Source organism: uncultured Methanobrevibacter sp., assembly GCF_902784195.1.
GTDB lineage: Archaea > Methanobacteriota > Methanobacteria > Methanobacteriales > Methanobacteriaceae > Methanobrevibacter.
This window is the reverse complement of record NZ_CACZTX010000001.1, coordinates 230,686-288,356: the sequence shown is the minus strand read 5'-3', so window position 1 is coordinate 288,356 and position 57,671 is coordinate 230,686. Positions and strand designations below refer to the sequence as shown.

At 29.7% G+C, this 57,671-nt stretch carries 49 protein-coding genes (2 of these 49 only partly in view); 11 read left to right on the top strand and 38 right to left on the bottom strand.

What is annotated here, in order from left to right; genetic code table 11:
• From QZU90_RS01340 to QZU90_RS01320, 5 genes are all read right to left on the bottom strand, one after another.
• Positions 1 to 1,097, bottom strand: the 5' portion of a protein-coding gene (locus QZU90_RS01340; RefSeq protein WP_296855073.1) for a cofactor-independent phosphoglycerate mutase. The gene continues 115 nt to the left of window position 1, outside the view; 1,097 of the gene's 1,212 nt are visible here — the first part of the coding sequence; it begins with the start codon at positions 1,095 to 1,097; its stop codon lies beyond the left edge, outside the window.
• A 137-nt stretch (positions 1,098 to 1,234) separates the two neighbouring features.
• Complete coding sequence (locus QZU90_RS01335; RefSeq protein ID WP_296855071.1) at positions 1,235 to 2,251, bottom strand: homoserine dehydrogenase; 1,017 nt, start codon at positions 2,249 to 2,251, stop codon at positions 1,235 to 1,237.
• An 11-nt stretch (positions 2,252 to 2,262) separates the two neighbouring features.
• Entirely contained in the window at positions 2,263 to 2,748 is a 486-nt protein-coding gene (locus tag QZU90_RS01330; RefSeq protein ID WP_296855069.1) for an amino acid-binding protein, read from the bottom strand.
• 45 nt (positions 2,749 to 2,793) lie between these two features.
• On the bottom strand, positions 2,794 to 3,009 hold the full coding sequence (gatC, locus tag QZU90_RS01325; protein ID WP_296855067.1) for an Asp-tRNA(Asn) amidotransferase subunit GatC: 216 nt from the start codon (positions 3,007 to 3,009) through the stop codon (positions 2,794 to 2,796).
• Positions 3,010 to 3,215: 206 nt separating this feature from the next.
• Positions 3,216 to 4,805 (bottom strand): asparagine synthetase B, encoded by a 1,590-nt coding sequence (locus tag QZU90_RS01320; protein ID WP_296855065.1) that lies wholly within the window; start codon positions 4,803 to 4,805, stop codon positions 3,216 to 3,218.
• Between the two features lie 292 nt (positions 4,806 to 5,097).
• Between QZU90_RS01320 and QZU90_RS01315 the strand changes: the two genes are divergently transcribed.
• Positions 5,098 to 5,364: a hypothetical protein gene (locus QZU90_RS01315; protein ID WP_295605191.1), complete on the top strand. Its 267-nt coding sequence runs from the start codon at positions 5,098 to 5,100 to the stop codon at positions 5,362 to 5,364.
• Between the two features lie 379 nt (positions 5,365 to 5,743).
• On the opposite strand, the gene QZU90_RS01310 is transcribed toward QZU90_RS01315, so the two are convergent.
• Together QZU90_RS01310 and QZU90_RS01305 are read right to left on the bottom strand one after the other, a co-directional pair.
• A complete protein-coding gene (locus tag QZU90_RS01310; protein WP_296855063.1) occupies positions 5,744 to 6,880 on the bottom strand; it encodes a toxic anion resistance protein in 1,137 nt (378 codons plus the stop codon).
• Between the two features lie 190 nt (positions 6,881 to 7,070).
• Entirely contained in the window at positions 7,071 to 7,658 is a 588-nt protein-coding gene (locus QZU90_RS01305; protein WP_295605187.1) for a hypothetical protein, read from the bottom strand.
• Between the two features lie 393 nt (positions 7,659 to 8,051).
• On the opposite strand from QZU90_RS01305, the gene QZU90_RS01300 reads away from it, so the two are divergent.
• Positions 8,052 to 9,335 carry an O-acetylhomoserine aminocarboxypropyltransferase/cysteine synthase family protein gene (locus tag QZU90_RS01300; protein WP_296855061.1) on the top strand — a complete coding sequence of 428 codons (1,284 nt, stop codon included), beginning with the start codon at positions 8,052 to 8,054 and terminating at the stop codon, positions 9,333 to 9,335.
• A gap of 1,212 nt (positions 9,336 to 10,547) precedes the next feature.
• Here the strand turns inward: QZU90_RS01300 and QZU90_RS01295 are convergent.
• The 24 genes from QZU90_RS01295 to QZU90_RS01180 all read right to left on the bottom strand — a co-directional run bounded on the left by QZU90_RS01295 (position 10,548) and on the right by QZU90_RS01180 (position 39,337).
• Positions 10,548 to 11,198, bottom strand: a complete 651-nt coding sequence (locus QZU90_RS01295) for a hypothetical protein (protein ID WP_296855059.1) — start codon at positions 11,196 to 11,198, stop codon at positions 10,548 to 10,550.
• 97 nt (positions 11,199 to 11,295) lie between these two features.
• Positions 11,296 to 11,775 carry a hypothetical protein gene (locus QZU90_RS01290; protein WP_296855057.1) on the bottom strand — a complete coding sequence of 160 codons (480 nt, stop codon included), beginning with the start codon at positions 11,773 to 11,775 and terminating at the stop codon, positions 11,296 to 11,298.
• A 10-nt stretch (positions 11,776 to 11,785) separates the two neighbouring features.
• Positions 11,786 to 12,109 carry a helix-turn-helix domain-containing protein gene (locus QZU90_RS01285; RefSeq protein ID WP_295605179.1) on the bottom strand — a complete coding sequence of 108 codons (324 nt, stop codon included), beginning with the start codon at positions 12,107 to 12,109 and terminating at the stop codon, positions 11,786 to 11,788.
• A 122-nt stretch (positions 12,110 to 12,231) separates the two neighbouring features.
• Positions 12,232 to 12,435, bottom strand: a complete 204-nt coding sequence (locus tag QZU90_RS01280) for a hypothetical protein (RefSeq protein WP_295605178.1) — start codon at positions 12,433 to 12,435, stop codon at positions 12,232 to 12,234.
• Between the two features lie 280 nt (positions 12,436 to 12,715).
• On the bottom strand, positions 12,716 to 14,422 hold the full coding sequence (locus QZU90_RS01275; RefSeq protein ID WP_296855054.1) for an ATP-dependent endonuclease: 1,707 nt from the start codon (positions 14,420 to 14,422) through the stop codon (positions 12,716 to 12,718).
• 66 nt (positions 14,423 to 14,488) lie between these two features.
• Positions 14,489 to 14,863, bottom strand: a complete 375-nt coding sequence (locus QZU90_RS01270; protein WP_296855052.1) for a hypothetical protein — start codon at positions 14,861 to 14,863, stop codon at positions 14,489 to 14,491.
• Positions 14,864 to 14,880: 17 nt separating this feature from the next.
• A complete protein-coding gene (locus QZU90_RS01265) occupies positions 14,881 to 15,288 on the bottom strand; it encodes a hypothetical protein (protein WP_296855050.1) in 408 nt (135 codons plus the stop codon).
• Positions 15,289 to 15,300: 12 nt separating this feature from the next.
• The gene (locus QZU90_RS01260; RefSeq protein ID WP_296855048.1) at positions 15,301 to 15,660 is read right to left on the bottom strand and encodes a hypothetical protein; all 360 of its coding nucleotides are present in this window, start codon (positions 15,658 to 15,660) and stop codon (positions 15,301 to 15,303) included.
• 529 nt (positions 15,661 to 16,189) lie between these two features.
• Positions 16,190 to 16,579 carry a hypothetical protein gene (locus tag QZU90_RS01255; RefSeq protein ID WP_296855046.1) on the bottom strand — a complete coding sequence of 130 codons (390 nt, stop codon included), beginning with the start codon at positions 16,577 to 16,579 and terminating at the stop codon, positions 16,190 to 16,192.
• Positions 16,580 to 16,597: 18 nt separating this feature from the next.
• The gene (locus QZU90_RS01250; RefSeq protein ID WP_296855321.1) at positions 16,598 to 19,657 is read right to left on the bottom strand and encodes a UvrD-helicase domain-containing protein; all 3,060 of its coding nucleotides are present in this window, start codon (positions 19,655 to 19,657) and stop codon (positions 16,598 to 16,600) included.
• An 87-nt stretch (positions 19,658 to 19,744) separates the two neighbouring features.
• Positions 19,745 to 20,317, bottom strand: coding sequence for a hypothetical protein (locus QZU90_RS01245; protein WP_296855045.1), 573 nt, complete (start codon positions 20,315 to 20,317; stop codon positions 19,745 to 19,747).
• A gap of 50 nt (positions 20,318 to 20,367) precedes the next feature.
• Positions 20,368 to 21,237 carry a hypothetical protein gene (locus QZU90_RS01240; protein WP_296855044.1) on the bottom strand — a complete coding sequence of 290 codons (870 nt, stop codon included), beginning with the start codon at positions 21,235 to 21,237 and terminating at the stop codon, positions 20,368 to 20,370.
• A gap of 34 nt (positions 21,238 to 21,271) precedes the next feature.
• Positions 21,272 to 24,304: a type III restriction-modification system endonuclease gene (locus QZU90_RS01235; protein WP_296855042.1), complete on the bottom strand. Its 3,033-nt coding sequence runs from the start codon at positions 24,302 to 24,304 to the stop codon at positions 21,272 to 21,274.
• A 13-nt stretch (positions 24,305 to 24,317) separates the two neighbouring features.
• On the bottom strand, positions 24,318 to 26,312 hold the full coding sequence (locus tag QZU90_RS01230; RefSeq protein ID WP_296855040.1) for a site-specific DNA-methyltransferase: 1,995 nt from the start codon (positions 26,310 to 26,312) through the stop codon (positions 24,318 to 24,320).
• A 10-nt stretch (positions 26,313 to 26,322) separates the two neighbouring features.
• Positions 26,323 to 27,780 carry a site-specific DNA-methyltransferase gene (locus tag QZU90_RS01225; protein ID WP_296855038.1) on the bottom strand — a complete coding sequence of 486 codons (1,458 nt, stop codon included), beginning with the start codon at positions 27,778 to 27,780 and terminating at the stop codon, positions 26,323 to 26,325.
• Complete coding sequence (locus tag QZU90_RS01220) at positions 27,737 to 28,228, bottom strand: DNA methyltransferase (RefSeq protein WP_296855037.1); 492 nt, start codon at positions 28,226 to 28,228, stop codon at positions 27,737 to 27,739. The genes QZU90_RS01225 and QZU90_RS01220 overlap by 44 nt, the downstream gene beginning before the upstream one ends.
• Positions 28,229 to 28,238: 10 nt before the next feature.
• Entirely contained in the window at positions 28,239 to 30,101 is a 1,863-nt protein-coding gene (locus QZU90_RS01215; RefSeq protein ID WP_296855035.1) for a site-specific DNA-methyltransferase, read from the bottom strand.
• A 4-nt stretch (positions 30,102 to 30,105) separates the two neighbouring features.
• On the bottom strand, positions 30,106 to 31,914 hold the full coding sequence (locus QZU90_RS01210) for a TOPRIM nucleotidyl transferase/hydrolase domain-containing protein (protein WP_296855033.1): 1,809 nt from the start codon (positions 31,912 to 31,914) through the stop codon (positions 30,106 to 30,108).
• 8 nt (positions 31,915 to 31,922) lie between these two features.
• A complete protein-coding gene (locus QZU90_RS01205; RefSeq protein WP_296855031.1) occupies positions 31,923 to 32,708 on the bottom strand; it encodes a DUF4391 domain-containing protein in 786 nt (261 codons plus the stop codon).
• A 10-nt stretch (positions 32,709 to 32,718) separates the two neighbouring features.
• Positions 32,719 to 35,958 (bottom strand): helicase-related protein, encoded by a 3,240-nt coding sequence (locus QZU90_RS01200; RefSeq protein ID WP_296855030.1) that lies wholly within the window; start codon positions 35,956 to 35,958, stop codon positions 32,719 to 32,721.
• A 418-nt stretch (positions 35,959 to 36,376) separates the two neighbouring features.
• The gene (locus QZU90_RS01195) at positions 36,377 to 36,544 is read right to left on the bottom strand and encodes a hypothetical protein (RefSeq protein WP_296855028.1); all 168 of its coding nucleotides are present in this window, start codon (positions 36,542 to 36,544) and stop codon (positions 36,377 to 36,379) included.
• Positions 36,501 to 38,714: a BspA family leucine-rich repeat surface protein gene (locus QZU90_RS01190; RefSeq protein WP_296855026.1), complete on the bottom strand. Its 2,214-nt coding sequence runs from the start codon at positions 38,712 to 38,714 to the stop codon at positions 36,501 to 36,503. The genes QZU90_RS01195 and QZU90_RS01190 overlap by 44 nt, the downstream gene beginning before the upstream one ends.
• Before the next feature lie 261 nt (positions 38,715 to 38,975).
• Positions 38,976 to 39,173: a hypothetical protein gene (locus QZU90_RS01185; protein ID WP_296855024.1), complete on the bottom strand. Its 198-nt coding sequence runs from the start codon at positions 39,171 to 39,173 to the stop codon at positions 38,976 to 38,978.
• An 8-nt stretch (positions 39,174 to 39,181) separates the two neighbouring features.
• Complete coding sequence (locus QZU90_RS01180; protein WP_296855022.1) at positions 39,182 to 39,337, bottom strand: hypothetical protein; 156 nt, start codon at positions 39,335 to 39,337, stop codon at positions 39,182 to 39,184.
• Between the two features lie 552 nt (positions 39,338 to 39,889).
• On the opposite strand from QZU90_RS01180, the gene QZU90_RS01175 reads away from it, so the two are divergent.
• From QZU90_RS01175 to QZU90_RS01155, 5 genes are all read left to right on the top strand, one after another.
• Positions 39,890 to 41,647, top strand: a complete 1,758-nt coding sequence (locus tag QZU90_RS01175) for a DUF262 domain-containing protein (protein WP_296855019.1) — start codon at positions 39,890 to 39,892, stop codon at positions 41,645 to 41,647.
• 21 nt (positions 41,648 to 41,668) lie between these two features.
• Positions 41,669 to 41,809 carry a hypothetical protein gene (locus QZU90_RS01170; RefSeq protein WP_296855017.1) on the top strand — a complete coding sequence of 47 codons (141 nt, stop codon included), beginning with the start codon at positions 41,669 to 41,671 and terminating at the stop codon, positions 41,807 to 41,809.
• Between the two features lie 9 nt (positions 41,810 to 41,818).
• Positions 41,819 to 44,038, top strand: coding sequence for an AAA family ATPase (locus QZU90_RS01165; RefSeq protein ID WP_296855015.1), 2,220 nt, complete (start codon positions 41,819 to 41,821; stop codon positions 44,036 to 44,038).
• A gap of 73 nt (positions 44,039 to 44,111) precedes the next feature.
• Entirely contained in the window at positions 44,112 to 45,563 is a 1,452-nt protein-coding gene (locus QZU90_RS01160; RefSeq protein WP_296855013.1) for a hypothetical protein, read from the top strand.
• Positions 45,556 to 46,551: a DNA-processing protein DprA gene (locus tag QZU90_RS01155; RefSeq protein WP_296855011.1), complete on the top strand. Its 996-nt coding sequence runs from the start codon at positions 45,556 to 45,558 to the stop codon at positions 46,549 to 46,551. Before QZU90_RS01160 ends, QZU90_RS01155 begins: the two co-directional genes overlap by 8 nt.
• A gap of 35 nt (positions 46,552 to 46,586) precedes the next feature.
• Here QZU90_RS01155 and QZU90_RS01150 read toward each other — a convergent pair whose 3' ends face one another.
• Both QZU90_RS01150 and QZU90_RS01145 read right to left on the bottom strand, forming a co-directional pair.
• Positions 46,587 to 47,324, bottom strand: coding sequence for a hypothetical protein (locus tag QZU90_RS01150; protein ID WP_296855010.1), 738 nt, complete (start codon positions 47,322 to 47,324; stop codon positions 46,587 to 46,589).
• A gap of 1 nt (position 47,325) precedes the next feature.
• A complete protein-coding gene (locus QZU90_RS01145; protein WP_296855008.1) occupies positions 47,326 to 48,282 on the bottom strand; it encodes an AAA family ATPase in 957 nt (318 codons plus the stop codon).
• 615 nt (positions 48,283 to 48,897) lie between these two features.
• Between QZU90_RS01145 and QZU90_RS01140 the strand changes: the two genes are divergently transcribed.
• Together QZU90_RS01140 and QZU90_RS01135 are read left to right on the top strand one after the other, a co-directional pair.
• Positions 48,898 to 49,542, top strand: coding sequence for a lipopolysaccharide assembly protein LapB (locus QZU90_RS01140; RefSeq protein WP_296855006.1), 645 nt, complete (start codon positions 48,898 to 48,900; stop codon positions 49,540 to 49,542).
• Positions 49,496 to 50,191, top strand: coding sequence for a lipopolysaccharide assembly protein LapB (locus QZU90_RS01135; RefSeq protein ID WP_296855004.1), 696 nt, complete (start codon positions 49,496 to 49,498; stop codon positions 50,189 to 50,191). Before QZU90_RS01140 ends, QZU90_RS01135 begins: the two co-directional genes overlap by 47 nt.
• 5 nt (positions 50,192 to 50,196) lie before the next feature.
• Here the strand turns inward: QZU90_RS01135 and QZU90_RS01130 are convergent, their stop codons facing one another.
• The gene (locus QZU90_RS01130) at positions 50,197 to 51,486 is read right to left on the bottom strand and encodes a TIGR02710 family CRISPR-associated CARF protein (RefSeq protein ID WP_296855002.1); all 1,290 of its coding nucleotides are present in this window, start codon (positions 51,484 to 51,486) and stop codon (positions 50,197 to 50,199) included.
• A 370-nt stretch (positions 51,487 to 51,856) separates the two neighbouring features.
• On the opposite strand from QZU90_RS01130, the gene QZU90_RS01125 reads away from it, so the two are divergent.
• Positions 51,857 to 52,282 (top strand): hypothetical protein, encoded by a 426-nt coding sequence (locus QZU90_RS01125; protein WP_296855000.1) that lies wholly within the window; start codon positions 51,857 to 51,859, stop codon positions 52,280 to 52,282.
• Between the two features lie 10 nt (positions 52,283 to 52,292).
• Positions 52,293 to 52,634 (top strand): hypothetical protein, encoded by a 342-nt coding sequence (locus tag QZU90_RS01120; protein WP_295605102.1) that lies wholly within the window; start codon positions 52,293 to 52,295, stop codon positions 52,632 to 52,634.
• Between the two features lie 46 nt (positions 52,635 to 52,680).
• On the opposite strand, the gene QZU90_RS01115 is transcribed toward QZU90_RS01120, so the two are convergent.
• The 4 genes from QZU90_RS01115 to QZU90_RS01100 all read right to left on the bottom strand — a co-directional run.
• Positions 52,681 to 52,953 (bottom strand): hypothetical protein, encoded by a 273-nt coding sequence (locus QZU90_RS01115; protein WP_296854997.1) that lies wholly within the window; start codon positions 52,951 to 52,953, stop codon positions 52,681 to 52,683.
• Between the two features lie 175 nt (positions 52,954 to 53,128).
• Complete coding sequence (locus tag QZU90_RS01110) at positions 53,129 to 54,511, bottom strand: MFS transporter (protein ID WP_295605098.1); 1,383 nt, start codon at positions 54,509 to 54,511, stop codon at positions 53,129 to 53,131.
• Positions 54,512 to 55,285: 774 nt separating this feature from the next.
• Entirely contained in the window at positions 55,286 to 57,073 is a 1,788-nt protein-coding gene (locus QZU90_RS01105; RefSeq protein ID WP_296854995.1) for a DUF2207 domain-containing protein, read from the bottom strand.
• Between the two features lie 60 nt (positions 57,074 to 57,133).
• Positions 57,134 to 57,671, bottom strand: partial view of a LemA family protein gene (locus tag QZU90_RS01100; RefSeq protein ID WP_296854993.1) — the 3' portion only. Its footprint extends 17 nt past the window's final position; 538 of the gene's 555 nt are visible here — the last part of the coding sequence; its start codon lies beyond the right edge, outside the window — the gene reads right to left on this strand; its stop codon occupies positions 57,134 to 57,136.

Sequence of the window (57,671 nt, the reverse complement as noted above, 5' to 3'; positions counted from 1 at the left end):
ATAGCAATAGGGACTGGATCTCTTGTATGTGTACCAACATCAATTGGAGTTGGATGATCAGGCAATACTGCAATTTTAAAGTCCTTGTATTCGTTTTCTAAAACTTCAACTAATGGAGCAAGGATATACTTGTCAATGCTTTCAATGCCTTTAACCTTTTCTTCAAGGTTTTTAGCATGTCCTGCTTCATCAGGAGCTTCTATGTGAACAAATACAATATCATTGTCCTTAAGTGCATTTACAGCATATTCTCCTTTTGCATTGTAATCAGTATCAAAGAATGCAGTTGCTCCTGGAACATCTAAATTAGTGCAGCCGGAACATACACCTAAACCTTTAATCAAGTCTACACCAGTGATTACAGCTCCTTTAAGGCCATAGACATCTTCCATTTTAGGCATATCCGGCATAGTTCCTTGACCCCAGAACCAAACCATATTGCAAGGTTCCTTGCCTTCTTCAATTCTTTTTTGGTTTACTGGATGATTTTCCAATGCTTCTTGTGATTCAAGCATGATTGCTTTTACTTCATCTGCAAAGGAATCAAATTGAATCTTGTCTTCAATAGTTTCTCCAACAAAGTCATGTGGAGGAACCATATCCAATTTTGCTAACTTTTCAGCATTTTCCTTATCATTATATACAAATAAATGTCTGTAGCTTACTCCAGGATAGAATTTCCCCTTAAAATCAGGGTATTTATCATTAAAGTATTCATTTAAAGCTTCCATAAGCTCTGCAGCTTCCTCTGAGGAAATGTGTCCTGCATTTGAGCTTGCCATCAATCCATCCCTTTCGGTAATGGTATTGCAACGGAATACAACATCTCCTTCTTTTGTATCTACACCCATGCTTGCAGCTTCGAGAGGTCCACGACCAGTATAGTATTCCAATGGATCGTAACCGAAAATGCTCATATTAGCCACATCTGAGCCTGGAGGCAATGTTTCTGGCACATTTTGAATTAATCCTGTTTTTCCTTCTCTTGCTATTTTATCCAAAACGGGCTTATCAGCTATTTTAAGAGGAGTTTTTCCATCTATTTCCTCTATTGGATAATCACTTGCGCCATCTTCTATAACAATAACATATTTCATTATAAAACTCCTTTTCTTTTAACAATGTTATTAAATAAGTATAATCTGTAATCTAACTATCTAAATAAAATCTATAATAATCTAAAATCCAAATACTTTAAAGATTGAATTTAAAAAAAGTAAAATAGAACAAATAATTATTTGTTCTTAATAATATTGATTAAATCTGTAAGCATTGCAGAAGCGGTTTCTAAAGATCCTGCTCCTTTACCCATTACAGTAATGTCATCTGCCAAATCAGTGGTTACATTTGCCAAGTTCAAAGTTCCATCGATTGCAAATGGACTGTTTTTCTTAACAAGTCTTGGAGATACTTTCAATTGCTTTTCAGATACTTCTCCAATCAATTTGACATAGTAACCTTCTTCTTTTGCAAGTTCAATTGCATCTAAAGATACATCTGATATGCCTCTAACATCAACATCAGCATAAGTTGCATCGATTCCTAATACAGAATTAGCTAAAATAACCACTTTACATGCTGCATCAATACCTTCCACATCCTGTGTAGGGTCAGTTTCAGCAATACCTAATTGCTGTGCTTCTGCCAAGGTATTCTCATAGCTCATTCCTTCAGTGGTCATTCTTGATAAAATATAGTTGGTAGTACCGTTTAAGATACCTTTGATTGAGCTGATTCCACAGCTTGCAAGGGTTTCCTGACATAAGTTGATGATAGGCATAGCTCCACCAACAGATGCTTCAAACTTGAAGTCAACGCCTGCAGCTTCCTTAGCTTCAATCAATTTCTTATAGAACAATGCCAAATGTCCTTTGTTTGAGGTTACAACATCCTTTCCATCAGCAAATGCCTTTAAGGTCAATGATTTTGCAGGTTCTGCATCCTTGATGTTTGTTGGAGTTGCTTCAATCAAGACATCATAGTCAACTGCATCCAACACTTCAATTCCAGATTTGTCACTGCCGTATTCGGGATAGTTTGCTAATTTACCGGATTCTTCTTTGGTTTTAAGGAGTAATTCTTCATCCAATCCATCTTGGCAAATTGCAGATGTGGATGAGTCAGCAGCTGCGACAACTTTTAAAGTGATTCCATATTTTTCATTGATCATTTCTTTCTTTAAGGAGATAGCCTTAGCTACACCTTTTCCTACAGCTCCAAAACCCATTAATATAAGCTTACATTCATCCATTAAAATTCCTCCTATACCTCATCAATAACCAAGAAGTCCTTCTCCTCAGCTATTTCCATAATCTTATTGTATGCTATATCTCTTTTACCTAAATCAAGTTCAACAGTGATTAAAGCAGTTGATTTAAGTTCACCATCTAATTTCAATTGTAAATCACTAACGACAAGGCCATCAACAGCATTAATCTTATCTACAGTGTCCCTTAAGTCCCTGTCGATAATGTGGCCATAGAGAATTGCACTTAACTTTTCCTTTCTGACAGTGTCATCCACTTCAATGAGAGCAATGTTCATTTCCTTGAATCTGTCGATAACAGCTTGCAAGTTCTCTCTTTCACCTTCGATAGCTATTTGAATAGCAGCTTTACCTTCTTCTGCCTTGATTTCCCTTTTGTGAACAATTGTAACTACATTAGCTCCAAGCTCTCCTATTGGATTTAAGATAGAAACCAATTGTCCAGGAACATCCAATATTTCAAGAATTAAATTCATTCTCATAATATATTCCCCTTTTTAGTCATTTACAATAATAATTATAAGTGTTTAACCAGTCCATTCTGCCTTTTTCACAACTATATTGCCGTCTTTGTCAGTTCTTGCGTTTCTGACTATTTTTTCTGAATCGTTTTGTTCGGATTCATCTTCACGGTTTAAGTTAAGGTTATCAGTAATGTAATATGTTCCTTCCAATTCAGGAACTTTATCTAAGGTTTTTGAAAATTCCTCTAAGATCTTTTCTGCATCTTTTTCAATTGCCATTTAAATTCTCCTTGAAATTTTATTTAAAATTGATTATTTTAATTATAAAGGCCTGATTTGCCTATTTTATAATTTTAGAATATAAGTTAAATTTATATTAATTTAATATATGTTTATTAATATTAATATACTTTTATAAATTAGAAATTTTTTAAAAGATTGATTAAACTGTTTTTAGTAAAAAAAGAAAAATAAATAGAATTATTCTACTTATTCTTTAATGATTCAATGAATTCTTCCATATCAAATGACTTTAAAACTCTCTTTTTAAGAATCTTATTGATTCCAGACCCGTATTGAGCCGCCTTTTTAGGCCTATCTGCTATATAATCAGGAACTCCAATGGATTTAGCCACATCTCTCAATATATGTTTTCTTAAAATGTCCTCGTTATCCTTTATCTTATATTTTCCAGGAATATCTATAGCTAAATTGACAATATCATTATCCAAGAATGGAACTCTTAATTCAACCCCATTAGCCATTGATACTGCATCATCACGTTCAAGATTTACATGATACATATTTGCAATATCATGATATATCTCTTCATCAAGAGCAAAATAAGCATCGAATAGACTGTTTTCTTCAAAATGCTTTAAATAGCGATTATATCCTCCAAAGAGTTCATCTGCTCCTTGACCTGATAGAGCTACCTTTATATTATCTTCCTTCATTGCTTTTGCAGCAAGATAAATGGTCATTCCAACTCCCAATTTCATTACATTGTCATCTTCTATTGCAGTTAGAACAGGTTTAATAGATTCCTTTACAGTACTTTCATCAATTATGATTGTTTTTATAGGAAGATCTAACTCCTTAGCTATTTCCTTGCTGAACTTAATGTCCTGTGAGTTTTCAACACCAACAGAATATAACTTAATATTAAGTGGAATGGAATTATCTTCATTATTCCTCTTTTCAGCTATTTGCTTTAGTAAAACAGCTAAAATGCTACTATCTACACCACCTGAAAATATCAATCCGATATTAGAAATATTATTCACTCTCTTTTCCACTGCAGAGTACAAATCATCTCCCAATAGTTCCTTGTAGACTTCATAGGAATCCTTTGTTTCAAGATAATCCTTATATTCATCATAATTGCTTTTTATTTGCTTGAAATCGGTATTTATCAGTTTATTAATTAAATTATCTTCCAAATCAACTGTTCTCCAGTTGTACAATATACATCCCGGTGTCAAATCATGGATATTTTCATCAGCTATTCCAGCTTTCCAAAGAGCTTTTTTCTCTGATGCAAAGACTTTTAAGTCTTTTTCTTCATCCATTCCATAGAATAATGGCTTCACTCCAATAGGATCTCTGGAAATTGCTAAATTATTATGTTTCTTATCATAAACTGCAAATGAATAGTCAGCGTCCAATTCATTAATCACTGATTTAACTGATTCCAACAGATTTTCATCATTTGAATTGTAATAATAATTGATCAGATTAGCCAATAATTGGCTATCGCTTTTTGATTTGGAGTAATTTTCATTATTTTCTTTTAGGAATTCTTCAAGCTTATTAAAATTATATATCTCTCCATTGAAGACCAAAACAAGATTATTCAGTATAATTGGCTGTTTATTGTATTCCAAATTATCACATATCTCATTGTTTTCATCAATAAGATTAAAAATAGATAGCAGATTATGGCCTAAAGCTACTTTATTTTCCGCATCAATAAAAATATTGGAGTAATCTTCTCCCCTATGATTTATTGATTTTAGGGCTTCTTCAAGCATTTCCTTATTGAAACTGTCTGCCATACCTACTATTCCACACATAATTTCACCAATTGCTTTAAATTTAAAAATTATCTAATAACACTTATAATTATTGATTTAATTGTTTTTATAATTAATTATTCAGCAAAATAATTATAGTTTTTTGATTATTTTTAAAATTTATAATCGGATTGTAATTTTTTTGAAAAAAGAAAAGGTATATAAATAAAAAAGTTCAAATATTTAGGTATACATAAATATTTTTTAGGTTTACTAAAATATTTTTGTAAATATAAAAAATAATTTCTAAATTAGTATCAATGAATTATTTTAAATTTTATAGGTGTAAAATATGGCAAAGAAAAATACATACTTGGCAATGATTCTTTCAGCAATCTTTCCAGGTTTAGGTTTAGCATACGATGGTGAAATGAAAAGATTCATATGTTATCTTGTTTTAGGATTAATATTCTTAGGATTCTGGATACACTTCGGAATGCCTTTGGATGCAGAAGTTGACAATACCGGTTTCTGCTGCTACTTAGCATACATTATAACTTGGATCTTTGGTCTTTATGACACTTTAAGAACTACTATCGATATAAATAGAGGAAACTAATAATAAAACATTATTTTAACCTCTTTTTTTAATTTAAACTCTTTTCCTCTTTTTATTAAATCATATATTTTAACTATTTTTTTATTTTTTTATTATTTTTACTTACTCTCAAATATTTATAACTTATTTTTAAGCTATTTTAACTATTTTTTAAAAAAAAGAATTACAAATATCAAAAAATAGCATTATTAAAAAATGATTATAATAAAAAAAGAATTACAAATATCAAAAAATAGCATTATTAAAAAATGATTATAATAAAAAAAGAATTATAAATATCAAAAATAGCATTATTAAATGATTATAATTAAAAAAAAGATTATAAATTAAATTTAAAAATTATTAAAAAAAGAAAAAAAGGAAAGTAATAGGAAAATACTTAGAAAGTATTGTTTCCTACTTCAATTTTATCAATGACCTTTTGTCCGTCTTCTGCCATTTGAGAGAATGTAGCAATGGTTTCTTGCATTTGTGGAAGTGCTTGGTTCTTGTAATTGCTTACATCTTCAATTGCAGCTAAAGCATCTGCAAATGATGCCTTAAGGACTTCAGGGGAAATCATTGTTTCCATGCTTTGCTTTTGAATCTCGTTTCCTTGCTCTCTAAGCATTCTGGAAGTTGATTCAATTACCTGTTCAGTGGTTTCATTCAATGTTTTGATCTTATCGATAACGATTTTCTGGTTGTATAATGCACTTGCAACCATTACTCCGTTTCTAAGTGCAGTTACAGTTACATTTTTAGCACGGGTTACCCCTCTGATCAATTCCTTGTTGTTTCTTCTTACAACATTCAAGGAGATGATTCCTTGTTCGTTAACAACAATCATTTGTTGCATATCCATGATTCTTTGTCTAAGTGGGAATAATACCTCTTCACGTACAAAGTCAATTTTATATTGGTCTACACCTTCAATTTCAGCTTGACGGATTTGCTGTTCAATGGAAGCATCCATCTGTTTACCTAACTCAATGTCAGTCATGAGCTTTTTGGTCAATTCTCTTAAATATGATTCTTCAGCAAGAAGAGTGGTGTTGTCATTTTGCAATACTCTACTGCTTTCATCAAGGGATTTGAGAATGTTAGAGATAGCTTCATCAGCCTTTTCATATTTAGCAAAATAATTTCTTACAGGTCTTAAGAGTTTTCCTAAGATACCTGATTGTCCAAATTCGATTGCACTAGGGTCCAAGTTTCTGATTTCTCTGTCTAATTCCTCTAGTTTTTCACCAACATTTGCTGCTTCATCCCCACCTTTTGCAATATCTACAAAACGAGTGGTCAATAGATTGTTCTTGTTTGCAGATCTGTTGATTGCATTGAGACCAAAGTCATCCAATGGTTTCAAGATGTTTTCTCTTGCAGCAACATCATCAAAATTTGCTTCAAAGATAGCAGAAGCATTTTCATCTGCTTGCTTTTTGATTGCTGGATTTGCAATTTTTTCTTCTTCTTCCTTGAGACTCTTGTCTACTTCTTCTTTAATTTCATTAACATTAAGTGAAAATTCAGACATTATATCACCCATAATCTTATACACAAAATTAAATTCAATGTGTCATATAATTTTATGACATATCTTACTTATAAAGCTTTGCATTTTTACTATGAAAAATTATGAAAAATATGCAAAAAATAGTTTAAAAATTTAGTTTAAAAGAGTTAAAAATATTATGAAGCAAAATTTAAAGATGTTTTAAATGAATTTAATCATAATCCTTTACAGAATCAATCAAATCATTCATTTCCTTAATCAAATTGTCTATTTCCTCATCAGAGCCATCGTCACCATTGCTTATGCTGATAATGAGTTCACTTTGAAGATCATTCATTTTAGCTACAATGGACTGTAATGTGCTTATCTTTTCCTTAAGGGCATCAGCTATTTTTTCTGAATATCCGTCAGATAGGTTAATCATGTTTTCTGCTGCTTCCGCTTCCTTAAAGAAGTTCACCCTGCAAACATCAACTTCTCCCCTAAATCTGCCATAAGTCATTTGACCATTAGGGAATTTCTTTTCAAGCAATTCCAAAACCTTTTCTTCCTTGGTTTCATAAGTTTTCTTAAGGTCTTCAACTTGCTTTTTATAATAAGAATAATTCTGAGATGATGCACTTGTTGCAGTGGTAGCTGCAGTACTTGAGGTAGTGCTAGTTGTATTGCTTGTTGCAGTACTGAAATTATTATTTGGCTTTTCATCAAATTCATCCAATTTCTTACCGCAATTTGGACAGAAATGATCCTCTGGGAATAACTTGAATCCGCAATAAATACAAAAATTGTCTTTTGCCATGATATCACTTTTTTACTTTTTAGGCAAATATATTCTAAAACTTTTATGTCTTATTATAATAATTTTACAAGTTGAATTTACTACTCATTTAATTAAAGTAATGATTGATTAAATCAATTGTTTATAAATTACTATTAATAATTTCATTGGTATCTTTATTTTAAATGAATGTTAATTCTTACTAATACTTTGTTAATTTTTAAATATATATCTATGTGTTAAATTACACAATTTTATCCTATTTTTAATAATTTTAATTTACAGCACATAGTTATTAATCAAAGGCAATAAAATAATTTCTTTCTAATGATTATAGTTATTAATCAAAAGCAATATAATAGAATATATAAATTATATTAACATAGTTATATTTAAAAATATGGAGAAAATATCATGACAAGAAAATATGGAGACAGAACTTTAGAAGTGCATGCAGGCCAGGAAGAGGCAGATCCATTCACTGGCGCAAGAGCAGTTCCTATTTATCAAACCAGTTCATACGTATTCAAGGATGCTGAATATGCAGCAAATATCTTTGCTCTTACAGAGCCAGGAAACATTTACACTAGATTAAACAACCCAACCAATGAAGTGTTTGAAAAAAGGGTTGCAGCTATTGAAGGTGGTGTAGGTGCATTATCCACTTCAAGTGGAATGGCAGCAATCACCCTTGCCATATTGAACATTGCGCAATGCGGTGATGAAATTGTTTCTGGAGACAATCTCTACGGAGGAACCTACAGCTTATTCAAGACCACATTGAAGAAATTCGGAATTCAAGTGAATTTTGTGGATTCACAGGATACAGATGCATTTGAAGCAGCCATTACAGATAAGACAAAAGCAATCTACTGTGAATCAATCGGTAACCCTAAATTGGATGTTCCTGACTTTGAAGTCCTTGCTGACATTGCTCATAGGCATGGAATTCCTTTAATAGTTGATAATACATCTGCTATCGGCATGGTAAAGCCTATTGAACATGGAGCAGACATTGTTGTTCACTCAGCAACCAAAATCATTGGAGGACACGGTACTTCATTAGGTGGTACAATTGTCGATTCAGGTAACTTTGACTGGACAAACGGCAAGTTCCCAGAGTTTACAGAACCTGATGAAAGCTATCATGGACTTGTTTATGTTGATGCATTTGGTGATGCAGCATACATTACCAAGGCACGTGTACAGGTCATGAGAGATTTAGGAAGCTGCATCAGCCCATTCAATGCTTTCATGTTGCTTCAAGGACTTGAAACAATGTCCCTTAGAGTAAAACAGCACACTGAAAACGCTCTTGAAGTCGCTAAGTTCCTACAAAACCATGAGCTTGTATCATGGGTGAACTATCCTGGACTTGAAGACAATCCTAACCATGAGATCGCTAAGAAATATCTCAATGGAAAATACGGTTGTGTTCTTGGTTTCGGTATCAAAGGTGGAATAGAAGAAGGTAAGAAGTTCATTGAAAACGTTGAGCTATTATCACACCTTGCTAATATCTGTGATGCTAAGACTTTAGTGGTGCATCCTGCTTCAACTACCCATTCAACATTATCTCCAGAAGAGCAAATTTCAACTGGAGTTACTCCAGACTTCATTAGAATGTCTGTAGGAATTGAAAACGTTGAAGACATCATTGCAGATATCGATCAAGCTTTAAGAAAAGCTGTTGAATAAATAAAAATAGTAAATAGAGGATAAAACCTCTTTAAAAAATAATTCTTTTTTTTCTTTTTTTAAATAATTTACATCAACTTTTTTTAAAAAAAAAATAATTCTTAAAAATACGAACAAACCAAAATAAGATAAAAAAAGTGGGGAAACCCCACTAGCAGGATATTTTAAGAAAAAATCTTAAAATATTTGTAATCGTTATTTAATGATTAGATTTAATTATATATAAATTTTATTGATTTAAATAGGGCAAATCTAAAATAAAATATTTTAAATAACTATAAAAAAACTATTCATTAAAAATCATATTAATGTATAGATTACTACATGAATAAATCCAACTAAAATAAATAGTATGGATAATTTTAAAAGTAATTCGACCATAGATATCACCTACTGATATTAGTCAGGAAAAAACGATTACAATCCTGCTAGAAGTTCAGATATCTAGATAAAATATTTTATAAAAAATTTGCCCAAATAATAATTATGATTTGTTATTTTATAAATTTAACGATTAATATTAATTATTTTTACAATTTAAAGTAAATTTGATAGTTTCATTAAAAATAACAGCTTAATTATAATTTTTCAATATGATTATAATATTAAAAGATCTGAAAAAGGACTGTCCTAAAATTGTATTTTTTTAAAAATTATTTCTATTCGTAATCGAACTAATTAAATAAAAATAGATAAAAAAAGTGGGGAAATCCCCACTAGCAGGTAGTTTTAAGAAAAATCTCAAAACAATACGAACTTTAATTAATAATTGTTTTTTGTAATATATAATCTTTTCTTAAATGAAACTTTTTTAAAGGACAAAACAAAATAAAATACCTTAAATTACTTATTTTAAATTTATAAGATAATTAAATTAAAATATAAATTACTACTTGAATAAATCCAAGTAGAATAAATAATATAGATAGCTTCAATAATACATCCATCAAGATATCACCTCCTGATATTAGTCAGGAAAAAGTTCGTATCCCTGCTAGAAGTTCCGATATCGAGATAAGGCATTTAATATTTAGAATTACCCAAATAATAATTATGATTTGTTATTTTATAAATTTAACGATTAAAATTAATTATTTTTACAATTTAAAGTAAATTTGATAGTTTGATTAAAAATAGCAACTTAATTATAATTTTTCAATATGGTTATAATATTAAAAAATCTAAAAAATAAAAAAAGTTAAAAAATAATTTTTAGTATAACTCTGGACCTGTATACTCATTTTCTTCAGTATATACTCTAATCAATGTATCAACTGTATCCTCATACATCAATCTGTAGCCTATGGCGCCACCAAACTTGCTTTCAAGATTATTTAGTGCCTTGTTTGCTCCTGGACTGCAGTTATTGATAATGTACCACATTCCATGAGGAGTGTAAATGAAGAGTTCACCATATCCGTCTTCAGCACCATTCTTGAATCCATCTGCAGGATCATAGATTTTGGTGGAATGGATAGCAAGTCTTGACAAGTCCTGCTTTGGCTGTGTACCGCTTTTAAAGAGCATGGTCAACCAATTATAGCATTGGTCCTTGAACTGCACCTTTTTGATGGGATCAGCCATCTTCTCTTCAATATTTGCTTTTCTTTTAGCTAATGTATTTGTTATTCCAAGTATTTCCTCTACCTTGGCAACATCCTCTTCCAAGCATCTGTATCCTTCAGGACGGCCTGTAACCTTGATGTTTCCCTCTACAAAGTCCATCCTTTTCCATTTCCTCATGTATGGCTTCACTTTCTCCCATTCCTCATCAGGTATTTTCTTGTTCAATCCATATAGGTAGCCATATTCACAAGCATCATAACATTTGGTTTCCAGTTTTAAGTCATTATCTGCTGCCATGATATCACTTTTTTCTTTGTTTATATTATATTAAACAAATATGATTATATAAATCTATGGATTAAAAAAATATTTAAATAAAGAAATTTAAAAGTGTTTAATCAGGATATTTCCTTTTGATTTCTAATCTAGCTTTGGATCGTATATCTGGGTAATAACAACGATATTTATCAAATGGATTATCAGAACTCTTATAACAGCAATTGTATCTGAAATGAGGAACTTTTGAGTAATCAATTGCCATTTCAAGTTTTCTTGTATCTTCTGATGGAGTAGTGCAAGTCCCTATATACATTGATGCGTTTGGGTTGTTAATAATTTTTAAATCCGTGTTCTTTTCAATCCAATCTATAAAATCATTATCTCCAAATTCAGATTCCCAACAAATAGACTCTACTTCAAAATTACGAAAACATCTATAAAAATTAGGTTTTTTAGCTTTAACTTCCTCACAGACATATTTATATGCATTTATGACAATATCTTCAAATTCTTTTTGAGAATAATATGTTTCTGAGCAATAAACATCTTTATCATAAGAATCATGGGTTCCGCCTTCAATTATATAAAAATACATTTTTATCCCCCTATTTATTTGTTATCCTTGATAAAAACTCTAAATTACTAATAATTCTATTCAAATCAGCGATATCATTTAAAGATAATTTAGATTTATTTGAATGAAATTTTAGATTATTATAATATTTGTCAATGCCAAGTGCAATGTATTCCATTGGACATCCATATAAATTAGATAGTTTAAGCATATGGTTGCCTTTTAATTTCTTCATATTATGCTCTAGTTTAGAAATATCATTTTGTTTCAATTCTAAATATTCTGCAATTTGATTTTGTGTATACCCATTTTCTATCCTAAGTTTTTTTAGTCTTTTTCCTATTGATTCAACCATTAATGCTCCTTACTTATTCAGTTCATTTATTCTCCTTATCCAAATAACCATCGAAATTCTTGAAGAATATGAAAAAGTTTAATAATGCATTATATTCAAGTTTTTCCAAAAACTTTTTAAATTCAATATTCTTCCAAATCCTCTTTGACAAGTACGTCACAACATTTCTCGTCAATAGTCTTGACTACATTGTAGAACTTTTCAATGGAGTCATCTCCTGTGAAGTATTTTTTCTGGTTCTGTGTTGCCAACACTACATAGATATTGCATAGCAGCATGTTTTGGATTTTCATTTGTTCATATATCTTCTCTCTCCAGTCATCCATATTTGTACGCTCCTTTTCATTTTTTTTAATAATCCAAAAAATAGAAAACCATATTTTTAAAATACTCTTAATATGATGTTTATTTTAATTATATATAAATTTTTTCCAATATTTTATCAAAAAAATAAATATTTAGTCTTCATATTTAAAATAAAGCATTTTTATTTACTATTTATTATAAATAGTAAACTTAAAAGGAGAAAAATTTTAAAAAAAGTATGAGAATTAGAAAAAAATAAAAAAAAGTTAAAGGCATCTCCAAAGAGATAGAATTAAGAAACTAATCTGAAATCAGTTTAAACAATCTGATGAACTTATCATCAATGTCCTTCTCTTCAGCATATAAAGCCAAATACTGTGCAAATGTCGGTTTGCTGAATCCCTTATAGGTCATATTATAGAATATGTCCCCTAAGGACTTTGAAAACTTCTTGGATTTTCTTATCTTCTGTATTTCCTTAACGTCGATATTCACTTCATAGCCGCTTATATCGCTTACGTATTTGGACAATGCCAATCGAAGAACCTCATCAGGGAAGGTGTCTTCAAACTCCTTCTGGCCGATTACGAAGATGTTTGAGTTTTCAATCATTCCGTTTTCAATCCATTTGTTCAGCCTTTCCTTTGTCTCCTCATCAGCGTCATTGTCCATCAGGGCAAAGATATTCGTTTTGGAGAATGAGTTCTTTATGATTCTGATGAAATTAGGTATGTCCTTTATGCCGTCTGCCTTTACGATCTTTATGAAGTTCTGTGTGATTGGATAGCCATAGAGCTTCTCATACATGATTGGAATGAACTTAAGCTCTGATTCCCCTTCAACAATGAGTAGTTTGCTTGTGAAGAAGAGGTCTATGTTCATTATTCCAAGGTTTGCAAGCGTAATCTGTGTTTGGGTTGTGCTGTCCAATTCAAATATCTGGGAGCCCCTTTCTGCATCAAGGCTGATCAATTTGATTTCATCCAAGTTAACCTGATTGATCAGGAATGGAGAGTGGGTGGTTATGATAATCTGCTTTCCTTCCTTGGAAAGGTCTTTCAATAATCTTAAAACGTCCAATTGGGCCTTGATATGCAAGTGGGTTTCAACCTCATCGAATACATATACAAGGTCATTCTTGTCCTTTTTATGCTTGAAAATGGCAAGTGTGGTACGTCTGTTGGTGCCGTCTCCCATCTTTTCAAGTAGCATCTGTTGGTTATTTGTATTCAATAGTTCAACATTGATTTTAAGATTAAGTTTAGGTTCGCTAGTTACAATAGGATTTATTTCCTTGAAGTCTGGGAGGAATTCCTTTAATTGTGCATTTAGTTCCTGTGCATTTTCATTAGTCAATTGGTCTTTCTTGAAGTTTTCTATGTATTCATCAATGTATTGGTTGATGGTTTTTCCTTCAATTTTATAGTCCCAGATATCTTCTTTTAGCTCTTTAAAGAATGTGTTTTCAAAGAATGAATCTATGTTTTCGAATTCCCTGCTTCCCAAGAAGTTGATTGGATAATTTAATGATTTGACTTCTGTAAAGTCTTCCTTTTCAATCTCTTTTAGTATATTTTCCTTTAATGTTTCCACTTTAGAGTTAGACCTGTAAGTGATGTTGAAGGTAAAAGAGCATCTCTTTAGAATCTGCTTTTGGTCGTTTTCATCCAAACTATTGAATTCATCGCTCTCTAGCTCTTCTTTTATTTCCTTGCTCTTTTCTAGAGATGGTTTGATCTTATATGTGTTATTGAGTGTATCTTCGTTAATTTTTGATTCCATGAAATATGTATAGTCATTGTCTTCAAGCTCTATAGTTACAGGATTTTCCATTTCATTGAAATCGTTCATGTCTATTTTCTTTTTGCCAAATAGAATCTTAAGTGAATCTATGAGTGATGTCTTTCCTGCATCGTTTTCCCCTATTATTACATTCAAGCCTTGATTGAATTCCATATTGAAGTTCTTTAGGGATCTGAAGTTTTTGATTTTAATTGATTTAAGCATGATATCACTCTACCTAATAGAATATATTTATCCTTTTTATATAAATTTTTAATGAAAAGAATTTTATCACTTTAATGAATATAAATATGTCTTTTTTGGAGAATTTAGATAATTAACTGCCATTTTATTCAAATCATATTTAACCAACTTATTTCCCATTAATAAATATATTTTTAAATCTAAAGAAATGCAACAATTAATTTTTATTTTCATTTCTATATTTTCAATTTTATTAAAAAAATTCCTATCACTATCAAATAATTGACTTATATCCAACATTTCCAATGCCACAGGTATTCCCTCTGTATCAAAATCCAATATTAATCCGAATTCAAATTCTATGGATTTATCATAAACATAATCATTGACAACATTTATAAACATTGCATCTACATCGATATCATATGAATAATCAAGTTTCAATTCTTTATTTTGATTCATAAAAAAAAACTCCAAATTCATAGTTCATTCAATTTTCTTTTAAAATATTCCTCATTGGAATTAATGTCAATATTAAAGAACTCAAACGCCTTTGGATATGAAGAATGAAGCTTAATGAATTCTTTAAACAAAAGATTAAACTTTTCACGATTGCTCTCTTTAAAATCATTATTATCAATTATATAGGCATATACCAAATCCAATTCTTCATCTTCACAATCTTCCACATATTCCAGATACAATTTAGAGTCAGGAAAAAAATCTTTTATCAAATCCTTTGTTTTATTTATCAAATCAACGAATCCTTTTTTATTATCTATAAATCCATAAAGATCAATTGGGTTTATTATTTTAAACTCATTATCAATTTCCATAATATTTAACCTTTTAACAACTGGATCTTGCTCTAATTTTGATTCATTCATTTTTTTAACTCCTCATAATTTTTCTATTGAATCAATTATTTCCTCAGATGTAGTCCTGCTTTTCTCTACGTCTTCCATATTAATGTACCTATTAATATAGTCAGCATCATTTCTTGAAGTTCTCAATATTTCCAATTTTTTACCTATTATAATTTTCTCTTCTCTTTTTGATTTCTTAAAATGTTTTATCAGCTTTTTATGACTTTCATGTCTAGGCAATTTTCTATTTAAATTCTTTTCATAAAAATCCCTTGCCATTAAAAAGGCAGCATAATAATACCGTCCAATAGCAGATCTTTGATATTCCTCTTCTTTTGAGAAATTTTCCAAATGATATCCCACTTCTAAAAATTTTTTTCCATTGAATTTCATCATATCATCCCCTAATTTTTAATATGCATTATTCAATTAAAAACCCAATAAACCTTTAATTTAGTATTAAATTTAATCATATATAAATCTTATAGTTTTATTTGACTATAAAATTGATGTCAACTTGTAAAATTAAAATTAGAGTGCAAAAATCCTTTAAATTTTTATAAATAGTTTACTATATATGAAAAAATAGATTGTTTTTTAGGTAGAAAATTTGCATTAATTTAATTAAAAATAGAGTTGATAATATTTATGGTTGGTTGAATTGATTTGATTTAGTTAATCGAATATGTTATTTTATTGAGTTTATTGAAAAAAAGTAAAAATAGTAATTTGATAATCTACCATCAAGTGAATAAAAAAGTAAAAAACTATTCATTATCCTGTTCGCAGTCTATGTCACCATAGTCACAGTTGTCATTGAATGAATGGCATCCACCTCTTTAAAGCTTTTTTCTGGTAACACATGCCTTTTTGGAATTCATGATCCCTCTCACATAATGCAGCTCATATTTAATTTCATATGTCACTCTTCAAATGAGTTCAGGAATGGAATCAGGTATGTAAGTTCAATTGGATTGTATGATTCATTATGTGTCTTGCTGTCATAGACCACTTCACATATCTCAAAGCTTAAGTTCACTTCATCATCCTCTTCCTTTCCAAAGCAGACCCAAGTGTTCAGCTCTACAAAGTAGTTGATTTGAGGAACCAGCATTTCATCCTCTCCCTGAAATGTCATTTGATTGTTCAGTTCGTTGAACTGCTTTACAGTTGTCTTTAGAGTGGATTTAGCGTATATGCTATCCAGTTGGGTGTAATTGTTTTCATTCAGCCATAGGACGAATTGGAATGTCAAGTCGTCCAGTTCCAGTATTTCTTTAGTTTCTAAGTTTTTAGCTATTGCTACTTGCATTTAAACACCTTTACAAATTTATTTCTTATTATCTAAAGCACCTAATTGTTTATTTCTAGTTCTGAGTTTTGCAATATACTTATCTTTATCTATTTTTTTATTTTTATCTTTTATTTTACTTTCCTTTTTAATGGTTTTATTATTGATTAAACGAGTTTGTTCTTTCCTCTCACGTTTTAATCTATCAAATTTCACTTTTTTATTACTTATTTTTCTTCTTTTGGAATAAGCAGCATTTAATTTATTTTTTTCATTTAAATACAAATCTTCCTGTTTATTTCCTTCTTTTTTAGAATTTTTTTGAAGCTTTTCCTTTTCTAACTGCAATAAACGCTCTTTTTCCTTAAATTCTTCTTCAAGCCTTTCTTTTTCTAACTGCAATAAACGCTCTTTTTCCTTAAATTCTTCTTCAAGCCTTTCTTTTTCTAACTGTAATAAACGTTCCTTTTCCAATCTTTCATTTTCAATTTTTGCTTTTTCTGACTCGTAAATCTTTTGATGTTGTAAAAATTCTTTTTTTCTTTCATCAGAAACTGATTTTGATTTATTGTCTAATTTAGAATCTTTATTAATTTCATTTTCTTCTGTGGTGATGATTTTACCATTATCGTTTCTTTTTTTAGATGAATCATCACTATCTAAATCTAAATCAAATTCATCATCAAACAAACCAGATTTAATTTTAACTTTTTTCTTCTTAGGCTTATTTTTATTAGATTTGCATCTCTTATATGAGCATACTCTATTTCCTTCATGATTAGTGAAAATAATTCCATTTTTACAATTTTGGCATTTTTCAATAGTATCAATTACACTATCTGAGACTATTTTTTCATCAATGAATAATTTACATTCTTCAAATCTTGAACATGCCACATATTTTAAACCATTAATAGAATATAAATTAAGATGGCCTGTTTTACATTTAGGACATTTTAATCCGCTTTCTCCAATAAGTTCACGATTTTCCCAATTTTCTGCAAGAATCTTTCTATTTGTATAAAATGGATTAAAACCTAGTGAAGGTTCAAATGTCTTAACAGTTACAGCATTTCCATCAAGTTCATCAATGAAAGGAGATTCTTTCCCCTCTTCAGCACATAAGAATACTTTATTTTTTGTTCTAGTTAAAGCTACATAAAATAATCTTCTTTCCTCTTCATATTGCTTTTCTTCATCATTATTAAAACTAACAAAACGCATAAAACCGTTAGTAGTGACTTTACTTGGAATCCCTTTCCCACCATTTATGAGATTAACATCTAATATAATTACATTTTCCGCTTCTAAACCTTTTGCTGTGTGGAAAGTGTTATATTTAACATCAATATCAAATCTAAGATCGATATATAAATCATCTAATTTTTCTTTTAAAGATTCCAAATGGTCATTATAACGAGATAAAATCATTACCTCTGCATAATTCTCTTTTGATAGTTCTTCAATAATTTCATAGACTAATAAATCTTCATTTAACTCTTTTTCTCGCTTATCTTTACCCGAATATAATCTTAACTCAATAGGTTTCTTTAAACTTTTTTCAGACTGCAAATTCTTTGAAATTAAATAATCATCATCAATAAAATTCCCTGCAGCAGTTATTAATTGATTTGAAGCTCTGTAAGTATCATCTAAATATATTTCTGTAAAATCCTCGAAATAATCTTCAAAATTAGAAAAATATTTTACTTCACAACCTGTAAATCCATAAATTGACTGCCAATCATCGCCAACAACAACAAGTTTAGCTCCGGTTTCTTCCAATATTTTTTCTAATAACTCAAAACGAGCCCCAGAAATGTCTTGATACTCATCTACAAGAACATAGTCATAATCTATATTTTTAATTAATGGGGTGGCTTTAATAACCATATCTGCAAAATCCATAAGATTATTCTCTTCAAGATAATCTACATAAAAATCAAAATAATCACATACAATTGGTAAAAATAAGTTCTCAGACTTATTTTTTCCTTCAAATGACCTTAAATCTTCAGAAGTTAACTTTTTCTCTTTGGCAGATTCAACAAAATTATTAAAGAAAAAAGTTACTTTCCATAAATCTTCGAAAAATTGAATATGATATAAATAATCAATTAATTCTTCATCGGACATTTTATTTAATTGTACACCACAATTAATTAATTTATCTTTTAAATCATCTAAATAGTCCCTATCATCCATTAAATAAGAGTTAACTAGAATCAATTTTGAGCCATAGTTATCCTTAAGAATAGGTATTTTATCATCAACGACATCATCTAACTCATAATTAAATAATGATAATTTAAAATTTATTTGATCAATATAAAGTGCTCTCTTTTCTTGACTTTTAAGCCAATCCGGATTATTTTTCTCATTATATCTTATATCTTCTATATAAATATCGTATTCAGGCAAATAAAAGTCGAATTTGAGGTTTTTCTCATTTTTATACAATGAGTAATACTCTTTCATATAAACATATTCAATATTATGAAGAGCTAAAAAATTAGCTATTTCAAAGTCCTCAACACTATTTACAATAGAACCCTTTAAAAATGCTCCAATTCTCCCATCATGATTATCGCTGAATTTACGTTTTTCTCCAATATCTGATGGATCATAAGGTGGTAAACTTGGCTTATGATTAAAAGCTATGTAAAAAATGCGTCTAAAATCTTCATAAGTATGAAAATCATCTAAAATTCTATTTCTAATAAAGTTTTGGAAAGTATAATTTAGTTTTCCCCAATTAAAATCTTCTTTAAGGAAACTTTTTCCAAAACTGTGAAAGGTGGAAACCCTTACTTTATCTGTTTCTTCATATGCAGATATAGGAATCCCTTGAAGTTTTAATCTACGACTAAGGTCTTTTACAGACTTGTTAGAAAAAGATAAGCATAATATTTTAGAAGGATCCACTCCTTTAACTTCTATTAAATATTTAACTTTTGCAATGAGAGTTCTTGTTTTACCTGTACCTGCTCCAGCAATAATTTGGAGACAGTTTTCATCTGTTACTACAGCTTCTCTTTGCTTTTTATTTAGATTTAATGAATCAAAAAAGGATTTATATAATTTTAGTTCATCTTGGATATAATCATGAGAAATTGTATCACCTTTAAATATGATATAATATTATTTGTTTTTTAAATATTAAATATTTCTTAGGCTTAAAATAATTTAGAATCGAGCAAAGAATTCTTTCCCTAATTGCCATAGGTACATATCCAACTCCTTTCTTGTAAATTCTTCTAAATTATAGAATTTAGCAAACTCATCTAAAACTTCATTAAATCTAATATAATCTCTTAAATCATCCATTTTAAATTTAGCAAACTTATCATTCTTTTTAAAATGCATTAATACTCTTGAAACATAATTATCAAATATTGGATAATCATTTGGTTTATGATGAGAACAATACTTGCTTGCAAAAGAATAAAATCTCTTGTCTAGTTCTTCAACATATGCAATATCTTCTACTAAACTTAAGTCTCCACTTTCTAGTCTTTCATCAATATTCAGTTCATGTATGTGTTTTGCTACTGGAAATATGGAAAAGATGTTTGTACTGTAAAAATCATTTAAGGTGCTACATTTAATTAGAATATCATCTATTTCTTTATTTTCCGGAAGTAAATCTAAAAATAACTTATTTAAACTATTTTCTTGATTTACATAGTTTTCTAATGTTTTCCATTTTTCTATGTATTTATCCACTTCTTCTTTTGAAGGTTTTGGAATTTCTGTCATAATTTACACCAAATTTCTTATAATTAAGGAAGTATAATTTTGACTATTTTTTAATCGGATACCATCTTTTCATTAATTAATTGTTTAATATTTTTATCATATTTTGTATCATAAAAAATTGTAGGCCTATTCTGAACAACAGATTTTGACTGTAAATTTTTATCTTGAGTAAATAATATTGAATTAGTACGATGGGCTAATTTTAAAATAATGTTATCTTCTTTATGCTCTAATACTGCCTCCTCTTCAATATCATTCTCAAAAGGGCATGAATAAATTCTTATAAAACCATCATTAACATATCTTTTCAAAAGATTTATTTCCGTTTGTATACCTTTTTTTGCTTCTTTTTTTGTTAATCTGTCAGAAACATCTAAAATAAATGTAGGTATTACAATTTCAAAACCCCTAAAGAATCCTAAATAAATAAGTTTAGATAAAATCCTAGAATGTAAAACACTTAAATCTGGTAAAATTCTATTATTTATCATATAAAATGGAGTGTTAACATCAGCTATATGATTACAATCATTAAATTTGAAATTAATTTCATTGTTTTGAATATCAAGATTTATTAAAAAATTAGATATCCCATCACATTTATCACAAATTAAAGAATTATGATCTGCAAATGTTTCAAATTGTTTTTTCAATTCAATAAATTTTTTATTATTCTTATCATCTAAATATAAGTAATCTAAATTATTTATATTATCCAATATATTAAAAGAGAATTTACTTGAATCAGACTGGAAAACTAACTTTTTTTCATAAACCGTTAAAGTAATACTCTCTAATTTCAAGAAATGTCTAACATACTCATTTTCATTAGAATATTCCATAAACCCCATATTAGATAAATGACCCAATATTTTCTCATCATAATATAAATGTTCCATTATTCTAAAACTTATATCCAAAATAACCACCAATTGAATAGATTATGTGAAAAACCTACTTTGCACTTGTCTTAAATTTATCATAACTATCAGCTGCAGTAAACTCTACACCACTATCAAGCGCTTTAAAATGCTTTTTACCACATCTGATTTTAGCCAATTCACTTGGTCTTAAAGAATCAGAGTCAATGTTTCCTTTGGTTTCTAAGACAAAGTACATTTTCTTTCTACCATCTTCATTATCTCTAAGAAGAATAGCCCAGTCAGGATTATATCCTCCAAGTGGAGTATTAATCTTAAACCAACCAGGAAGTTTAGCATATAAAATAACTTCAGGATCTTTCTCTAAACTTTCTGCAAAGTTTTTCTCTACTTCACTGTCATAAACTATATGATCATAGACAGAATGTTTAGATTCAATTAGATTTCTCTCCAAGTATCCATAAAGTTCCTCTTCCTCAAATAGTTCCTGAGCATAATAATCCTCTAATTGGGTGTATTTAATACCATCAAGCAACATATGATTCATTTCTCTTTTAATGATCTTAAGAGTCTCTTCCATATATTCTTGAGGATTTTTCTTGAATTGCTCAATGGTTCCACTTTCAATTAAAACTTTTACAATAGTTTTTCTAGTTAAATAAGTCTCATTCTGTAAGAAAGTGATTATGTCAGGAAGTGCAACTTCTTCTTCATGAGTATAAACTACAGATGGAGGAATTTTACCATTTTCATCAACACTTACTCCTGCTGCATCTATCACAAGACCAGATTTAGTGTAGATGAGCTTAGGAGAATGAACATTCAATTCCTCACTTAAAGCTTCACTGCATTTTTCAATAAGTTCATCAGTATCAAAGTCAACTGAATAGGTTGTCTTATGCTTGATCTTATCCCAAAATTCCTTAAAGTCTTCTGATAAGAGAACTTGTTTATTGACTTTGACCTTTCGTTTTTTGTTTGCATTCTTAATAGGTAGACTTTTTGTATGTTTTGTTGTGACTTGAACTATATGTTCTTTAATGGATTCGAATCTTTCAGGCACTGAAACATTTTCCTTCAATACAGCTACCTTTAAAGCATCTTGAACCTTACCTTTTCCATTTATATAGTTCATCTTTTTAAAATGGTTGAAGATTTCAAGTGAACCTTGTTGGCCTATAGGTTTTACTTCACCTTTTTTGTTCTCCATAGTGATAAATGCAAATGTGTATTTTTCAATAACACCAAACTTGATTCCAGTTTCCTCTTCCATTTCAGACTGCAAGGACTTTGCAAATGAATCATAGCTTTCATTGGCCATGACAGTTAAAATGTTAGTGGATTTGTCATGGATACGTTCTCCATCTTGATTAACACATAATCTTAATCCTCTTCCGATTTCCTGACGTTTTTTCATATTTGAAGTTGTTTCATTAAGTGTACAGATTTGGAAAACATTAGGATTGTCCCATCCTTCCCTTAAAGCAGAATGAGAGAATATGAATCTGAGTTTGGAATCAAAGCTTAATAATTTTTCCTTATCTTTCATGATTAAGTTGAATGTGTCATCATCCGCTTTGGTTAATGTGAATTCTCCACTTTTCTTTTGCTTATATTCTCTTGCTCCTTTCTTATCCATAGAGAAATAACCGTTATGGACTTCAGAAGCAGAGTTTTTCAATTCTTCATAATTGTATAAAGTAGAATATTTTGGCTTTTGAATAATCTTTTTATATTCCTCTTCAAAGATATCTGCATAGATTCCATTATGATAATTGCCCTCTTCATCATATAATCTGTAATTAGATACCTTATCAATGAAGAAAAGACTTAATACTTTTATTCCTTTACGGTTCAATTCAATTTCTTTGTCCAAATGCTCTTCTATAGTTTTTCTTATTTGAGCACGCTTGATTGCCAAATCATCCAATTCACCTACAGGAACTCCTATTCTTAAAATTTCTGGTTTCTGAGTGAATGAAACATATTCATTTCCTTCACCACAAAATATTTCATCAACTGTGTATCCTGTATAAATATCCCTGTCAGTTACCTTTTTTTCAGATAAGTCTGTTCCTTGCTTTACGGTGATGACTTTCCTTTTAATTGTACCATTTACCTTAGCATCCACTTCTATTTTTGCTCTTATTCCATTTTTATCAGAAGTTGTGGAAATAAGTTTCAAATAAGCCTTATTGTGATAATCAACGGATTCAAAGCTTGCCACTTCTATTCCTTTAACTAAATCCATTTCATATGCATCCACTGCATCAAGCTTGTATATAAGATTTTGTATTTCCTTATGTGTAGCAGAGTATCTGAGAGTGCATAGAGGATTTAAGTGTTCTACAGCCTCTTCACCTTTTCCACCCATAACTGATTGTGGTTCATCAATGATTACAATAGGATTGGTTTCTGCAATTAAATCTATTGGCTTATAACCACTGAGTTTGTCTTGAGCTCTGTGAATGATGTTGCTGTTATTTGTTTTCTTAGTGCTGTCTAAGCTACCTTTGGTAAAGCTCTTATTGAATGCATCAATGTTTATGATCATTATTTCAATATTGGAGCTTACAGCAAAGTTTCTGACCTGTTCAAGCTTGCTGCTGTCATATACAAAATAATCATAGATTACATTATCATAAAGTCCTTTAAAGTGATCTTGAGTGATTTGGATTGTTTTGTATACTCCCTCTTTGATAGCAATGCTTGGAACCACTATAATGAATTTAGTGAATCCATATTTCTTATTTAGTTCAAAGATGGTTTTTAGGTAAACATAGGTCTTTCCTGTACCTGTTTCCATTTCTATATTGAAATCTAGATTGTTCAATGATTCACTCGGAGCTAATTTATGAAAAGTTTGCACATCCCTAAGATTATCTAATATATCATGTTTACTTATTGTTAGTCTATTTCCTACACCTTGACCAAACTGTTGAGACTCCTGTTTATATTCACCATCTTGAAATTGGAGATAGTCAAATCCGGTTTGTCCATTTATGCTGAAATAGGACATCATGGATGATTGACCATCAAACAAGTCTGTAACTGCTTTTACAGCTTCAGTTTGGTAGTTAAGGTTAGAATCAAATTTAAGCTTCATTTCCACACCCTATTTATATTGTTATAAATTCATCAATATTATTACTTCTTAAAGTTTCTTTTATGTTTGTTTTATCTGCATCTGATGCAAAGCCGTTATCCTTGAAGACAACTCTGCTTACATCTTCTGATGCTAATTCAATTATAGATTGGCTAATTTCTTTGGTTATTTTATTGTCTAAACAGATTAATAAAGAACCAAATCCTATTGAATATATCTTATTTTCACCTACATCGTATTCTTCTATTGGTAAAGTCAAATCAATACCATATTTGAGCATGATTTCATATATTAAGTCTTCTTGAGTTCTATCTGGTTTAATATTGTCTTGAGAGACTAATAATGTTTGTTCTAAATTGTCATAGTCGGGGTCCCATTTTTCTAAATTGGAAGAGTCTAATTTGAATACTTTAAATCCTATGTCAAGGTTTTTATTTCCAGATTCTTGAACTATTTTGTCTCCAGCTCTTCTTATACGTTCTTTTCCTATTTCACATATAGTTAAATCCTTATTTTCTTTTTCTAAAAAATCCATCACAGCTTTAGATATTTTTTTCTCTTTTGCAGATTGGGAAGATTCCACTGAAATTTCTTCAGGAATTTGTACTAAAATGAAATTCCTATTTCCACCATCTTCACTATTTAATTCAATTACAGCTTCTGCCGTTGTGGCAGAACCTGAAAAGAAATCTAAAACTTTACAATCCGTATCATTACAATTTTCAATAAACTTCTTAATCAAAGCTTTGGGTTTAGGATTTGAAAATGGAGTAATATTCATCCCAAATAATTTTTTTAATGCATCAGTATCTTTACGAGTTTGCATCTTAACGTAAGCTTTCATAACATCAAGCCTGTCATCAGCAATATATGTCTTTTTTGCAGGAATCTTGGAATTATCTTTAGGGAATAAAATTAAATCTTCTTCAATCCATTTATTCCATGTTTCTAAACTACAACTCCATCCTCTTCTAGGAGTAATACAAGGAGTATTAGTAAATGGGTTTATCCTATCATCTTGAGGCCCACTATTTTGAGGATCATCAATAGGCCCAGTCCTAAAAACCCCATTTTTATCTGCAAATTTATAGTTAGAAATATTATCTCCAATTAAATCATTTTTCCTATAGAATTCTTTTAATTCAGATTCAATTTTATCAAAATCATTTCTATTTGACCGAAAAATATTATTAATTTGTGCATATAACGGATTTTTAATACCATAATTTGCTAATTTAGCATTATTTAAATTTTTTACATACACTAAACAATATTCATGAGCAGTAGACACAATATAAGGATCATTTTTTGGAGTGCCTTCTACAACAATTTGTGCCATAAAATTTTCTTCACCAAAGATTTCATCACAAATTTTCCTTAAGTTATCAACCTCGTTATCATCGATACTTATAAAAATTATTCCGTCTTCAGTTAATAAGTTTCTAGCTAATTTAATACGAGACCATATCATATTTAGCCAATTACTATGAAAACGACCATTAGTTTCTGTATTAGTTGTTAATTTAATGCCATTGCTCTCTCTCTCTCTCTCTCCTAAATTGATTAATTGACCTGTGCTTTCTAAATAATTATGTAAATTATCTTTAAAATTATCTGAATAAACAAAATCTTTTCCAGTATTATAAGGAGGATCTATATAAATAGCTTTAATTTTATTATAGTGACCTTTTTGAAGTAATTTAAGAACTTCTAAATTATCACCTTCAATATATAAATTTCTTGTAGTGTCCCAATTTTTAGACTCTTCTTTATATGGTCTTAAAGTTCCTGTGGATTGTTTTTGAGATTCTTTAATAGCTTGAGTCTTACCCGGCCAATTGAAGGAATATCTTTCACTTGAATCATCTACTTCTCCACCAAAAATTGTTTTAAACTTAACAAAATCAATTTTATACTCAGAAACTATTTCAGGAAATAATTCTTTTAAAGTTTCAATATTTGCATTTAAGATATCTTTACTTCTACCATCTAACTTTGTTTCTAACATATGTTTTCACCTATATAGTTATAAATTCATCAATATTATGAGTTCGTAATGTTTCTTTTATATTGGTTTTATCTGCATCAGAAGCAAATCCATTATCCTTAAAGACAACACGACTTACATCCTCTGAAGCCAATTCTATAATGGAATCAGTTATGTCTTTGGTTATTTTATTATCTAGACAGATTAATAAAGCACCAAATCCTATTGAATATATTTTATTTTCACCTGTATCGTATTCTTCTATTGGTAATGTTAAATCAATACCATATTTGAGCATGATTTCATATATTAAGTCTTCTTGAGTCCTATCTGGTTTAATATTGTCTTGTGAAACCAATAATGATTGTTCTAAGTTGTCATAATCAGGATCCCATTTTTCTAGATTAGATGAGTCTAATTTGAATACCTTGAATCCGATATCAAGGTTCTTGTTTCCTGATTCTTGGATTATTTTGTCTCCTGCTCTTCTTATACGTTCTTTGCCTATTTCACAAATATTCTTATAACCTTCTTTATATGCATTTGAATTTTCTTTAATAAATTCTGGCAATTGAACCATTATAAAATTATTTTTAGTAGAATTTTCATTATTAAATCCCAATAATGATTCTGCTGTAGTTGAAGAACCAGAAAAGAAATCTAAAATTATAGAATTTTCTGTAATAGAGAGTTCCATCAAATATTTTATTAATTCATATGGCTTTGAATAATCAAATATCTTATTACCAAATAATTGCTGTAAATATTTTGATGATTTTGTACTAGAATATTGATCAATTATACCTACAGGCCTATTCGTTCTAGAAATAATATTTCCCTCATTATCTGCATTCAAATACTGTTTTGTGTAAACATTCCAAATATTATTCTTCTTTTTAAATTCAACATATCCATTTTCTATACCCCATTTAACTTTCTTAGGGCTCCATCTCCAAATACTCTTTGTTTCCTTACTATTGCTAGGATAAACAAAAGTTCCATCAGGACATTCTAAAGGATAATTTAGTGAATCAGAATATGTTAAACTAGCACTATCTAATTTAATAAGTTGAAATGGACCTCTTGTCTCAAAATATTCATCTTTCCCAGAATATCTTTCAACATCATGTACAGGAATTCCCTTAATTTCTATTAAACTAATGTTTTTTGAGTAAACTAAAATATATTCATGTTTTATCTTAAATAATTTAGAATCTGAACTGCCTCCTCCTTCTTTATTAGTCCAAACTAATTTTGCAACAAAATTTTCTTCTCCAAAAATTTCATCACAAATTTTATTTAGATTTTCAACTTCATTATCATCAATATTAATAAAAATAATTCCATCATCCCTTAATAAATTCCTAGCTAATTTAAGTCTAGGATACATCATACATAACCAAGAACTATGGTAACGGCCACTAGTTTCAGTATTTGAACTTAATTTAACGGTGTGTGTGTGTGTGTGTGTGTGTAGGATTACCCTCATCACCCACTTGTCCGGAAATTTTTAAGTAATTTTCTAAATTATCTTTATAATTATCTGTATAAATAAAATCTTTACCTGTATTATAAGGAGGATCTATATAAATAGCTTTAACCTTATTATAGTAACCTTTTTGAAGTAATTTAAGAACTTCTAAATTGTCTCCTTCAATATAAAGATTATTAGTTGTGTCCCAATTTTTAGATTCTTCTTTACAAGGTCTTAAAGTTCCATTAGATTGTTTTTGAGACTCTTTAATAGCTTGAGTCTTACCTGGCCAAGTAAAAGAATATCTTTCACTTGAATCATCAATTTCTCCACCAAAAATTGTTTTGAATTTATCAAAATCAATTTTATCCTCAGAAACTATCTCAGGAAACAATTCTTTTAAAGTTTCAATATTTTCATTAAGAATATCCTTACTTTCTCCAGTTAATGTGGTTTCTTTCATATAATCCAACCTAAATAGTTATAAATTCATCTATATCATGTGTTCTTAAAGTTTCTTTAATATTAGTTTTATCAGCATCAGAAGCAAATCCATTATCCTTAAAGACAACTCTACTTACATCTTCTGAAGCTAACTCTATAATTGAATCAGTTATGTCTTTGGTTATTTTATTATCTAGACAGATTAATAAAGCACCAAATCCAATTGAATATATCTTATTTTCACCTGCATCGTATTCTTCTATTGGTAAAGTCAAATCAATACCATATTTAAGCATGATTTCATAAATTAAGTCTTCTGAAGTTCTATCTACTTCATTAATATTATCTGCGAAATCATCTAAAGTTTTTTCAAGATTTTCATAGTCAGGAGCCCATTTTTTAAAATTACTTGAATCTAATTTAAATACTTTAAATCCAGTATCTACTCTTTCTTCATCACAGTTCTCGTCCACAATTCTTTTACCAGCCAATCTAATTCTCTCTTTACCAACATCACAAATGGTATTAAAACCCATTTTTCTAGCATCAGAATTATCTGATGTGTTTTGAGGTAATTGAATCATAATAAAATTACGATTACCATTATCTTCTAAGTTTAGTCTAAAAACAGCATCAGCTGTAGTCGCAGATCCTGAAAAGAAATCTAAAACAGTGAAAGAATTACCACTAAATGCAGAAATCACTGTTTTAATTAAATCAACATTTTTTGGATTTTCAAAAGGTAAATCATAATCTTTAGCAATTTGAGAAACTTCTATATCTGTCCAATTACTTGTCCTTAAAGAAGTATCAGAAGGACCCACCCAATATTGAACACCTCCATTTTTACCGTGTTTATTAGGTAAACGTCGGATGAATTTAAGTTTTCTACCAGTGCTTATCCAATATTCTTCCAAACTCATTTTATTAGAAAATTCGTTTTCAAATTTTTTATAATTTTCAACAGCTTCATAAGCTAATTCTTTAGACCATCTCCATTGTCCTGTTGATGGAGTGAATCCAAGAAGTTCATACCTCATAGTCGGTCTATCTGCATTACTCCAAAATACATTCCATTTCCCTTTATTTGAAGCATTTTTCTTTTTCATCCTTAAAGGGTTGAATAGAAACTCTGGTGTTTTTGAATAAACAAAAATATATTCAGTCCCTACATTAAATGAATTTAATCCTTTATCTGAAAATTGAAGATTTAAACTTTTTACTCTTCTTCTTACAAGAATCTGATTCCTAAAATTTTCCTCACCAAAAATTTCATCACAAATTTTTTTTAGTTTATCAGATTCCTTTTCATCAATACTTATAAAAATAGCCCCATCATCAGTTAAGAGATTTCTAGCTAATTTTAAACGAGGATACATCATATTTAACCAATTACTATGAAAACGACCATCTGAATCAGTATTTGTTGAAATTCTTTTTTCCCCTATTTTTTGACCAGTAATCTGTAAATAATTTTCTATATTATCCGAATAATCGTCAGAATAAATAAAATCATTACCGGTATTATAAGGAGGATCAATATAAATAGCCTTAATCTTATTATAATAACCCTTTTGAAGTAATTTAAGAACCTCTAGATTATCCCCTTCTATATATAAATTTTTAGTTGTATCCCAATTTTTGGATTCTTCCTTACAAGGCCTTAAAGTACCAGTAGACTGTTTCTGAGACTCCTTAATAGCTTGAGTCTTTCCTGGCCAAGTAAAACTATACCTCTCACTATCTGTATCAATATCACTACCTAAAATCAATTTAAGCTTATCAAAATCTATTTTATCCTCTGTAATCACTTCTGGAAAAATCTCTTTAAGTTTAGACACATTATCAGATACAATATCTAAACTTTCTCCATTCAATTTAATTTCATCCATAATTTCACCCATTACCTTCTAATATATCTTTTAATGTTTTATCAAATAATTCTTTATGTTGTTTATCAAGAGGATTATTCTTAAAATAATTTAAATCATCGATTTGATCCAATAAACCAAAAATTGGTCTTTGAAATAATGTACTATCTCCTGTTTTTTCATATTTTTTAATTAAATTATCAGCTAAAGTCATTAAAATTTCAACTTTTTTTTGTTTAATATCTTTTTTAAATCTTGAATTTTGAATTTGGTTTATACCATTCTCACTATTTCTTATTGCTGTAATATCTGATACGGAAATATTATCATCAATTAATTCTTTTAAAACATTTGAAATTTCTAAATCTGAAAAATTTGCCAATTCAATGTCTTTTCCTTTAAATGGAAGATAATGGTTACTTTTTCCCCAAATATAATACCATTTTTCAGGAACATCATATTTTTTATCTTTAAAGTGTATAATCTTTTTAGAATTTAAGAAATTCCATACGTCTCCTTCATCATCAGAAACAAAAAATGGAACAATATACCATTTTGAAAGGTTATAACTAATAAATGATGACCAATTAGAAACTAAAATATCCAAATCCTCTAAATTATCAATTATTTGAGATAAATCATCATACTCATCATCATTTAACCCTGAATTTTTACCATGAGTATTTTTTCTAATTTTAATAATTAATTCTTTTAATTTATTTGCATCTTCATAAGTAGAAATTAGTTTAGTCACACCATCAAAACTAATTATATCAATTCCTTTTTCTTCAGGGAAATAACCAAAATACCATTTAAATAATTTATTTAATAATTTTACTTCACTGTTTCCTTCAACAAAGATTATTAAACTTGGCTGATAATTCATTTTAAATTTATTAGATAAATAAAAAAGAAGATCATATTTATTTTCCTTGTTAAATAAAGCATATCTATTATAATCAATCTCTTGAGAAGTTTCTATGAAATAATCTTCTAAGAAAAATTTTAACATTAATGCCAATGAAAAGAAATAATAGGCTAACCCAGTTGTTTTTTCTAATTTTAACTTATAATCCCTATTCAAATATTCATAAAAAAGAAACCATTCTTCATCATAAATTTTTATACCCATTAAATCTCTAAATTTATCAAGATATAAATTCATTCTATGTCTAATATGCTCATAATTATAAGAATATTTTCTTAAAAAATCAACTGTACTAAATTTATTTCTATCATGATACCAAGATTCATCTTCGCTATTTAATTTAAATATTTTAAAATCATGATGGGAACGAGGATAATATAAACGAGAAATACTTAACAAAAAGGTTAACCATTTAGTATCTCCCAAATAAGTATCTCTTAATAATTTAATAGAATGATTTTTATAGTTCTCTATAGCTTCCGTATCTTCTTTTAATAAAATATTTCGAGGATATTTGAAACGAATATGGATATCATAAATAAGTTCTATTTGAAAGTTAGAATAATAATTAATATATTCCTCCTCATTAGTTTCAAATTTACCAGATTCAATGAATTTATTGTCATTTGGAACAAATATTCGATTTTCATTTAATGCTCTTAATAATTCCTCCTTTTCTTTTTTACTGAAATTATAATAATTAAAATCATTTAAAAATTCATGTTTAACATATTTTATTGTGAAAATAGGTTCAAATATCCCTATTTTCTCATATAATTCTAATTCTTTACGAGATAAATTAATATCATACTTATAACAAAGTTTTAGGAAATTATCCTTTTTTAATGGAGGATTCTGAAGATACATCTCTTTTTCAATATATTCTCTAAGAAATTCTTCTTCCATATTAATCACTATTTCAATTCATCTTGTAATAATTTTATTTCCATTTGTAATTCTTTAATCTGAATATTATAATCCATTTTTTTATTAAAATTAGCCTCTCGTCTAATTGCAACTCTTAAATCAGCTATTTTTCTCTCAAGCACTTTAATATCATCCATTATCTTTTGAATCTCATCTGAACTTAAAGTTACCTCTTGACCTACTTCCTTAGATCCATTATACTGAATAATGGCTGTAACCATATCATCATAAAATGTAAATACATTGGTTTTATCCAAATTATCTATCTGCAATTTATCAATCAATTCTTCATCAAAACCATCTAAATTATTTACATCAATCCAATCTGTATAAATAAGCTCATCTAAAGTGATTTTATCATAATCCGACTTGCTTTCACTTATATGACTTACATAAAACTTAATCTCATCATTGAATTCTGCACATAGGAGTATAGGATAAGGGATAAATCTAAGAAGAATATCTACAATCCTATCAAGTCTTGCATCAAATCTATGATAATTACCAGTATTATGATTATACTCCTGAAATTCCTTTTTTAGATTAATACCAATTAATTCAGCTTCCAAATATGATTTCTCATCATTGACAAAAGGTTTTATTCTAACAGAAGCATCATCAAACTTATACAGCCATCTAATCTGTTTGACATACCTTACAAAATAATCTTTATCTGCTTTAGTCATTCCAGTAGCTTCAAAGATATCCTGCTTTGGAAGGATACTGTTGACAATAGCTGCATTAGGAACCTTGATTAAATCCTCAATTAACATTCAAACCCCTTTACTTAATAATTAAAAATGTAACTAATTCAAACTCTTCCAATCCATTAATATCCTGTTTTATAACAGCTGTTCCTCCTTTACTAAACAAACTTTTTACACCTGCTTCTTGCTTTTTACCTAATATATTCTCAATTGTTTCAACTAATAAAGAAGAGTATTTTTCCATATCTTTTCCATCATTTGTTTCCATATTAAAGTCTTTAACAAGCTCATGAAGCACTTCTTTTTTACCTACACAAAGTTTCTGATAATAATCCAATACCTTTTTGGAATTAATGTAATTGTATTTAACTTGATTGTCTTCACCAATATAAACTAAGTAATAAGGACTTAATGGATTTCTCTCCATTGATTCAGTTGTTCCAGTGACTTGTCTAAGGAGGAATATAACCCCAGGTTCTACATCTTCCCTTAATTCATTAGGAATATCAATTATTGAATAAATACCTTTAGGAGCTCTTTCCAATTCATCCTTATTTTCTTTCATATAATCCATTAATTCAATCTTAAAGTCATTGAAAGTAAGATCTGTAATGGAAATGGAATTTCCAATATCCTCCAAATCAAGAACTCTGTCTTTTAATTCCTGCAATTGTGCTTTTCTATAATCCAAATCCTTCATGGTTTGGTCTTTTTCAATAATGTTCTCTTCACCAGTAGCGGAAATATCAACCATAACCATCCTATCTTTTACTCTGGCTTCAAGGTTAATATACTCATTTAACTCCATATTTGGCCAGAAATTAACTAATTGAATATCTGTATTTTCTGAACCTATCCTATCTATTCTTCCAAATCTTTGAATGATTCTGACAGGGTTCCAATGAATATCATAGTTAATTAAATAATCACAATCCTGAAGGTTTTGACCTTCTGAAATACAGTCTGTGCAGATAAGGATATCAATTTCATCTTTAGCTTTAGGTTCCAAATGAGCTCTTTCCTTAGATTTAGGAGAAAAGTTCATTAAAATATCATTCAAATCTGTATTTAAAACTGAATCTAAGTTAGTCTTATTATCTCCACCACCGGTTACAAGGGCAGAATAAATTCCAAATTCATCAAAAGCCCATTTGTTAATGTTTTTATAAAGATATTTTGCGGTGTCAGCAAATGCTGTAAAAATGATAATTTTTTTATTTCCTTCATTAATAGGATTATTTTGTTTATCTTTTATTTTTTCCTTTAAATCCTGTAATTTACTGTCTCTATCAGGTTCTATAAGTTTAGCTTCACTTAATAAAAACTCCAATTTTTCCTTATCCAATTCCAAATCCTGCTTCCATTTAATCAAATCCATATCTTGGTAAAGAACTTTTCTCTTTTTACCAAACATCTGGTTGTCATATTCCTCTCCTTCAGGATCAATTAGATTAATATCTAAATCAGGATCATAATCTACGCCTTCATCAATTTTAGAAATAGTGCTATCAATATGACGTAATAATCTTTTAATTGTTAGTCTAAATGCTTCAATGGAACTCTCCATACGTTTTAATAGGTTCACTCTCACTAATTGAACAATATTTGTATCCCTATCAATTTGTCGGAGTACACTGGCACCGCCCACATGCCTATCATATTTTGCTTCATATCCTGCCATTTTATTAGGATAAACATACTTTAAAGGAGAATAAATTGCTAAATTCAATAATGAAATCTCATTATTTATAGTGCTTAATGGAGGAAAATATCCTTCATTATCTATTTCAGAATAGATATTGATAGGAGTTAATCTATTTGGGAACTGACCTATTTCGTCCAAATCATAATATTTTTCAATATGGCGTCTTGAACGTGCAATTGTTAATGTATCCAATAGCTGGAAATAATCCAAATCTAAATTGTTAATGAACTCTTCTTCAGATTTTTCCTCTACAGTGAGCCTAGACCATCTATTGAATTCCATTTGAGCCTTTCTAAGAGTATTTGCAATACTTGGAATTCCAAAATTCTCTAAAGCGTTATCATCATCTTCGGTGATGAAAGCAATTTGATTTTTGATATCAGTTAATTTATTGTTTACCGGAGTTGCAGAAAGCATTAAAAGACGTGTTTTATGCCCTCCTTTAATGATATCATTCATTAATTTTTGATATCTAGTGGTTCTACCTTCAAATGAAGGATTATTACGGAAGTTATGAGACTCATCAATTACAACAAGGTCATAATTACCCCAATTGATTGTTTTCAAATCCAAATCCCCGGATTTTCCTCTCTCACGGCTTAAATCAGTGTGATTTAAAACATCATAGTTAAACCTATCTTCATCAAAGATATTTCGTTTATCATTAAGTGTATAAATAGTCCAATTGTCCCTTAATTTTTTAGGCACTAAGACCAAAACTCTATCGTTTCGTGACTCGTAGTATTTAATTACTGCAAGGGCTGTAAAAGTTTTACCTAAACCAACACTGTCAGCAAGGATGCATCCGTTATAATTTTCAATTTTGTCAATTACGCCCATAACAGCATCTTTCTGGAACTTATATAATTTGTTCCAAATTTGTGATTCCTTAAGTGTATTTCCTTTTCTAATAATCTTGTCTTCATCTAGTGCATCAAGGTTACCACTGAATATGTTGTAAAGAGATAAGAAATAGATGAATTCAGCCGGATTTTCCTTATGCATTGTTTTCATTTGCTCTAAAACTTCTTCCTTAACATCTTCCAAAAGGTCTTCATTATCCCATAGTGCTTCAAACATCATTAAGGAAGGTTGTGTAAACATATTTCCATAAACACACTGGTTCATATCTTGTCTGTCTGATTTGTTTAGTCCTAAACCTGTTGTTGTAAAGTCCACACTTCCATTGATAGCTATGCTAGAATCATCACCATTGTCAACACAAACCATACGTGATTGTGCTTCATTAGGTGTTTTGAATGATTTGATTTCCAGTTTATCATTTATCCATTTTGAAAAATCTCTTGAAATGGATCCTTGAGTCATTTCATTCCTAAGCTTAATCTCATAATCATTACCGAAAATACTATTATTATCAATGTAATATTCCCTTGATTCTTTTTTATCATCACGAATAAAGCTTGGTTTAGTATAAATAAACCTCATATTGTCTATTTTATCTAAATCCTTCTTTAATGCATCATATGCATACATTGAAAAAAGAGCTGAAATTACAGAAAGCTTAGAACCTTTTTTTATGCTTTCCTCAAGTTCTGTGTATACAAAATTAGTTTTATTATCCAATACTTTTGGAGCCTTTACCTCAGACAAGATACCCACCTTTATATAAGATTATAATTATTAATAAATATATTAAAAGTGATTATTAAATTTTTATATAAATTTAAAAAATTAAAAACTTTAATCAAAGTTAAACATCGTAATTTCCATTATTTCAATAATCAATTAAATTAGTTGAAAAGTTAATCTTGCTGAGATAAATATTTAAAAAAAATTGCCCATAAAATTCTTCAAATAACGATTAAAATATTAAAAGTTTATAAGTGAAACTATCAGATTCTTCAATAGCAATCCCAAAATAATCATCGTTTATTCCATTAACAAAAATATCTATAAGTTAATGTAGATATCAGGACTATAATTTTAATAAATTAGGCATTAATAGGTTTCATGATTAATTTTTGAACATGTTTTGAAGAAAGGAACTACTTATTTCCACCAAACCTTTTTACTCTTTTAGATATTTCAAAAACTGTTCTAAACATTCTATTCTTCTATCCTGTTCATCTACTTTCTTTGCTAAATCTTCATTCCTTTTTCTTAGTTTCTCATTATCCTTTTCTTGAACAATATCATCTGCTTTTATTGTTTTCATACCAATTTGGATATACTTCAATATTAGGACAATCATCAAAAATTCCGGAATTTTCCAAAAATTTAGAAACATCCCAAGAGGATAACGGGGATAAATCAGATAAAGAAGAACCTCCTTTAAACATATTTTTCATTGTAAAAACACCGGAAACATCCCAAGAAGATAATGGCGACAGATCAGATAAAGAAGAACAGAACTTAAACATTCCACTTAAATCCTGATTAAAAGGTGATAGATTCCAAGATTTTAATGAAGACAAATCAGTTAAAGAAGAGCAGCACTTAAACATAGCTATCATATCACTAACTCTATGAATATCCCAATTTTCCAAACCAGACAAACTAATCAAAGAAGAACAGCCTTCAAAAATATATCTCATTGCAGTTACATGGGAAACATTCCAACCAGATAAAGGAGACAAATCAACCAAAGAGGAACAGCCTTCAAACACGCTCCACATGTTATTAACCTTAGAAGTATCCCAATTCTCCAACGAAGACAAATCTATTAAAGAAGAACAATCCCTAAAGATACCTTGCATATTTTCTAATTTAGAAGTATTCCAATATTCTAAACCTGACAAGCCAGTCAAAGAAGAGCATCCTCCAAACATATGTACCATTGACTTTATTTGTGATGTGTCCCAATCTTTTAAAGGAGACAAATCAACCAAAGAAGAACAACCTCCAAAGATGCTATCGATTTTTCGTACTGATGAGATATTCCATTTTTCCAATGGAGACAAATCAGCTAAAGAAGAGCATCCAGAAAATAATCTGGACATATTCCTTACATTTGAGGTGTCCCAATCTTTTAAAGGAGACAAATTAACCAAAGAGGAACAGCCACTAAACATATCTGCCATAGAACTCACATCCGAAATATCCCAATTGGCTAAAGGAGACAAATCAGTCAAAGAAGAACAGCCATCAAAGAGATTCCATAATCTATAAGCATTGGAAATATCCCAATTTTCCAAACCAGATATATCTTCCAAAGAAGAGCAGCCCCTAAACATACCCTCCATTTTTTCTATTTTAGAGGTATCCCAAGTTTCTAGGCCATACAAATCAACCAATGAAGAACAGCCCTGAAACATTTCTTCCATGTCTTTTATTTTCTTTGTTATGCCCACTACAACTGTTGCTTTGAGTGAAGTGAGATAGCGATACTTTCTTGTTATAACCTTACGATTTGAGAAATCCTCACTAATATATAAAATATCATGCTGATTAGAAACATTATCCCAACTGGTTAAATTAGTCCCATCTTTTAAAATTATAAGAACTTCATTATCACCTAAATCATAAATGCTGTCAGTTGCACTATTCAATTTTTCAAAATGCTCCAAATAATTACTTATTTTACCAGCCTTTAATAATTCTTCAGCTTCTTTCTCAAATTCGTTACCACTAGCTCCAAATTTAACATCAAGATCTTTAGTGACAGTATCTTCATGAATTCTCTCTAATAAATTTTCAAGACTCCATTCATTATATGCTCCCTCTTCTTCTCCATCATAACTAAGATTGCTGTCTAAAACCACAGCAAATAACTGTTCAATAGGGTCATCTTCAATACTTTCTTTAGTGATAGGCCAATCTTCATAAGTCATGCGAGGGTCAAGTGCTCCGACCTCAGGCAGATAAGCATATCCTGGAGTGACATGATATTCATCCCCTTCCTTGCATAGGTTTATTCCAACATGGCAAATAAAATCAGTGTTTGGAGGGAAATAATCCACCGAACATGCAGCAGAGACACCATGTTCTGCATCTATATAAAATGAAACCGCTTCAGGTTCATCCTCAAAATCATAGTCTTCTTCATCGATTGGCTCATCATACATGTCCTCATCATCAAAGCCATAATATTCCCTGTAAAGACTATCTAAATAACCTTCTTCGTAATATCTATCATCAAAGACAAAATCAGTATCAGTTATATCTTCAAATGAACCGCAATAATCAATAACAAACTGACCCATTACGATAAATATTCCATTGCCTTCCTCAATACTATTCAAAACCCATGTTTCATAATCTTTATCTTTTGAAAGATCTCTCTCAACAAATCTGTTATTTTCATCAAGTGATTCAACATATCCGTTTCCAAAAATACTTATTTTTTTAGATTCGAATCTTCCCATAGCTTTTAAAGCATATTGATATAAGAGTTCTTTTTCTAACATAAAATATCACCACTAATATAGCATATGTTTAAAAATAGTTAATTTATAAAGAATAGGATTTTTAATATTATTTATTGGAATAGCATTATTTAAAATTACTCAAAAATAGAAAAATAGTAGAAGTGGAACTACAATAGTTTCAAAAAAACATATATAAAGTGGGTGATATGTAATTGGGTCAGGTTTAGTAAAAGATTAGTTACTGTAATTATATATTTAGTTTCTAATTATAAAAACTTTTTTAAAATTCACTGAAAATTATTATTCTCTATTTATTAATATTTTGACTATTATGATTGTCAATATCACTAAAATAAAGAATATGATTAACCCTGTTGGAGATTTCCCATTGAATAATATATAACCTATATCAAAAATAACATATAACAATACAAGTCCTAAAACTGGTGATAAAATTAATCCTAAAATACACGCTGCATCGCTATCAAAACCACTCATAATATCCCTCACATATGCCCAATACCTAAAACAGATAAAACAAAAAGAACAATAGCCCACAATAAAACAGCAATTGCTAATCCTAAACCCGTATGTAAAGCTTTCTTAATTTTTTCAAAAACAAAATACCCTACTAACAAATTTTTTAAATCTTTCATATCCATATATAAACCCCTACATATTTTAAAAAAAATAGATATTGTTAATATATAATCTGTAATATTTAAATATTTTGTAAATCGTAAAGGTAGAGATTATCCTTGCTATTCCATAAAATTTAAGAGTTCTTCAAAACCAACTTCCTAAGGATAATCACATATGAGACATAAAAGGAAAAATAGCAAACATACGAGTGAGTAAAAAAAGAGTACTTGAAAAAACTTTCAAGTTGCATAATAACACATTGAACCCAAGCACATAAAGAGGATGAATGAAAGATTTTAAAAACTAATCATACAGACAGACTTGGATTGTTTATTCTTCATTAATCTATATATAATGGAAAAAAGAGCAAAATTATAATTTAGAACCATTTTTATGATTACATCAAGTTCTAATATAAAATAGTTTTAATATCAATACTTTGGATAATTTAATAGATAAAATACTTGCTTATAAAGAAATACAATATAAAATTAATATTTTTAAAATTAAAAAAATTTTTTATATCTTAAAATTATAATTAATAATATAATCAATTCAATAAAGGGGAAATTATGAATAATGGAGTAGTTTTTAACAATACAACTTATGAACTCGGTAATTTAGTAGCAGACGTGGATTCTGGAATTATCGCACTTCCAGACTTACAAAGACCATTTGTATGGAAAGATACACAAATAAGAGACTTAATTGATTCATTATACAAAGGCATGCCAACAGGTTTAATCATCCTTTGGAAAATTGGAGATGGTGATGGTTATAAACCTAAGCCAATAGGTAAAGATAAGGTTACAACCCCAAATAGACTTGTAATCGATGGCCAACAAAGATTAACTTCTCTTTTTGCTGTTTTTACAGGAAAATCAGTGTTAAACAAAAATTACCAATGGAGAAATCCACACATAGCCTTCAATCCTATCACTGAAGAAATTCAAGTATTAAACTCAAGTATTCAAAAAGATCCAGAATGGATTGATGATATAACTGAAATATTCAATACTGGTTTATTTACACTTGTCAGTGCCTACCGCAATAAAATTAATGAAAAGAAACCAGATATGGAATTCAATGAAGAAAAAATTGGTGGAAGACTCGAAAGAATGAAAAATATACAGAAATATTCCATTTCTGTACTCGAATTATCATCTGATTTGGATCCTGAAGAAGTTTCTGAAATATTTGTAAGAATAAACAGTAAAGGAAAAATATTAAACCAATCCGATTTTATTTTAACTTTAATGTCTGTATACTGGGATAAAGGAAGAGAAGCAATTGAGGAATTTGTAAAAGGGTGTAAAACACCTAGTGAAGGTGATGCTTCTCCATATAATACAATTAAAGCTCAACCAGAATCTGAACATCTATTAAGGCCAACTGTTGCTTTATCATTTTTAAGAGGACGTTTAAGATATGCTTATTTAATCTTAAAAGGTAGAAACTTAGAAAATAAGACAACCAGTAAGGAAGAACGTGACAAAAACTTTGAAATATTTAAAAAAGCCCAAGAGCAAACATTAAACATTAAAAATTGGCATGATTTTGTAAATATAATTGAATCAATCGGATTTATTAACTATGATTTGCTAATCAGTTCTAAATTTGCATTTTATGCATGCTATGGATTATATTTAATTGGTAAAGAAAAATTCAAAGTGCCCTATAATGAATTAAATAGAATTATTCAAAAATGGTTTATATTCTCTCAATTAACTCAAAGATACACTTCTTCACCTGAATCCATTTATGAACAAGATTTATCTAATTTCAGAAGTGAAGATGCTGATTTTATTGGAATATTAAATAGGATAATGAATAGCGAATTAACTGAAGACTATTGGAATATCACTTTGCCTGAAAGATTAATTTCATCAATAAACAACTATGCAGGAAAAGTATATACAGTTTCTAAAATATATTCTGGAGAGAATATGCTTTTTTCAAAAGCAATTCTAAGAGATCATTTAAATCCATTAACTAAAGCACCTAAGAAATCTGTAGATGTTCATCATATCTTCCCTAAAAATTATTTAATTAAGAATGGAATTAAAGATAAAAGAGATTATAATCAACAAGCGAATATGATTTATATTGAATATAAAGACAATATTAAAATCAGCGATAAATCTCCAGAAGAATATTGGACACTGATGGTTGATTCTTTAGGTGATGCAGATAAAGAGGATTTATTAAATAATTACACTGAAAAATACGATTTACCTCATGATTTCTGGAATATGGATTATTTTGACTTTTTAGAAGCTCGTAGGAAATTGATGGCAAAAAGTATCAGAGAATATTTTGAAAAAATATAAATTCCTTAAAGAGTTGATTCTATGCAAGATGAATTTTTAGACAATTACTTTAATGAACTTAGTAAAGAAATAGACAATCAAGACTTTATAAATGAACTGAAAAAAGAAATTAGGCGCTCTAAAAAAGAGAATATTGAAGGAATTATCAAAAAATACTATTAAGGTGCTGATATGACTAAACTGCAATTTGATGATATAGAAATACGCTCCTTTAGAGGCATCAAACAATATACTTTGAACTTTGACAAAAAGTCTTTAGTGTTCTGTGGGGCTAACGGTACTGGGAAAAGTTCATTTGTAAATGCTATCGAATACCTATTTACAGGAAAGGTCGGAAGCCTTAGTGGGATGGGTGATGTGGATCACGACAAATCCCTTATTCATATGGGGGATAAGGCAAGTGATGTGCTTGTCAGAGCACATATTGGAGATTATACAATCGAAAGATCTTTCAAAAATGGTTTAAAATATGATAAGGAACTTAAGGACTTGAAGGATGATTTCAAAAACGGTTCATTCATCTTAAATAGAAAAAAACTATTGAAATTCATTGAATCAACTCCTAGAAAACGTTACGATACAATTACAAATCTCATATCATATGAAAAATATGATAAAATTGAAGAGAAACTCAGATGGGTAAATAACAGCCTAATCAAGCAAGTGAAAAATAAAAAGGCGGAACTAGAAAATAACACAAATGAAATCAGAAGCATCTACAACTGTGACATAGATGACATTTATGATGAAATTAATTTTGTTTTGGAAAAGAATAATCTTGATACCATCACAAAAGACACTTTTCTAAAGGATTTTGTAAAGAAATTCTCAGAAAACAATAAACTTATTGAGGGGATAGATGAAGACATCTCTAATATAAACGATAAATACATGAAATTATTGGATGACTATGAAAACATCTCATTGAATGAATTCAAATCTGCAAATTCATTATTGTCCTTATTGAAAAAATCCGGAGAATACATTCAAAGCGAGAAAGTGGATGAATGTCCAATTTGCCATGGCAAAATAGAAAATGAAAAGTTAATGGCAGATATAAAAAATAGGATAATGGATATAGAAGCAAGGAATAATGAATTAAACAACTGGAAATACGAAGTTAAATCATTAATCAATGAATTGAAAGATCTTGATTACAACTTGAAAGAATTCGATTTAAGAGATTTCATTAAGGATTTGGAGGATTTTTCAAACTTCAATAAAAAGATTAGTGAAATGGATAAGAACATGCTTCCAAACATTAAAGTGAAAATTGAATTGATTAAAGAAAAGCAAAGCACTAGCAATGAGGAATTAGATGATGCATTGGAAGTTATCTTTAAGCTAATTGATAGAGAAAAGATTGAAGGAGAACTTGAAAAGATAAAAAAAGAAGCTAAAATTGCAGAAATAAGCTATAAGACTTTCACTGATATGAAAAAGGAATCCATAAAACACATTTTAGAGGAAATCAGTGAATACTTTGATACATTCTATAGGTTCATACATGGCAATGATGACATAAAAAATCCTGGAATAAATGTAAAAAGTTCCAATAGTCTAAAATTGGGAGTTCAATTTGACAAAGATTATTCTGACCCTAGAACATTCTCTAGTGAAGGGCATATTGACACTATGGGATTATGTATATTCCTGGCTTTTGTTAAAAGATTCAATAAATATCAATTCATGATGTTAGATGATATTATCTCAACAGTTGATTTGGAACATAAGGAACAAGTCATTAGATTATTATTTGAAGAGTTTGGAGATTACACATTTGTTATAACAACCCATAATAAATTATGGTTTGAACAGTTAGCCAGAATTACAAGTGCACATAAGAAAGGAAATGATTTCAAATTCGTGGAAATCAAGAAATGGGATAAGAAAGAAGGGCCAAAACTTTCAGAAAGCATGACCACAAAGCAAATCATTGCCAACTATATTGATAATGGTGACAGCTTTGCTGCAGGAAATTCAATAAGACGCTATTTAGAAGATGTATTATATGATATATGCTTAACAAATGCAATTAGATTACCTCTGAAAAAGCATTATACTGTAGATGATTATTACAAACAACTTAAATTATTTAAAAATGAGTTGTTCAAAGGCAATGCTAATTTTAAAGATTATTATGATAATGTCTTTGAGGAATTGGACAGCACTGCTTATATGGGTAATCTATTATCCCATAAGAACGAAGCGAATTACGATTTAAGCATAGGGGAAATCGAAAAGTTCAAAGATGCAGTCTATAATTTTGAAAACGCATTCAAATGTTATGATCATCCTACTAAATGCATCAAATTCAATAAGGATAAGAAAATGGGAATGTGCATACAAAATAAATGCAATTATATAATGTATATTAAAAAACAAGCGTGAAATTGAACTTTAATTTTGAAAAGATTTATAAATTACTAATGTTTATTATTAGTATAATATAAGGGGGCATAAAATGGAAGATAAGAATCTTAAATTAAAATTAAAGAGTGAATTGAAAAATAAAATGCCTAAGCGTATTTTTATTGAGCTTCTAGATGATATGGGCATTGACCAAGAATTAGGGAAAAATGAAGCGGTAGATTTTATTTTTGAAAAATATTCCAATGAACAAGTTAAAGATCTAATTTTAAAGGAATATGATAAAAATAACCTTTCCAGAAATAAGGAAAAATTCTTAAATACCATTAATAGAATAAGCATTGATGAAAGGCCTAAATTAAATAAGAAAGATGAAAGAGAAAATAAAAGAAAACAGCGCCAAAAAAGAATTCAAAGAAATAAAGAAAAACAAAAGAAAAGAGAAGAAGAAAGAAAAAGACAAATAGAGGAAGAAAATAAAAGAAAAGAAGAAGAAAGAAAAAGAAACATTGAAAGGTTAGAAAGAGAAAATAAAAGAAAAGAAGAAGAAAGAAAAAGACAAATAGAGGAAGAAAATAAAAGAAAAGAAGAAGAAAGAAAGAAACAATCTACTACTGAAGACAAAATTGAAAAAACAAAAACAGCACCAAAACAAGCAGAAGAAAAACCAAAATTAATCAAAAATGATGATAATCCCATTGACAAAGAGGAATATATTGAAAATATTATTAAAAAATATAAATTAAAAAATCCGACAAATTATCATAAGAGAAACTTATATGAGACTTCAGAAGAGGATATAGAAAAAGCATTTCAAAGAAAATTCGATTATCCTGCTGTACCTGAATTGAACATTAACCATGCACTTTACTCAAATATTTACTTCCTATATGATTACATTAAAAATGATGATCGTGAATATTACAAAAACAGAAATGTTGAATTAAGTGAATATGTGAAAGAATGTTTTAAAATAGATGAAAAATTAATCAAATACAAATATCACAATAAATATATCCCTAGTTTCACAAAAGCCCTTTTTAAAGGTGTGAAAAACATTTATAAAACATATTTTATGGATAAAGAGGGCGTAGCACTTATTTCAGTGCCTTCTTCAACAAAAGATGAAGATCCACAAACAAAGAAATCCATAGTTGCCATTAAAAAAGGAAAGGAAGATGGAGAATATGAATATGATTTTGAAATCCTTGATTATAGTGACCTATTAATCAGATGCAAAAGTGTCAAGTCCTCATCTAAAGGTGGAGGCAGGTCATTGGATAAGCATTTTAAGTCTATAATATTCAATGAAGATAAAGAATTATCCGATTTGAAATTGGGTTATATACTTTTAGATGACATCACAACATCAGGAAACATTATGTATGCATGTAGAAGCATTTTAATTGACAATGGATTTAAAAATGAGGACATTATTTCTCTAACAATTGGTAGAACTGTTGACAATGATGAATTGATTTACACTAAAGATGGACTCATAATTGAAGTTGAACCATATAAAGTGGAAAGGTGGAATGATGAATAAATTTAAGGAATTGCTTTTTTTAAGCAATATTAAACGTGTAGGAAAAGGCACAATCAATGATAAATATTTGGAATTAGTAAAGAATTCAGAAAATTTTAACGATTTAATTTCCAATAAAGTAATCACTTCCAAATACTCAAAAGAGAAAATAGTAGATGCCATTGCAAAGACTGAACCTATATATGAAGAAGTAATAAACAATCCTGAAATAACTGTAATAACCCCATTCGATCAAGAATACCCTGATAAATTAAATGATATGGGAAATAAAAAACCAATATTCTTATATGTGAAAGGAAATGTGGAAGCATTATCCAAACCTAATATGGCAGTTATTGGAACAAGAAAACCTTCTGAAAACAGCCAAATTTTTGAAAAAGAACTTGTTAAAGCAGTTTTAGACCAATCAGATAGAGCAATCATAAGTGGTCTTGCATTAGGTTGTGATAAGATAGCTCATGAAACAACTGTTATGGAAAATAAAGTCACCATAGCAATATTGCCAAGTGGATTCAATAATATTGCACCAGCTTCACATAAAAAATTAGCAGAAGAAATCATAGAAAATGGAGGTTGTTTGGTTTCAGAATATGCACCAAATATAAAAGCCAACAAAGGTTATTATGTAGATAGGGATCAAATAGTTGCTGCATTTTCAGATATCAACTTTGTTATCCAATGTGGAGAAAAAAGCGGAACAATGCATACTGTAAATGCCACTATAAACTACAAAAACAGTGATAGTGATTATCATAGAGATTTATACGTTTATCTTCCAAATGAATTATCAAAAGAAAATTATATTAATGATAATCCTATTGGTGATTATAGTGGTAATGTTAAGATATTAAATGATGGAAATGGAACTAGAGTTAGCGATATTGAAGAGTTTTGTGAAGAATTAGCTATCTTGGATTCCAGTCCCAATATTAAAAAAAGTTCTAAACCTAAATCTACGAAAAAATCTAAGCAAACAACTTTATTTTAAATTTAAATGATGAATTTCATCGTTTTCTTTTTTTTTCAAATCCTCTCCAAAAAGAACTTAAACTCATTATGATCCATAATCTCAACCATTTCAAATAATCCAAGCTCTTTCAATCTGTCAAAAGGTTTTCTAAGAATAAACCTATAAGACCCTGCCCTATCTGCAGCAGGATTATGCTTATCAGAAATAGCTACAACAATGTAAACCTTCTTTATATTAAGCAAAAACTCATTGATATCTATCATATCTTCTTTAGAAATCTTATTTTTAATGCAATAATCCTTATAGACATTAGGTAAAGCCAAGTCAAGGGTTTCAAATGGCTTCAACCTTAACTTAAATGCAAGTTCATCACCATAACTGTTATAAACCCATTGCAATCTTTCATAATACTTGTCATAACATTGTGAATCCTTATTCATATTATACAAGATATCCTGAAGCTCTCCTCTTTTGCTATTCCTATCTATTTTCACTCCCTTGTACTCTATGAAATATAGAACTTTTCTCTTTTTATCCAAATACAAACCGTCACAGGTAGATGGCAGGTTACAAATATCTATAGTTTCAGTATCCCTACAAATATCGTCAAAGGAATACATCATGAAATCACTACTTACAAGAGGTTCCTTGCTTTTGCTTATACATTCCTTGTGTTTAATTGAAGGACAATCCTTATCGTGAACAGGACATGGCATTGATATCTCACTTACAGTCTGATAATACTTACCATAAAAAGACAAAAACTTATCAAACTTTTCTATATCATCCATCCTAATCACCATCTAGTTTCTTGAACATCAAGTCCATCTTGATTTCATCAAGGATATCATATGGTTGTCCCAGGTTTCTGTAGATTGCTTCAAGATTATTGGAGTCAACAGAAACAATGTCATACTGATACCCTTCTGCTTTTTGAGTCAGATAGAAGAAGCTCTCATCAATCAAGTCATAGTATTGGGAATATAATTCAATAGCTTCAATAAAGAAAGGACTGTGTGAAGCGATGTAAATGCTTAAGTCAAGCTCCTTTACAAGCAAAACAAGAATCTTTGCAAACTTGATCTGCCATTCTGGGTGAAGATTGACTTCAGGCTCATCCATGATAAGGAAAGAATTAGGTTCAAGTTCCTTGTTGTTTAGAAGTGTTTGAATGATTGCTACCTGCTTAACTCCTGAAGATGTGTTTTTCATATGTGATTTGAATCCGTTTTCCCTAACGAAGAACAATTCGCCGTTTTCCTTCTTAATCTCTCCACCGAGAATTTCCTTAATGAGCTTTTCAACTTCCAGCTCTTCATCGTTAATGTCTTCAGTTATTTCCAAAGCAGCTTCCAAGCTTTTAACATGCTCTAAAAAGTAGGTTCCACCAGACTTATTGTCAAATAAGGAGAATGAATCAAAGTAAAAGACTTTACTTATATCTAATTCTCCTTCTTTATCAAACTTATAGTTCTTGAAATCAATAGTGTATGAAAACTCATCATCACAGTATATGTAAGCGTAATCCTTGTTTTCCTGAGGACCTGTTATATCGAATTCACTATCAAGCAATTCCTTTATTGTAGAGTCATTCTCTGATGAAATGGCCCTTAAGAAACAGTATAACAAATTGCTTGTGGTAGACTTTCCAGTACAGTTCTTACCACCTATGACATTGATTCTTCCTATGTCCATATCCGCATGATTGATTGAACCTACATTATTGATTTTAAATTTAAAATTAGACATGTTATCCCCGATATATGATTTTTAATAATAGTATGTTTTTTAAAAATTTAAATCTATTGAAATTTTTTTATAAAATCATTATAATTTTTCAACCTAATTATAATCTAATAATAAAATAAAGACCATATTTTATTTAAAATAAAAAATTAACAATATATAACTATTTATAACCAAAATAAAGAACAAATAAATCTTTAAATAGTTAAAAAATCAATATAAGAAAATATAGTTAAGTGGCTTTAATAATGAAATTTAAATTAAAAATAGTTTAAAAAGAGTTGAAGCGAAGATACTTGCTAGGGAGGTGATTATATGCGGGAAATAATTGATATTGCCCTTGCACTATATTATTTTGTTTGCACTATATTAATAGTGCAGACAATAATAAAAGCAAGAAAGAAGTAGGGAAACCCCTACTTCACTAATATCAATTATATTTTTCCCACTATATAAGATTAACTAAAGAAATTAAATAAAAAAGAAAAAGAACCATAAATAGTTAATTATCTATTAAAATAACTCTTCTTTTTCTTTTTTTTATTTTACACTAATTCAAAACCTTTATATACTACCATTACATAAACTTGTTAAATCAATTTTTATACGGTGATATTTATGTCAAGTAAACTTGACAAACTAATAGCATCCTACAACTCTGTGGAATGTGAATTCAATGTAGACAAATCCATAGAAGTCTGTAAGGAAATACTGAAAATCAATCCTAATCTAATCGAATATCAGGAAAACCTGGCTTGCGATTATTACGAAAATAAGGAATATGAAAAATCAATCGAACTTTTTAACAAATGTATGGAAAATGGCGGAGTGAGTGACAGCGGTTTTCTTATGATAGCGCTTACCTATATAAAAATGAATGAAATAGCTAAGGCATTGGAAATCTTAAAGGAAACCAAGAATAATGAAAGATACCTTTTGAATCATTTGATTGTATACAGGGAACTTGAAGAATACGAAAATGCAATCGAATACGGAGAAAAAGTGCTGGACTTGAATCCTGAAAACACATTGGCATTGTTTCACATGTCAGAAATCTATGATGAAATTGATGACAGCGAACGTTCCATGTTCTATTACAATGAGCTTGCCAATGTAGTTCCATCAATGAAGTCTGCTGTACTGATTCGCTTATACTCTCTTGGCAAATACGATGAGCTAATCGAGTCCTTTGAAGAGCAAAAACAAAAGGGAATCTTTGAAAAGGACCCATTTCAATTATGTCATAGGGATGTCATACTATGAATTGAACAGGCCTTACGACTCATTGAAATACCTCATTAACTCAGACAGACTCTATCCTACAGCGGATAAGAAAACTGCAATAGCTAAAAACTATATTGAAATACTAAAGTTCGAACTAGCTCATAAATACCTGGAAGAAGCATTGAAAATCGATGAAATGGACAAAACAAGCTTATTTTTAATCACCGAAACTTCCTATTATTTAGGAAACTATTATCTGGCAATCGAATATGCAAACAAGCTATTGAGTAACTACCAATATGACAAGGCATTCCATGTCCTTGGAGCAATCTATTTCGACTTGGGAGACAATCAAAATGCATTTGAATCCATAAAGGTTGGAACACATGTTATGCTTCAGAATTGGGATTACAGTAAAGGACCATATAAAGAATACATTATGGAAATTGCCAAAAGGCTATCCAAGGCAGGATATGCAGAAAGAGCTGAAAACATCTATAATAAACTACAATCAAAACATCCGGATTATTATACAATATACCTGGAACGTGCTAAGCATTATAAAAGAGTTGGAAAAAAAGAACTTGCTGAAAAGGACTTTGAAAAGTACAATGAATACATGATGGAAGAGGAAAGGGAATGGAGAGAATTCCTAAAAGAAATAGGGGAAGATGAAGATGATGGATAAAAATCCTAAATCTCATTCATCTTTACTTTCAAATCAAATTTAGCGAATTTGGTCTCTTTGAGGAACTTGTCCATATCCTTATCCAGCTTGCGGGCAAGGTTTTCAACAAGCTCTTCAAATTGATCGAAATCCTCCTTGTCCAATGATTCAAGTCCATGAGCCAAGATTGAATTATTTCTTTTAATGGTTATATTGTTGATGCTATGCCTATTTTCTGCAAAGTACTTTCCCAATTCATCATCCAATTCTGCCAATAGCTCATAATCCTTGATCAATCCTATTTTTATTTTGCCTTCATCCCTTGTTTTTTCAAGTGCATCAATGAATTCCTGGCTGACTTTTTTCTCTAAAAGTATATTAACATCAATATCTGAACTTGTTAATCCATAAGAAGCAAGCCTAATTTGTGCAATCAATTCAAATGCCCTATATAATCGAGCGATGGCATCATCATACTTATATTCCTCTGCCCTTCTTATTGAATTATTAATCAAGCTTGCAAGAATATAGCAGTTCTTGAGATTCTCGTGTTGAGACCTTACTATAGTGCCTAATGCCTTAAGGTTAATCTTGATATCATTCTTGATTTCATTAAGCTCTAAGAGATTCAGGTCAACTTTAGTGAGAAAATCGTAAGCGACATCAAAGTCCATATTGTCCCATGCATAATATGCATTGGAAAGATTCATAAGGTCCTCTGTGTGAATGCTTTCATCAACTATTTTTTCCAATATTTCACTTGCAGTGTAAAATCTGTTTGCATTGAAGTAATTCCTGACTCTCATTAGTGAAAACTTGTCATAGACCTTATAGAGGTTTTGATACTTTATTGTTTCTGTACCAAGGGATACTGTTCCATTCTTCCTGTCTCCAGTAACACTGATAAGGTCCACTGAATAGAACATTCCGCAGCAAGCCATTGCAGCGGACATGGTTTTGGTTCCGGAAGTGTAATCCATGATAATTTCATGCTTGTCTTCGGATAAGATGTTGAATTTCCATACCATTCTTTCAAATGCTTCAAAGCAGTCATTGAAACTGTCTATATCATTTAAAATAGCAATTTCATAGTCTTCACCTTCAATGAATACATCATCATCAGCCTCAAAGAGTTCCTTAACATAATCGATTGTATTCATTGATATTTCTGAGGCAAAGAACACTATATAGTCTGGAGAGATCTTGTTAATTGAATTGTATAATACCTTAGCCAATCTTTGATAGCTCTCCTCATCTGAATTTGGATTAACTCCTGTTCCCACTGTCATAAATAGAGTCTTTATTTTCCTTCTCATGATACCACTGCAAAAAGTAAAATAAGTTAAATAATAATTTTTTATTTTAAATTAATAAAAATAGTCTATTTTTAAAATTATTTATAATTATCTAATGGGATATTATATTTCTAAAATTTTTTCGATGAAAATCAATTCAATGATGAAAATACAATTTATTTGTTTCGTTATAATATAACAAGTCAAATATAGTTTACTATATCTAAAAAAATATTCTGATTAGTCTATAAAATTGATTTAAAGCAATAATATTCAATTTAAAAATCGATAACATTATATACTATGTTTTTGAAATGAATGATTGAGTATTAGGATTTATTGTAAGATCATTGAGTTCTCAAAGAATGAATTTGATAACTGAAGTGATACCATGAACATAGAAAAATATCCTCAATACCAATTATATAAATTTACCTTATTGCTGGAAGAGAATAAGGCAATGTATATAAAACCAGATATTGAATCTCGTGCAGTAGATGGAACAATAATAAATAGGGCATATTATAGTGCTTATTCCTATGCTCTCTTATGGTTAGAAGAAATTTCAGGATTTAAACTTAAACAAAAGTGGGAATATGAAGCAGAAGGGAAAAAATATGTTTCTGAACATAGGCAAGTTAGAGATTGCTTAATAAAGTATGAAAAGATGAAAGCAAGTAAAAATTTATATGAATTGCATAGATTACGTAAAAAAGCAGATTATAAATTATTTAATCCCTTAACTGAAAAAGAAATTAATGATTCTATAAAATATATGGAAAATGTTTTAAATGAATTAAAATTTGAAAATAAATGAAGGTAAAAAAATGATATATAAGCTAATAAATGAAGATAACACCCTTGTAAATGAATACCCAGCACCGCAAATCTACAAAACATTATCAGATGAAGAAAAAAATAACATATACACTTTTAAAAAAGAAATAGAAAAAATCACAATCCCTAAAGGATTGGGAAAAGTCTATGTAAATGTTATGTACGACTGCATTCAACTTGAAAAGGAGTATATTATAAAGTATTCAAATGGACATAGCCATGAATATTATGAAAAAGAAATAGAAAAAATATGCAATCAAATGGAATCTTTTTCAAAAAAGAACAATCTATTTGATTTCTATCTTGGTTGCCATATTCTATTAATGGATTAAATGTTAATTAATTTCTAAAAATTTAAAAAAAGAAAAAATAGATTATTTAAGCATAGTACTGAAGAGGTTTGTCATCCTTTTTCTCTTCGCCTAAGCCAAATAATACTTGGAACAATTCAGAAAGGTCTTCAACTGGACCGATTCCCAATTTAAGACAAGCTCCAATGTAGAGTTTTTCAATATCCTCATCAGCTATCTTTTCACCGTTTTCAGATTTGAGATAGCCTAAGAAATATGCTGCTACAATTGGGCCAATTCCGTAATCTGGGAGCTCTCTTTCTTGTTCCTGTTTTTTTAAAATATTGCTTTTTCCTATCATCATATCACCGGAACAAAATTATAAACTTCGTCACTTATAAAGGTTTGCTATATTAAACCATTTATGAAAAAAATAGATGAGAATTTAAAAAAAATATTGAATTTAAAAAAATGTGGAAGAAGATGAATTTAAAAAAATAAAACTTAATTTTAAAAAAAAGTAAAAAAAGATGAAATTAAGTCTCATACTCAACATCAGATCTTAATCCAACCAATGAAGCACAGACTGCTATTACACATAAAATAGCTGAAATGATACAGGAAATCCTTGAACTTTCCATAAGCAATGGATAATACTCAGGAACAATAGGCACATTTCCCATAATGTATGCAAATATTACAGTCAATAGACCAATACTTAAAGTCTGACCGATAACTCTCATTGCTGCAAGGGATGCAGATGCAGTACCTGTTTCCTCTTTAGGCACAGAACTCATAATTGCATTTGTATTTGGAGTTGAAAACATTCCATAACCGATTCCCTGAAGGAACATTGCAATTATAATGAGATACAATGGAGTTGATTCATTCAAGAAGCATAAGATCAGAATAGCTACAGTTACAAATCCCATTCCAATAGCTGCAAGCTTTTGAGGATCTATCTTATCGGATATTCTGCCTGATATCGGTGCCAATATTGCCATCATGACTGGTGTTACGATTAGAAGTAGACCTGATATTTGGGAGTCTAAGCCCATAATGTATTGAAAATGATAGGTTACTATGTATGTGATTACGAAAGTTGCCAAATAACTTATCAAGGATGCTAAATTTGAAGAGGAGAACCTTGCATTCTTAAACAATCTCACTTCGAATACAGGATTATTGACCCTCAATTCAATATACGCAAAGCAAATCAGTAAGGCCAAACCAACTATTAATAATATCTTACCTAAGCCAGTATTTATTACAGTGAATCCATAAACAAATAGCAGGATTCCAATCATATAGACAATTGATCCTAATTTATCTATAACACCATCATACATTGTCCATTCGTCATCAAGACTGTGGCATAGATAAGCTGAAAATATAAGGAAAGGAAGCATTACATAGAAGATACTTTGCCATCCAAGGTAATAGATTACAATTCCACCGATAACTGGAGCGGATGATAAACCTATATAAACTCCAGCAATATTCAATCCCAATGCTTGTCCACGGGTTTCTGGAGGAACAGCTGAAACGATTAATGCCATTGAAGCCACATTGATGAATGCAGTTCCTATTCCCTGAACGACCCTTGAAAACAATAGTAGTTCACTGGTAAATGAGAAGCATGATATGATCACTCCCACCATAGTGACTATGATTCCAATGAATAATGACCTTTTAAGGCCGTACTTGCTTGTATATTTTCCTAAAGGTATTGATAATGCAGCAATTGCAAGCAAAAATATGGTAGCAACCCAATTCTGAACTATATTGCTCATTGAAAGCTCACGAGCAATAAGAGGAAGGGCAACTGAAATGTTTGCTAGAAAAGCAGTGACAAATGAAACAACTGCAGCAAGCAGAATAACTGATTTTTCCAAACCTAATCTATTGACAATACCCACATTAACACCTTTTGATTGATATTATTAATTATAATTTAGATTTAATATAAATTTTTATATAATTTTTAAAAACAGAAAAAAATAGCTAAAAACATTTTATATAATTTTTAAAACAGTTCATTGAAAGAAAAATAGCTAAAAACTAAATAAATGTTAAAAAATATTAAAAAAAGAATAATTAAAAGAAGAGGCTAGATAAAGATTATAACGATTTGCAGAAGAGATTGCTATTATAATGTTTTGTGATTTAGAAATTTTTAAATAATATTTGGATTGTAGTGATTTTTAAGATTTAAATAAACTTTTTTTCTGCAAATCATCATAACCTTATCTAAAATGCATTAAGGAGAGAAAATAAGTAAATGTACTTATTATCTTTATTTGCACAATATCATTTTCAATAAACTTTCAGATTCTAACTTTAAAGGTAACACAGCGATAATATTTAAAAAATAATAAAAATTTACTAAAAAGTAATATCATGCTTATTTAATATATAGTAGTAATAATCATATAAATTTTGTCTTATTACAAATGGCTAAAAATAGTTTAAATCAGTAATACTCTTTATATAGAGTATTATTTTATAAAAGAATAACAGTGTGAAAGTAATAATAAAAAAGTAATACTCTAATCAAAGATAAAAATATAAAAATATAAAAATATAAAAATAGAATAAAAAAAGAAAAAAGAGAAAAATAATGATTATTATCTCATGTGCAGTGGAAAAGTTTTGGTCCAGGTTTTGCGCCCCGAAGGGGCGGAAAAGCTGGGTTAAAACGCACCACCACCTCCACCACCGGAACCGCCTCCGATTCCTCCTATGGAGTCATTGTTGGCAGCTGAAATGGTAGATGATGCAGTTGCAAATGAACTGTTTACATGATTGTATCCACCAAGGTAATAGAACATGAACAAGTCATTTGTTGTGTAATTCGGATTGTCCAATCCACCGTAAACATGGAGTTTCATAGCCTTATAGACCTCATCCGCTACACCAAGTGCAGTTGCATAGACCAAATACTGGTTCCATATTGCAATTGATTCAGGAGGATGCTCCTTTATCAATGAGTAATCCTTAAGGAACTTCTTGAACTTATCCCATCTTTCAGTGTAAAGCTTTCCTTTAAGAGTGTATTTTCCACCTATTCCAGATGGCATGATAAGGCAAGCAACACCGACTATTGCAAAGAAGATTGCAAATAGAGTGGTTATGAAGCTTCCTCTAAAGTGTATGAAAATGGATAATGCTCCAACGATAATTGACAATATAAGTGCTCCAATACCAAAGTACATCATATAATCGGAACCCTTTTGATCAAAGTATTCCTCGAATACCTCTTCAGGCAAATAGTCATTCTTGAAGTTTTGACACCAATTGTTGTATCTGTCTTGGTAAGAGCGAGCTTGGTTTTCCTCTCTAAGGCAATCCTGCATGTATGAGAAACTGATTCTTCCATTCAATTCATAGGTTCTCAAGATGTCAACCAATTCCCTTTCATACCTTTCAAGACCATCCATTGACTTTACGGTAAGGAAAGTGGTTTTAGTGAATTCAGTATCATCTTCAGAGTCCACTCCAAGTTTTCCCCTATTGATCAAATCCATTATTGTAGCTTGGAAAGCCTTTTGATCCAAATCACCGACATTCTTGCCGAATCCCCCCATAAGGGCATTTACAAATGCTGGGGGATCATTGGTTGGAGGCTCATGCTCATAGATTCCTTGATAGTCTGTTTTCGGTTCCCTTCCAAACTTATAATAGATTGCAAGTGGAATGGCACATAATGCTACAAGGAGATAATTGACAATGGAACCTACAGTGCTTAAGAGGGTCTGTGTATCAGCTTCACTTTTTTGCATGCTCCTTATTTCATCTCCAGCATTCTTATTTATGTGCTGTGCATAAGGAGTGCTGGATGATAATTCCTCCAATGGAATGAGAGCTCTTGCTTCAACATAGCTTCCTTCAGACACTCCATCACTGGAAATCAATAAATTGCCGTCAGACCATTTGGCTTTAGCATCACTGTATGCAGGGTTTATCCAATATTCAAGCTTTGTATCATCTGGGAAACGAATTACAGCATCCAATGCACCTAAATCCTCTTCCCATTCATCTCCCCAAACCTTGTATTGCAATTCAGCCACATCATTGTAGACCTTTACAACATGGGTGAAGTCATATTGGAGATATACCTTAACATCTGTTCCAGATGTAATCTTTTGGGTTTTAGCGGCATCACGGTAAAGATAGATCTTAATCCTTTCCATTCCGCCCTGATCAATTATCTGATAATCGTAATAAGCACCTTCTACATAAACGCGAAGATTCTCAACAGATTGGTTCCTCTTTAGGGGAATATCCCTGTAAACACCATTGGCAGATGAATCGAAATGATAATCAATCTCTTCATAGACATTGATGAGTCCATCCTCGTATACCTGTATATCCACATTGGCATATGGAATGGAATAGTCTACAGCAGATGCTGTAGGCAATATGGATAAGCAGAATATAAGGATTAAAAGAATGGCAAATGCCTTGGTTTTAAAATTCATAGATTTCTCCTATTAACACATGAGAGATACTCCATATGCTAATTCATACCAATATAGAGATTAGAATTCAACTTTAGGTACAGATCTTGCTTCTCCAGCAGCTTCAAAGAAGTCGGCTTCCTTGAATCCGAACATTCCTGCAAAGATATTGCTTGGGAATGTTTGGCACTTGTTATTGTACATCAATACAGTGTCGTTGTAGAACTGTCTGGAATAAGCTATCTTATCTTCAGTTTGTGCTAATTGAGCTTGCAATTCCTTGAAGTTTTCATTAGCCTTCAATTCAGGATAGTTTTCTGCAACAGCAAACAAGGTCTTTAAGGTGCTGGACAATTGATTGTTAGCTTCACTTATTTCCTTAACGCCATTTGCATTCATCAAACCTGCTCTTGCTGCAGTCACATCTTCAAATACTGAGCTTTCGTGAGCTGCATATCCTTTTACGGTTTCAACTAAATTAGGAATCAAATCTGCTCTTCTATTCAATTGAACATCAATTTGAGCCCATGCGTTCTTCACTTTGTTTCTTGCAGTTACAAGGCCATTGTAAATAGCCACAATAGCTACAAGAATAATGATTATTATAGCGATTAAAATT

Coding starts and splice junctions, on each gene's coding strand:
- QZU90_RS01140 (WP_296855006.1), top strand. CDS start 48,898: ATGTCAAGTAAACTTGACAAACTAATAGCATCCTACAACTCTGTGGAA.
- QZU90_RS01290 (WP_296855057.1), bottom strand. CDS start 11,775: ATGTATTTTTATATAATTGAAGGCGGAACCCATGATTCTTATGATAAA.
- QZU90_RS01205 (WP_296855031.1), bottom strand. CDS start 32,708: ATGTTAATTGAGGATTTAATCAAGGTTCCTAATGCAGCTATTGTCAAC.
- QZU90_RS01265 (WP_296855050.1), bottom strand. CDS start 15,288: ATGAATGAATCAAAATTAGAGCAAGATCCAGTTGTTAAAAGGTTAAAT.
- QZU90_RS01335 (WP_296855071.1), bottom strand. CDS start 2,251: ATGGATGAATGTAAGCTTATATTAATGGGTTTTGGAGCTGTAGGAAAA.
- QZU90_RS01170 (WP_296855017.1), top strand. CDS start 41,669: ATGCAAGATGAATTTTTAGACAATTACTTTAATGAACTTAGTAAAGAA.
- QZU90_RS01260 (WP_296855048.1), bottom strand. CDS start 15,660: ATGAAATTCAATGGAAAAAAATTTTTAGAAGTGGGATATCATTTGGAA.
- QZU90_RS01105 (WP_296854995.1), bottom strand. CDS start 57,073: ATGAATTTTAAAACCAAGGCATTTGCCATTCTTTTAATCCTTATATTC.
- QZU90_RS01270 (WP_296855052.1), bottom strand. CDS start 14,863: ATGAATCAAAATAAAGAATTGAAACTTGATTATTCATATGATATCGAT.
- QZU90_RS01220 (WP_296855037.1), bottom strand. CDS start 28,228: ATGAAAGAAACCACATTAACTGGAGAAAGTAAGGATATTCTTAATGAA.
- QZU90_RS01115 (WP_296854997.1), bottom strand. CDS start 52,953: ATGATAGGAAAAAGCAATATTTTAAAAAAACAGGAACAAGAAAGAGAG.
- QZU90_RS01190 (WP_296855026.1), bottom strand. CDS start 38,714: ATGTTAGAAAAAGAACTCTTATATCAATATGCTTTAAAAGCTATGGGA.
- QZU90_RS01300 (WP_296855061.1), top strand. CDS start 8,052: ATGACAAGAAAATATGGAGACAGAACTTTAGAAGTGCATGCAGGCCAG.
- QZU90_RS01235 (WP_296855042.1), bottom strand. CDS start 24,304: ATGAAGCTTAAATTTGATTCTAACCTTAACTACCAAACTGAAGCTGTA.
- QZU90_RS01225 (WP_296855038.1), bottom strand. CDS start 27,780: ATGAGGGTAATCCTACACACACACACACACACACACACCGTTAAATTA.
- QZU90_RS01295 (WP_296855059.1), bottom strand. CDS start 11,198: ATGGCAGCAGATAATGACTTAAAACTGGAAACCAAATGTTATGATGCT.
- QZU90_RS01215 (WP_296855035.1), bottom strand. CDS start 30,101: ATGGATGAAATTAAATTGAATGGAGAAAGTTTAGATATTGTATCTGAT.
- QZU90_RS01145 (WP_296855008.1), bottom strand. CDS start 48,282: ATGTCTAATTTTAAATTTAAAATCAATAATGTAGGTTCAATCAATCAT.
- QZU90_RS01230 (WP_296855040.1), bottom strand. CDS start 26,312: ATGTTAGAAACAAAGTTAGATGGTAGAAGTAAAGATATCTTAAATGCA.
- QZU90_RS01210 (WP_296855033.1), bottom strand. CDS start 31,914: ATGGAAGAAGAATTTCTTAGAGAATATATTGAAAAAGAGATGTATCTT.
- QZU90_RS01310 (WP_296855063.1), bottom strand. CDS start 6,880: ATGTCTGAATTTTCACTTAATGTTAATGAAATTAAAGAAGAAGTAGAC.
- QZU90_RS01185 (WP_296855024.1), bottom strand. CDS start 39,173: ATGAGTGGTTTTGATAGCGATGCAGCGTGTATTTTAGGATTAATTTTA.
- QZU90_RS01175 (WP_296855019.1), top strand. CDS start 39,890: ATGAATAATGGAGTAGTTTTTAACAATACAACTTATGAACTCGGTAAT.
- QZU90_RS01150 (WP_296855010.1), bottom strand. CDS start 47,324: ATGGATGATATAGAAAAGTTTGATAAGTTTTTGTCTTTTTATGGTAAG.
- QZU90_RS01180 (WP_296855022.1), bottom strand. CDS start 39,337: ATGGATATGAAAGATTTAAAAAATTTGTTAGTAGGGTATTTTGTTTTT.
- QZU90_RS01125 (WP_296855000.1), top strand. CDS start 51,857: ATGAACATAGAAAAATATCCTCAATACCAATTATATAAATTTACCTTA.
- gatC (WP_296855067.1), bottom strand. CDS start 3,009: ATGGCAATTGAAAAAGATGCAGAAAAGATCTTAGAGGAATTTTCAAAA.
- QZU90_RS01305 (WP_295605187.1), bottom strand. CDS start 7,658: ATGGCAAAAGACAATTTTTGTATTTATTGCGGATTCAAGTTATTCCCA.
- QZU90_RS01255 (WP_296855046.1), bottom strand. CDS start 16,579: ATGCAAGTAGCAATAGCTAAAAACTTAGAAACTAAAGAAATACTGGAA.
- QZU90_RS01280 (WP_295605178.1), bottom strand. CDS start 12,435: ATGGATGACTGGAGAGAGAAGATATATGAACAAATGAAAATCCAAAAC.
- QZU90_RS01130 (WP_296855002.1), bottom strand. CDS start 51,486: ATGAGAAGGAAAATAAAGACTCTATTTATGACAGTGGGAACAGGAGTT.
- QZU90_RS01120 (WP_295605102.1), top strand. CDS start 52,293: ATGATATATAAGCTAATAAATGAAGATAACACCCTTGTAAATGAATAC.
- QZU90_RS01320 (WP_296855065.1), bottom strand. CDS start 4,805: ATGTGTGGAATAGTAGGTATGGCAGACAGTTTCAATAAGGAAATGCTT.
- QZU90_RS01245 (WP_296855045.1), bottom strand. CDS start 20,317: ATGACAGAAATTCCAAAACCTTCAAAAGAAGAAGTGGATAAATACATA.
- QZU90_RS01285 (WP_295605179.1), bottom strand. CDS start 12,109: ATGGTTGAATCAATAGGAAAAAGACTAAAAAAACTTAGGATAGAAAAT.
- QZU90_RS01315 (WP_295605191.1), top strand. CDS start 5,098: ATGGCAAAGAAAAATACATACTTGGCAATGATTCTTTCAGCAATCTTT.
- QZU90_RS01155 (WP_296855011.1), top strand. CDS start 45,556: ATGAATAAATTTAAGGAATTGCTTTTTTTAAGCAATATTAAACGTGTA.
- QZU90_RS01160 (WP_296855013.1), top strand. CDS start 44,112: ATGGAAGATAAGAATCTTAAATTAAAATTAAAGAGTGAATTGAAAAAT.
- QZU90_RS01275 (WP_296855054.1), bottom strand. CDS start 14,422: ATGCTTAAATCAATTAAAATCAAAAACTTCAGATCCCTAAAGAACTTC.
- QZU90_RS01330 (WP_296855069.1), bottom strand. CDS start 2,748: ATGAGAATGAATTTAATTCTTGAAATATTGGATGTTCCTGGACAATTG.
- QZU90_RS01165 (WP_296855015.1), top strand. CDS start 41,819: ATGACTAAACTGCAATTTGATGATATAGAAATACGCTCCTTTAGAGGC.